Here is a 57,055-nt window from a genome sequence, read left to right as displayed (position 1 = left end):
GTCACCGATGAACTTCTCGGTGTTGACCGAGAACACCCGCTCGCCGCCCTCTTCGTGTGCCGCGGACACCCGATACATCAGCGGGTAGGTCGGCCACGGGGTCGACGCAGCGCGGGCTTCCGGCGGACGCGGCATGATCTCGAACTGGTGAATGTTGGCCACACCTTGGCGGTGCGCGGTGCCCAGGCAGTCCGCGCCGGTGTCGCCGCCGCCGATGATGACGACCTTCTTGCCCTGTGCGGTAATCGGTGGTTGCCCGTCGGGCCCCAGCACGTCGTCGCCCTCCTGCAGCCGGTTGGCCCACAGCAAATATTCCATCGCCTGATGGACGCCATCCAGCTCCCGGCCGGGGATGGGCAGATCCCGCCACGCGGTGGCACCACCGGCCAGCACGACCGCATCAAAATCGGCGCGCAGCTGCTCGGCCGTGATATCAACCCCGACGTTGACGCCGGCCCGGAACTCGGTGCCCTCAGCCTGCATCTGCTCGAGCCGCCGATTCAGAACACGCTTTTCCATCTTGAACTCGGGGATGCCGTAGCGAAGCAGACCACCGATGCGGTCCTCACGCTCGAAGACGGTGACTTTGTGCCCGGCCCGGGTGAGCTGCTGCGCGGCCGCCAGAGCGGCCGGACCGGAGCCCACAACGGCAACCGTCTTACCGGTCAGCGTCTGCGGCGGCAGTGGCTTCACCCAGCCTTCATCGAAGGCGTTGTCGATGATTTCGAGCTCGATCTGCTTGATCGTCACCGGATCCTGGTTGATCCCGAGCACGCACGCCGGCTCGCACGGCGCCGGACATAGCCGCCCCGTGAAGTCCGGAAAGTTGTTGGTGGCATGCAGCCGTTCGATTGCATCGCGCCAACGCCCCTGGCGCACCAGGTCGTTCCATTCCGGTATCAGGTTGCCCAACGGACATCCGTTGTGGCAGAACGGAATACCGCAGTCCATGCAGCGAGTCGCCTGCTCACGCAGCGTCTCGTTGTCGAAGTCCTCGTAGACCTCGTTCCAGTCACGTAGCCGCAACGGGACGGGCCGACGGGTCGGCAGTTCGCGATGCGTGTATTTCAGGAAGCCGGTCGGGTCAGCCATGCGAAGCCGCCATGATCGCTTTGTCGATATCCACACCGTCGCGTTCGGCCTCGGCAATCGCCTGCAGCACCCGTTTGTAGTCGCGCGGCATCACCTTGACGAAATTCCGTTGCTGCTGCGGCCAGTCGGCCAGGACGCGCTGGCCCACAGCGGAATCGGTGGCATCGACGTGAGCCTGGACGATGCCGTGCACGAACTCGGAATCATCGTCATCGAGCGTCTCGACATCGACCATCTCGGTGTTCAGGTTGTCCGGCAGTTCGCCGTCGGGGTCGTAGACGTAGGCGATACCGCCCGACATTCCGGCGGCGAAGTTGCGGCCGGTCTGGCCAAGGATGACGACCCGGCCGCCGGTCATGTATTCACAACCGTGATCGCCGACGCCCTCAACCACGGCATGAGCCCCGGAGTTGCGAACCGCAAAGCGCTCACCCACCACGCCGCGCAGGAATACCTCTCCGCTGGTGGCACCAAAAAGGATCACATTTCCCCCGATGATGTTGTCTTCGGCGACATAACCCGGTGGCGCATTATCCGATGGCCGCACCACGATCCGGCCGCCCGAGAGTCCTTTGCCGACGTAGTCGTTGGCGTCGCCGTAGATGCGCAAGGTAATCCCCTTCGGCACAAACGCACCGAAGCTGTTGCCAGCGGATCCCTCGAATGTGATACCGATGCTTCCGTCCGGCAAGCCTTGGCCGCCATAGGCTTTGGTCACCTCGTGACCAAGCATGGTGCCGACCGTGCGGTTGACGTTGCTGATGGTGGTGGCGAACCTGACCGGTTTGCCGGAATCCAGCGCCTCCCTGCTCATCACGATCAGCTGCTGGTCGAGCGCCTTGTCCAGCCCGTGATCCTGGCTGGAACTGCAGTACAGGTCCTGGTTCATGAACGCCGACTCAGGCTCATGCAGCACGGGCGTCAGATCCAGCCGGTGCGCCTTCCAGTGCGCCCGCGCCAGCGTCGTGTCCAGTGCCCCCGCTTGGCCGACAGCCTCGTTGATGGTGCGGAAGCCCAACTGCGCCATGTATTCGCGCACTTCTTCGGCGATGAACATGAAGAAGTTCTCCACGAATTCGGGCTTTCCGGTGAACCGCTCCCGCAGCAACGGATTCTGGGTGGCCACGCCGACCGGACAGGTGTCGAGGTGACACACCCGCATCATGATGCAGCCGGCCACCACCAGCGGGGCGGTCGCAAAACCGAACTCCTCGCCACCGAGCAGCGTCGCGATCATCACGTCGCGCCCGGTCTTGAGCTGACCGTCCACCTGAACCACGATCCGGTCACGTAATCCGTTGAGCAGCAACGTCTGCTGCGTCTCGGCCAGACCCAGCTCCCAGGGCGCACCGGCGTGCTTCATGGACGTCAGTGGCGTCGCACCCGTACCGCCGTCGTGCCCGGAGATCAGCACCACGTCGGCGTGGGCTTTCGAGACGCCGGCGGCGACCGTCCCCACCCCGTTCTCGGAGACCAGCTTGACGTGCACCCGTGCCGATGGGTTGGCGTTCTTCAGGTCGTGGATCAGCTGCGCCAGATCCTCGATGGAGTAGATGTCGTGGTGCGGTGGCGGCGAGATCAGGCCGACACCCGGGGTGGAGTGGCGCACCTTCGCCACCCAGGGATAGACCTTGTGCCCCGGAAGTTGGCCTCCCTCACCGGGCTTGGCGCCCTGCGCCATCTTGATCTGGATATCGGTGCAGTTGGTCAGGTAATGCGAGGTGACGCCGAAACGCGCCGAGGCGACCTGCTTGATGGCGCTGCGACGCCAGTCCCCATTGGGATCCTGCTCGAATCGCCCGACGTCCTCGCCGCCTTCACCACTGTTTGACCGGCCGCCCAGCCGGTTCATGGCAATCGCCAGCGTCTCGTGCGCCTCGGCCGATATGGACCCGAAGCTCATCGCTCCGGTCGAGAAGCGCTTCACGATTTCGCTGGCGGGCTCCACCTCGTCCAGCGGTATCGGGGGCCGCACGCCGGCCCGGAACTTAAGCAGTCCGCGCAGCGAGGCCATCCGTTCGCTCTGGTCATCGACCAGGCGGGTGTACTCCTTGAAAATCTTGTATTGGCCGGTGCGGGTGGAGTGCTGAAGCTTGAAAACGGTCTCGGGGTTGAACAGGTGGTACTCGCCTTCGCGACGCCACTGGTACTCCCCACCCACTTCAAGCTCTCGGTGTGCGCGTTCGTCTGGCCGGTCCAGGTAGGCCAGCGTGTGGCGGGTGGCGGCATCGGCGGCGATGTCATCGAGGGTGATCCCGCCAGTGGCGCAGGTCAGTCCGCTGAAGTACTCGTTGAGGACTTCTTCGGACACCCCTACCGCCTGGAACAGCTGTGCCCCGGTGTAGGACGCCAGCGTCGAAATGCCCATCTTGGACATAACTTTCAACACGCCTTTGCCGGCGGCCTTGACGTAGTTGCTCAACGCGGTGTTGCGGTCGATGCCGTCGATGACCCCCCGGTCGAGCATGTCCTCGATCGACTCGAAGGCCAGATAGGGGTTCACCGCCGCTGCGCCGCAGCCGAGCAGCATCGCCATGTGATGAACCTCGCGGGCGTCGCCGGATTCGACCACCAGCCCGACCTTGGTGCGGCTGCGCTCGCGTACCAGGTGGTGATGAACCCCGGCAATTGCAAGCAAGGACGGGATCGGTGCCTTCCGCTCATCGGACTCGCGGTCCGACAACACGATGATCCGGGCGCCATCGGCGATCGCCGCCGACGCCTGGGCACGTACCTCATTCAGCGCGGCGGCCAGCCCGGCGCCACCCTCGGCGACCGGGTACAAACAACGAACCACCTTGGATTTGATCCCGTGTGGCCGCCCGTTGATCACAGTCTCGGGGTCGAGGTTGATCAGCTTGGCCAGCTCGTGGTTTCGCAGAATCGGCTGGGGCAGCTGGATTTGGTGGCAGGAGTTCTCGTCGGGGTTGAGCAGGTCACGCTCACCACCGGTGGTGCCCTGCAGGCTGGTCACCACCTCTTCGCGGATCGCGTCCAGCGGGGGGTTGGTCACCTGTGCGAATAACTGCTGGAAATAGTCGTAGAGCATCCTGGGACGCCGCGACAGCACCGCGATCGGGGTATCGGTGCCCATCGACCCGATCGGATCGGCACCGGCCCGGACCATCGGCGCCACCAGCAGGTTGAGTTCCTCGTAGGTGTAGCCGAAAACCAGCTGCCGCAGGACCACCCGCTCATGGGCCATCCGGGCGTATTCGCCCGACGGCAACTTCTCCAGCGGAATCAAGTTGTTGTCGAGCCATTCCTGATAGGGATGCTCGGCAGCCAGCTCCGCTTTGATCTCTTCGTCGGCGACGATGCGGCCTTGCGCGGTGTCGACCAAGAACATCCGGCCCGGCTGCAACCGCATCCGCTGCACCACCGTCGACGGGTCGAGGTCCAGCACGCCAGCCTCGGAGGCCATCACCACCAAGCCGTCCTCGGTGACCCAGATCCGCGACGGGCGCAAGCCGTTGCGGTCCAGCACCGCGCCGATGATGGTGCCGTCGGTGAATGTCATCGACGCCGGGCCGTCCCACGGCTCCATCAACGAGGAGTGGTACTGGTAGAACGCCCGCCTGCTCGGGTCCATGCTCGCGTGGCGTTCCCAGGCTTCCGGGATCATCATCAACACGGCATGGGCCAGGCTGCGCCCGCCCAGGTGTAGCAGTTCGAGCACCTCGTCGAAACGCGCGGTGTCAGACGCGCCCGGGGTGCAGATGGGGAACAGCTTCTCCACGTTTGCTTCGGTGCCGAAGACATCCGTCTTGATCAACGCCTCGCGGGCCCGCATCCAGTTCTCATTGCCGGTGACGGTGTTGATCTCCCCGTTGTGGGCGATGCGCCGGAAGGGATGCGCCAGCGGCCAGGACGGGAACGTGTTGGTCGAGAACCGCGAGTGCACGATCCCCAAGGCACTGGTCAGCCGATCGTCCTGCAGATCCAGGTAGAACGCCTTGAGCTGTGGGGTGGTCAACATGCCCTTGTAGACGAACGTCCGGCCGGACAAGCTGGGGAAGTACACGGTCTCCCGGCCCGGGCCGTCTTGGCCGGGGCCCTTGGTCCCCAACTCGTGCTCAGCCCGTTTGCGGATGACGTAGCAGCGCCGTTCCAGGGTCATGCCGGAGGCTCCGGCCAGGAAAACCTGGCGGAAAGTCGGCATTGCGTCGCGTGAAAGTGCGCCCAGCGACGAGTCGTCGGTGGGCACGTTGCGCCAGCCCAGCACCTGCAGGCCTTCGGCTTCGGCGATCTTCTCGGCGGCCGCGCAGGCCGCGGCCGCGTCTTTGGATGACTGCGGTAGGAAGGCGATGCCGGTGGCGTAGCTGCCCGGGGCCGGTAGCTCGAAGTCGACGACCTCCCGGAGGAATGAATCCGGGACCTGAATCAAGATGCCGGCACCGTCACCGCTGCGCGGCTCGGCACCAGCAGCGCCCCGGTGTTCCAGGTTGAGCAGCGCGGTAATCGCCTTGTCCACAATGTCGCGGCTCCGCCGGCCATGCATGTCGACCACCATGGCTACCCCACACGAATCGTGTTCGAATGCGGGGTTGTATAGCCCGACGCGCTTGGGCGTCATACCCACCTAACCCTTCAGCAGACTTAACTGCGCGGCCTCACCAGCAGCCCGTAGGCCACCTCGCCCCGACGTTGCCCGCGTTGGCCCCTTCGGTCTTGTCGATAGGCTGGACCTCGTGCGGGATGATCCAGTCAGGGATTCGTCCGTGCAGCGCTGAACGGTGCCCCTGTAACCGATCACGACAAGTCGTAAAACGATATGACAAAACCCGCCTGACATGCCAACTTACCAATGGTAACCCGCCCAGTGGCGATGCCGTACGGTCAGCGCAGCCAATGATCGAAGGCCGCGCTAACGTGCCGTTTTCCGGTGAATTATCGGCGCGTCAACCGCCGCCCCCAACCCCGCGACGAGCCACAGTAACTGCTTAGACTAATTTGCTGGACCGGCGCCGAAGCGCACTCGTCCACATCGGAGACCGCGTCACACAGCAGTCACTTCGGCAACACGTTCCACGATAAGGCGTGGCAGTTATCGTGCGGGAATTTTGGGATCACCGTGCACGCGCCATGGCCACGACGCCACGACATCCCCCGGTTGCCACCGGTCATGTTTGCGCAATATTAAGAAAAACCTAAGACTGGCGGTCCCGCTGGGCGATTCGCCCCACCCCGCCCAATAGCTAGCGGCCGATTCTGGACCGACCCCAGTTCAGCGTCCATCGACAGTCCGCGGGAGTGTGATGGGACACACCCGGCCGTGGCCGGTGAGCGCGACAACGACAACCATGACAACCACACCGCCGACTCCGGCCCGTTGGGTTTGCCTAGATCACCGCCTCTAGCGCCCGGTCCAATGCTTGTTGATCGCGCCGACACACCCACACCCCCGCGTCGCCGTGATCGCCATACGAATCGCGGGATCCAACGAGTGGGCACACCCGCGCTGTGGCGACAACCGCATTGTCTATTTAACACTTGCCCCGCCAGGTCGCCTTGACGAAATGTATCAGAAGCCGTACATATCGTTTTATTTCAGAACGTAATTCTGATTTATCTTGGAAGGCCGTTCTGCTTTCTTGGCTGAAAATTGGTGTGGGGATCACCGCATTTAGTCACCCATAATAGATATGCACGGCGGATAGAAATTTGGGCACGCCGAACGAGAATCCATTCGAGCGCACCTCCGGTAAGCCCATCGAGGCGAGCCGGCACAGCCTGAACCGCAGCAACGAGAACACCAGATCAGAAGGAACTTTGCAGCATGCAGCCTTTCAATCCAGCAGGTAATGATGCGCCGGTGCCTGGCGGAAACAACAACCCGCCGGAACCGGAATTACGTGGCGAACCTGGATCAGTGATGTGCGCCTGCACCGAGGCCGTCCTCTTCGCCTCGTTGATCTACGCTTTGGCGCATCCAACACCCCCCGAGAAGGGTGACAGCGTCGTGCGCAGCGGGGTGATGTTCGACCAACTCAGCGGCCAGATCGCGGCTCTGGTTCCCGAGGAGGGCTGGCAGGGCATCGCGGCGCAGGCCTATGCGGCCCAGACTCTCGCGCAGTCACAACGCGCGCGGCTGATGGGTGATCTTGACCGCCTCTCCGCCGGCCTGGTGGCATCTCAAGCCGAAATCGTTAAAACCGTTCGCACCAGCGTGATTGCGTTGATGGTCATCGTTGCCTGTGCGGGCGCGGTGTGTCTCTACATTGAGGGGGCGCTGGGACCGGCGGGCTGGCGACTGTCACAAAACATCGCCGGGGTCGTGTGCATCGGGGCGCTGACCAGCTGGTTCGGCCTGCTGGCGTACGGCGGTATTGCCAGTGATCGGAATCGGCGGAGCTTGCAGGTGCTCACGCAAAGATTGACCGACATGATGACCAATTTGCCGAATTGGTCTGGCCAGGTTCCCGCGCTGGCCGACGCGGCCGTTCCCCCGTCGGCATCCGATGGAGCCGCGCAAAATTTGCCGTGGCGTACCGCCGGACTTGCCGAGGACCTCGGGGCCGTTCCTCAGACCACCGATGCCGCCATGATTTTGACCGGCCTACCCGGCCTACCCGACTCACCCGAGTTCAGCCAGCCCAGCGCACCGAGCCCCGGTTTCGCCGATTTCGGTGCGCCCCACTTGCCCATCCCCACCTTGGCCGGCATGCCCACGATGCCCACCGGCGGCGAACTGGCTGCAATGAATCGGGTTACCGCAGCCCTGGGCCAGCTGAACACCGCCGCGGCTCAACAGGCCCAGATGGTCTCTTCGCTTGCCCAACAGCGCACCGGGGCCGACAGCACCGGCGCCGCCGCGAGCACCAGCACCGACGAGCGTGCGCCGGTCACGACTGCGACCGGCCGAACCCAACACCACCCACCGCGCGTCGGCACCCCCCAGCGGGGCTAGCGCGGATACTTCGATAACGGCGTTGTCCATTTAGACGAAAACGCCCTGCGACTCGCATTTCCGAAGTAAAGTCCGGTTCGTTTGCATAGCCATTTTATTTCAGAAACTACTTCTGATTCATCCTGGAACGCAATTCCATTCCCGAGGCCGGGGAGTCTGGTGCAGAAACGACTGAATTCGCCGGGCGATAATGGCTATAGCACTAAGGAGAATGATTCGGCATGGCTCAGACACGGCAGGACGGACCGCCGGGTCGTGCCAGCACGCCATAGCCCCGCCACCAAGCCCGCCACCAGCGCGGACCACAGCAACACAAAGATCAGATCGATAAGAGAAGTCGGGCCATGACCGCGCCCATAGAACCCATGCCGTCGGACTACGTAGAACGTTGGCTGGCGAACCAGCAGAAACTCTTCCCGAACGGAGAAACCATTACATATGGGCCCGGAGGGGAGGAGTGCGGCCAGTATTTCGTTAACGGGGAGTGGGTCAGTGAGCGGCCGCCGAACTGGCCGAACGGCCCGGCGGAAGAGATGGCCGAAGATGCCCCGAAGCGGCTGTTGCGGGGATCGCTCATCTGTCTTGGGACCGAGACGCTGCTTGGCAGCGTGCTGACATACCTCGGACTTGGGTTCCCTGATAGCGGTGATGACTTGCTGAGCAGTGCGTCGATGTTCGACGGGGCCAGGTCCCAGATCGCGGATCTCGTCCCCGGCGGCGGCTGGCGCGGCGCCGCGGCGCAGACCTATGCAGCCAACAACCTCGCTCAGTCGCAACGCGCGAAGCTTATCGGTGACCTCGACCGTCTCACCGCCGGGCTGGTCTCCGCCCAGGCCGATGCCGTCAAGACCGCTCGCTGGATCGTCGGGGCAGAGATGGCCGTGGTGGGAAGGACGGGCGCTTGTTGCCTTTACTGGGAAACGCTGGGGCCGGCCGGCCAGGTGTTGTCGCTTCAGGTCGCGCTAACCGTATGTGCGATTGCGCTGGCTACCGCCGTGGGCTTCTTGTTCGCTCTACTGAGCACGACATCGCGGAATGCGAGCGGCCTGCATCTGCTGACGAAGGCACTGGCCGAGACGGTGACCGGGTTACTTCATTGTTCTGACGAGATTGCCGGGGTTTCCGGTGCAGCCGGACCCCCATCGGAATTCGACGCTACCCACCACACCGCGTCCCGCCCCGAAACGCCCTACACCACCGACGTTTTCGCGAACCTGGCCGGCAGGCCCGAACTTAGCCTGCCCACCGCGCCGAGCCCCGGTTTCGCCGACTTCGGCGCGCCCCATTTGCCCATCCTCGGGTTGGCCGGCATGCCCAGCCTGCCCGACTCGTTCCCTGCCTACCCAACCCTTCGGGCGCCTTAGCCGGTCTCGCGGGACGGGTTGCCCGCCTCAACCAACTCGCCAACACCGCCGCGCAACGAGTGCAGATGATCTCCTCTCTGGCTCAGCACGGTGTTTCACAGCCCACCACCCCGGCCAAGCGCCACCCCCACGGCGAGGACAACGCCGTCGCCGCGGGCACCGCCACCGACGAGCGCGCTCCGGTCGACGCCGCGGCCGCCCCCGCTCGATGACACCAACGGCACAGCCCTAACGGCCGAACCGTCGTCAGCCCAAGCCAGAGCCGCTAGACGTACAACCCGAGAGGAGAGTCAAACCCATGACCCACACTTCGTCGGATATCGCGGACCCCCTCATCATGTGCATGGACGGCGTTAAGACCGTTGCGAGCCACTGTCTCCCGGGCATCGTGGACAATCTCCCGACCGCGTGGCGACGGGGATCCGTCATTTGCGATGCGACCGAGTACGTTTGCGTCGGCGTCCGGTTCTTGGTTGGCGACGGACTCCCTGATCCGGGTGATCGCTACGCGGGTAGTGGGTCGATGTTCGATGAAGTCAGTGCCCAGGTCGCGGCCCTGGTTCCCGGCGGCGGGTGGCGGGGTTGTGCGGCGCAGACCTATGCGGCCCAGAGCCTCGCGCAGTCTGCGCGCGCGAAGATGATGGGCGATCTGGACCGTCACACCCGCGACCTGGTGGCAGCTCAGTCCGATGCCGTTACGAGAGTGCGGTCCGTCGTGATCACGGCGGAGGTGTTTGTCGCCTGTTTGGGCGTCTGTTGCCTGGCGCTCGAGGCGCAAGGGCCTACCGGCCAAGCTGTTTCGTTCTTCCTCGCATTAGACCTGTGCAGTGTGGCGCTAGCCGCTCTGATTGGCGGTCTGATCTCGTTGGCGGTCACGACGTCGCGGAACGCCAGCGGCATGCAAGACACGACACAGCGCCTGACCACCATGATGACGAGCTTGCCGACGCTGGCCCCCGCGGTTGCCGGGCTGCCCGCTGAGCCCTTGGCTGATGCCCTCGCAGACCTGCCCAACGACACGCAGCCAATCCCCCAGATACCGGATGCTGCAGTAATTTTCGCGCAGTTGCCCGGCTTGCCCGAATTCAGCCTGCCTACCGCGCCAAGTCCCGGCTTCCCCGATTTCGGCGCGCCCCACTTGCCCATCCCCACCTTGGTCGGCCTACCCCGCCAGCCCAACGTATTCCGCGGTCTGCGCGAAGTTTCGAGCGGCTTCGCGGGTCCGCTCCCCGCCACCGGCCGCCAACTCAAAAGAGGGTCGGGGATCACCGGCCGGCTCGGCCATTTCGACAGCGCCGCTGCAGCGGGCACCACTGCCCAAGAGCGGGTGCCTGCCGGTGCCGCGACCGCCCCCTCGCCGCAGCCCCAAAAGCGCGTGTGTTGAGCCCACCGCAATGATTCCCGTTCCTCCGCCTGCCGCACCGGGCATTCCCGTCGTTCCGGCGGCGCCGCCGGTCAACCGGGAGCCGGCACAGCAGGCAGGACAAGGCAACCGGACATGGATTCGGGGATCTGCTCTTTGCGCTTCGGCCGAGCTGTTTCTTCTCGTCGTGTTGCTCGATCTTGGCGACGGGAGTTCGAAACCATCCGGAGCCCGCACACCTGACCCTGGTTCCCCACTTGGTGCACGTGTTGGGGCAATGGGTGAGTCGGTTCCGCGGCGAGCGGATTAGGTGCGGTTCACCAGTCCTCGCCGGCGTCCCAACCGTGCGGGTCGGTTTCGTCGAGTTCGGGCAGCACCAGCGTGCGGGTGGCCGGTCTTGGCCGGGGGCTGCCACTGCCAGCGGGTGCGCTGTGACCCATGGGCGCCAGGGGGGCGGTGCCGGCGGTGGCCGAGGGTGCGGCGCTTGCGGGCGTCGGCGCCATTGCTGCGGTGGGTTTCTCGACCAGTTGGGCCATCAGCGAGGTGCGGGCCAGCAACCCTGCTGATCCGGGCATCGAGTCTGCGCGGATCAATCCGGCCCCGACGCTGGGGCCGGATCCGCCCGCTAGCGGGTGGTTGGACAGCGGGCTCACGCCCAGCAGGCCCACCTGCGTACCTTGCTCGGCGTCGCTCACCGCCGCACCCGCACCGCCGGTGTGGCTGAACAGCGTCGTCGTCTGCTGCACCAGCTGGGCGAGTTGCTGCGCGGAGCTGGTCATGCCCGATACCTGGGCGGCGGTTTGCCCGATCGCTTCCTTGGAGGGCAGGGCGACGCTCGGCGCGATCCTTGCCGCCTGATCCAGTCCGTTCGTCACGAATCGGCCCACCGACGCCAGGATCGGTTTCATCGGTTCAAGCTTGTCGAAGATGGTGTTGATGATCGTTTCGGCCTGGTAGCGGTCCATCGCCGCGGCGGCCTGGTTCCACATCCGCACGAAGTAGTCGGTCTCGTTGACCGCGATCGGCACCGTGTTGATGCCGAAGAAGTTGGTCGCGGTAAGCGCTGCGGTGGTGACGTGATTTTGCGCGATCTCTGGCAACGACGGGGTCTCGGCCATCGCTTGGGTGTAGGCCGCGGCCTGTGCGGTAGCCTTGCTCGCCCTGATCTTGGCCTGCGCTGAGGCGGTTGCCAGCCAAGTCACCATCGGCGTGGCAGCGGCGATGGCCTTGTCGCTGCCCGCTCCGGTCCATGCCTCGCCGAGCGAGTTCAAGCGCACAGACACCTCGGCGGCCTGAGCGTCCAAAGCCGCGGCCCATGCCTCCCATCCCATCGCGGCGGCCAACATTGGCGCCGCTCCGGCGCCAACCATCAGCCGCGCAGTGTTGAGTTCCGGTGGCATTGAGTGCCACAACATCGTTATCCCTACCTCGTTGTTCCGATATGTTCTCGATGGCATGCGCCAGCGCCGCGATATTCGACTTGCGGAATAAGCGCGCCGGCGGTGCCCGTGAAGGCTTCGGCACTTCAACGCGAACGTTTCACGCACCGGGGAAAGCCGCTGCCAGATGGCTGTGCGCAACTAAGTTATAGTTTATTTCAAAGTTTTATACAAGGTTCTTTCTGCAGCATATTCCAGAAGCCAATTCTGCTTTATCCCAGAAGGTTGTTCTGATTTATGTCCTGGAATCTAATTCTGGTTTATTTCAGAAGGTAGTTCTGAAATAATCGTGCCGGAATTTGGTGCGCGGACCATCGAATTCAGCGACGATTATAGCTATAGCACGATGAAGGAGTTTCGGCATGTCGCAGCCGTGGATGCTGGCGGTGGATCCCAGCGAGATCGTGGCCAGGGCCACCGAGGTGGAAGCCCCGATCGCTGATCCGCCCGGCGGTGCGGTGTTGGCCGCGTGCGCCCTGGACCCGGCGGTTGCGGGGGCCACGCAGTTGGCGTTGTCGGCCGCGAGCATGCGTGCCTATCTGCAGTCGGGCGCCCAAGCGCGGCAACGGCTTGCGCAGTTCATGAGGGATGCGGCCAAGGCCTACGAACAGATCGACGAAGGCGCGGCAACGGCTTTGGGCACCGACGGCCACGGCATCGGAGCACCGCCGATACCCGCGGGTACGGACCTGCCCCTGCCCGCGCTAGCCGACACCCCCACCGCGCCAGCAGCGCCTCCGTCTCCATATACCGGTGTCAAACTGGCCGCGATCAACCTCAACAAGCCCGACCAGGGTGTATCGCTTAAGCAGTTCGCCCATGACTGGAATGCCTACAACCTGGCAATTCAGCAGGCCCTGGGCCGGTTCCGTGACTTCGAGAATTGGGAAGGTGAAGCGGCCACCGCGGTGCAGGCCGCATTCGATCAACACCGGGACTGGCTGCGCCTGATGGCGCGGTTGAGTACCACGATGGCCAAACAAGCCTCAGGCCTCGAACAAGCCCACCACTGGGCCATTGGCCAACACCCGGCATTGGCGGATATCACCACGCTAGAAGAAGTCCTTCGTGACCCCAGGGTGCCCGATAAAAAACCGTTTATGAAGGTCTACGCGCAATGTCAGAAGAAATCCGAGGAAGTGCTGACCGGATACGCCAACAGGACAATCACCGAGCCCGTGCAACCACCCCGACCACCGGCAGCCCCCACCCACAACGACCCCAAACCCCCACCCCCGCTACCACCGCTACCGCCTGGCGGGGACCCCACACTGCCCTTCACCGGCACACCACCGATGCCGACGATGCCGTTCACCCCACCACCCGCCGTAACCCCCGACACCACTGAAGCCGCCCGCGCCGCGGCCACACTCGCTACCGGCCCCACCGTCAAACCCGCCGCACTCGACGGGGGCGCCAGCGCCGCCATCCCCTTGACCGCCCCCCTGGGCGCGGGCCCCACACCCCCGAGTGCGCTAGGTCCTGTCTGCTAATTGCGGACGCGGTGGTAGGTGATGATGGCGGCCAGGGTGACACCGCCGAGGTAGGTCAGGGCGTATTTGTCGTAGCAGGTGGCGACCGCGCGCCAGTGTTTGAGCCGGTTGAAGCTTCGCTCGACGGTGTTGCGGTGCTTGTAGATTCGGCCTGAGAACCCCGGAGGCCGTCCTCTGTTGCGGCCTTTGGCTTTGCGGCGGGTGATCTGGTCGCTGCGCTCGGGGATGGTATGGGCGATCTTGAGCCGGCGCAGCTGTGCCCGCGTCGAATCATGGGAGTACGCCTTGTCCGCCAGCAGGTGAAACGGGGCGTATGAGTTGCTGCACCGGGCGGCCAGCAATGGCCAAAGCATCGGATTATCACCGGCTTGACCGGCCGACAGTGCCAGGGTGACCGGACTGCACAGCTGGTCGGTCAAGGCGTGGATCTTGGTAGTCAGCCCGCCGCGGGAACGCCCAATGGCGTGGTCATCGGGCTCATCGAGATATTTCTTGTAATTCGACAGATCCCCCTGTGCGGCGCCCGGGGCGCTCCGGCTGCGTGTTGGTGGGCGCGCACACTGGTCGAATCGACCGACAACAGTGCGCCCAGGTCGGCGTCCTCGGCGTCGAGGTCAGAGGCGATCGCCGCGAAGATCCGCGCGTAGATGCCATCGACCGACCAGCGTAGATGCCTCTCGGCCACCGATTGCCAGGGACCGAAGTGCTCGGGCAGGTCACACCACGGAGATCCCGTACGGTAACGCCAGATAATGCCCTCCAGAGTACGTCGATGATCGTTCCACGGCCGGCCACGCCGCCGCCCCGCAGGCAACACCGCCACGATCAGCGACCACAAATCATCAGAAATCGCATGCGTCCGCATCACCCAAACAGCATCAGCCAAAACACCATTCACATTAAGCAGACACGCCCTAGGCGGGTGTTGCCGATCGCCGCGGCGCCGACGAGGAATGCCTCGGCGTCCGCGCCGAGGGCGCAGAACTGCTTCTCCACGCTGGTCTTGGGCCGCGGGCCCCGACTCGGTGCCAGCCTTGGCCCGTCGTAGTGCTCATCGAGGATCGACGCTGAGTCTGGGGCGACCAGTTCGTGTTCGGCCACGATCATCCCGGTAGCCGGTTCGACCAGGCAGACCGCGCCGTGATCGACCACCACTGCCACGGTGGTGCCGATCAGCCGGGTGGGTACCGAGTAGCGGGCCGAGCCGTAGCGCACACAGGAGAGTCGGTCGACCTTGCGCAGCACCGTGGGCGCCCCGATCTGTAAGCGCAACGATGGAAGTGGTTGCAGTACTTGGCGTTCGGAGACCAACCGTTCGTCGGGAATCGCCTGAATCTCCGAGTGCGCCAGGGCATTGACCTCGTCGCACCACGCCGCCGCAGCGGCGTTGGCGGCCCGGATGTCGATCGGCACGCCGTCGACAGCGGACTGGGTCAGCAGCGGCACCGCCAGGTCGCGTTGGGCATAGCCGCACAGGTTCTCCACGATGCCCTTGGATTGTGGGTCGTTGGCGTGACAGAAGTCCGGGGCGAACCCGTAATGGGTGGCCAGTCGGATGTAATCCGGGGTCGGGACGACCACATTGGCGACTACCCGCCTTTGAGGCAGGCCATCCGATCAGCCAGCACCCACGCCGGGACCCGCCGATCGCCGACAGGGTTTCGGCGATCAACGCCAGCGTGGTCGAGGCCTTCTGGTCGGCGGCGAAACGCACGAATCGCCACCGGGAGAATGCCAGCACCGCGCAGAACAGGAACAATCCCGGTGCCGCTTGGGCCCAGTCGATCACCAGGTACTGCCCTGGTGACCATACCGCTGGACGGCGCCCGCAGTGATTGGCGCTGCGCCACAACGTCTTCGCCTCGGCAACAAGACGCCGGAAGTTGCGATCCGAGCCTTGGTAGCCTGCGGTGCGGGCGATCGGCAGCAGCCGCTTGGCCGAGATCCGGCCTCCAGATTTCTCGACACGTTCGGCGACCAGCTCGGCCACCGAATCGTAGTTGTGCCCTCGTTCGGCCCGCCGTGCCGGCGGTATGCCGGCCTGGTCGGCCTCGAATTTGTCGATGATCTTCTTGACGGTGCGATGCGTGGTGCCGCACGCGTCGGCGGCGGCCCGGTACGACCCGAGCTGTTGATCGGCAGAAATGATGTCCATGCGGTCCTTCACAGACTTCAATGGAACTCCCCGGTGGTGATGGCCATTGGTTGGCGCCTTCACCGTCACCATCGGGGACCACAGTTCCTGATCGACACGACGAACACGGGGTGGATACTTTTATCTGGCCAAAACTGGATACCTCGACTTGGCCACCAGTGGCTACTTTTTCATGGCCACGGACACTGGTGTGGCGTACGGGCAGCGGGAGGATATTCCCCAGCTCTATCGGCACGTCGCCGATCTGCTTGAGTTGAAGGCAGATTCGGTTCCCCAGAGTGCTAAGGGAAGTGAGTCTGCGCAACAGATCTTGCGCACGCTCGTCACCACTGTCTAGTCCTTGGCCGAACTGCGCAACGAGCTAGGAATTGGCCATGGGCAGTCGACCCGGAGCGTGGCTCTTGCGAGGCACGCTCGATTGGCGCTCAATGCAACGGTCACCGTCACAGAGTTTGTCCTCGATACTTGGCACGCACGGGTGGCTACCGGGCGCCTCAAAACTGTGAACTGAAGATCTCATTGCAGGAGTCCGACTCGTGTGACCGCAGGTAGAAGGCCCCGATCCAGATTTCTGGGCGCGGCCTTTTTCTGCGTCAGTCCGGCAGCTGGTCCGCAGTACGTTGCAGGGCAGAGTGCCGAGCCTTATCTAGCGCGGCTGAAACATCACCAAAGCCCGATTCGCCTACTCGGCTTGGCCAGCGCGCACGTCTGCGTCGGAGTTGTTCACACAGTGTCCCCACCCTGGCGGTGCCCCACGGAACTACCCGGTGCATCGATACCGCCGATGAAATCGACCGGCTTGGCTAATCCGGGATGCCTCGTTTCAGAGGAACACCTCGACACCCCGGCCGCCGGACGCAAGCGACGTAACAATGCGCAGAAGTGGCTGTATACCATCCTGCGGCTATCGCGGGCGGTCATTCGTCAGGAGGTTCCTGCTCGGTGTGTCTCAATCGGTGTCGGGATCGTGCAACGGTGGGGGCGGGCTGGTTGGTCGCATCATGGTCGGCCAGCTCGGGTTGATAACCGGGTCGGCGCGGCCGTCGCGGATCCGTTTGAAGTACCAGAGAGTGGCCGCAATAAACAAGGCCATCAGCATGAAACAGCCGACGGCGGCAACTATTTCAGTCATCCTGCCTCGGGCATTTGGCTAGCAGCTCGGCAGCGGTGCGATCGTGTTCATCGTTGTAGCGCTGGTAGGCCTGCACGAATTGCTCTTCAACTCTACTTATCTGGCCCTGATCGATGCCGGTCGGCGGTGGGTGGCTTACGGTCTGACTCCATAATTCAACAATAGTCGCGTCCAGCTCGACCAGGTGCAGAGCTTTCCCCCATAGGCTTGCCTCATTGATGTTGTTGGCATAGTCCCTCATAGTCTGCACACGCTTGCTGTATGCGGTGATCGCTACCTGCGGATCGTCTGGGTTGGCCAGCGTCAATGCGGTCAGTTGCTGCACGTCGCTGGTCGAGTGCGTCAGCATGTCGTGAACGGTGCGGCAGTCCGCGGCTTTGGTCGAATTATGTTGCAGCAGTAGCCACGACGCTGCTGCTATGCAGATGACTAATGCCGTCACCAAGCCGCCGATCGCGGCGCGTCTGCTAACTGCCACTAGTCATGACCGGAACGACCGGGGTGTCAAGTTCGAGCGTTCCGCCGACGACTTGCAGGGGATCCCCGAAGGCGTTTGGTAGGTAGAAGGTGCCGCTTGGATACATGCCACTTTCCTGCACGATCTGGCCGAGGCTCACCGGCGTCCATTGGTTGGCCTCGCTCATGATCGGCAGTTGCAGCGCCGGAATCTGCCCAGACCCAGAAATGACCGGAATTTTGTTCATCTCGTATGAGTAGTGTTGCCACTGGGCTTGATACCACGTGTCGCCGAGCTGCACCATTTGCGTTTGACCAGTGAACTCCGTGCCAGAGATGCGGAACTTGTAGGCGTTCTGCATCTCGAAGCCGACACCGTCGTTGTACTGCGCGGACTGCCCATCCACGGTGAGCACCCCTGACGGGGCACCCTCGAGGAACGAGCACGGAGGTGGGGCAGACCGGTAGGGCGCCGGAGCAGGCAGCGCGCTACCGTCCGGGGACGGGCGGCTGAGGTCAACCCCCCAGTAGCCGGTCCTTTCGGCTTCACCCGCCGGTGGCGGGCCGTTCCATCGGGTGGCCGACGGGTCCGGCAACGGCGCCACCGGCCCCTCCGGTGGCCGTTGGGGCACTTCATCCCCAGTGACGTAATCAACGGCACGAATGTTGCCCTCGTCATCACCTGTAGATCGACGATCCCCGTCACCATGCTGATCAACCGACGGATTCGGTGATGGTGTAAACACGACGGTTCCCAGATGAGCCGTGGCGGTGGTCAGCTCACCCGCAACTTTTAGATCTGCCCCCTCTAGTTGTATGGCGCGAGTACGGATGTCACCCGCGAATCCTTCTGCCTGTGCTTGACGAGCGGCCTGCTCTGCGGCCGTAGCGCTAGTACGGGTGTCGGTGACGGATAAGTCTTCTCCGACAGTGAATCCTGCGTTCTGGGCGCCCTCGACGGCATACAGGAATCTTCGTTGTACTGCGCTGATGTCGCTGACGCCGTTGCGTGCAATCATTGCTGCCTGGCGTAGCTGGTCGGCTTTTGCGCTATCGATGGGCAGGTCGGCGCTGGTTCGTTCCCGCAGTGCGTCACCGCCGGCGCCTTGCCATGCGATGGCATAGGACTGGTTGCGCATCTGCAGGAACACGTCTTCCCACTGATCGGCGGTCTTGGTCCAGAAGCCGGCCGCATCGACGAGGTGTTCGGTGCTCCATGCCCGGACTTGCGACAAGGTGGCCGGCATCTATACCACCGTCACCTGCGTCACGGCGGCCATCTCACCGGCGGCGGTGGCTTGAGTTCGTCCGACGAATGCCGCCGCCGCGCCGCCGATTGCTGCGTTGATACCACTTACCGCCGCCGTAGTGGCTCGGAATGGCGGGCCGAACGCCGGCGGCGTTGTACCGGCGGCGAGTTGGGCACCAAGGCCATGCCATTGACCCGCCGTGACCCCTACCTGACCAAGTACGACCTGCAGTTCATCCGGTCCCACTTGCGCGAGTCTAAATCGAGGCCAGGTGGAGGGCTATTCAGGCTGCCCCAGCCTGTACCACCCAACCCATCGCCAAAACCGCCGAAGGACGTAAGCGACGTTGACGCCTGCGGTCGAGCAGACCAGCAGTCCCGACAGAGATTCTTACCCAATTCGGATTCCTACTTGCCTGTCTCAGTTCTAGAGGTTCGGCAGTGAGCAGATCCTTGCGGGCAGAAAGATATCCGGGTTTGGCGTGGTTCAAAGCCAGTTGTCGCAAACCGGGCCCAGCGTTGGGGCTCGTCGTGATGGTCGGCCCACAGCTCGATCCCAACGACTGCGGTCGCGGTACCTACGCCGAGGTGACGACCTTCTTGATCACTTTGCGGCGCAACGTTGTCGGAAGCAAACGACCCAGACCGACGAGTGTGCTCATGGCTCGCGGGAACGAATAGGACTCTCGGCCAGAAGATAGTGCGCGTAGAACGTGCTCTGCAGCTTCCTGTTCATAGATTTCGCCGGGTGCGGGCATTCCGTCACCCTCGGTGGCCTCCGTGGCAACGAATCCCGGATAGATGGACACGAATCGCACACCGCTGCCGGCATACTCAATCCGATAGGCGTCGAACAGCACCCTCAATGCGGCCTTCGCCGCCGAGTAAGGCCCCTGCAGCGGTACGGCGTACCAACCGGCCAACGAGTTGGTGTGTGCGATCACGCCGGTCCCGCGCTCGGTCATGTGCCGCAACACCGGAACGAGATAGTTGACCGCGACGTCGTAGTTGGCGTCCATGACGCTTGTGATGTCAGCAGCGTCAAGCCGGGTCAGATCAAGCGCAGGAGCACCGCCGGCATTGAACAATACCACATCGATCTTGCCGTGGCGCTCGAGTACGTCGGCGACAACCGACTGTGCGGCAACCGGATCGGTGGCATCGGCCGGGTGGATCGAACAGCTGCCACCCATCTCCGCGATGGCCGCGGCGAGGCTGGCCAGCCGGTCGGTACGCCGGGCCGTCACCGCCACGGTGGCGCCCCGGCGCGCAGCCCGCTCCGCGACGCTGCGACCGATTCCGGATGAGCCGCCGACAATCAAGAACGTTGCTGACTCGACGCGCACTCTGTAGGCCCTTCGTTTGCCGATGACGGCCACTAGGCAGACTAGCGGCCGGTGGCTACCAGGCCGACGAAGACTCGCCTACCTGGGCGGGTTGGGCGGATTGCCGGTTCCGGCAAGCCCCCCGATCGCCGCGAGCACCGCGTGTACCAATCCGGCGAAATCACGGCCGACTATCGTCTGCATCCGTGATTGTGCTGCTACCGCCGTCGGAGACCAAGCGGGGTGGGGGTGATGGCCCCCCACTGCGACTCGAAAAACTCGCCAACCCGGGACTGGATGCACTGCGGGCCGCGCTGGTCGGCGAACTCGTCGATCTCGCGGCCGACCCGCCGGCGTGCAGAACAGCCCTGGGGGTCTCGCCGTCCCAGAATGCCGAGATCGAGCGCAACGCCGCGCTGCGTACCGCGCCGACGCTGCCGGCGCTGCGCCGCTACACCGGTGTCCTCTACGACGCGTTGGATGTCGATTCGCTGCGCGGCGCCGAGGCAAAGCGCGCCCGCGCTCGGCTGGCCATTGGTTCGGCATTGTTCGGGCTGTTGCGCGCCGACGATCAGGTGCCCGCCTACCGGCTTTCCGCTACTTCCAAGCTCCCGGCGAAACCCACCTTGGCCGCCCGGTGGAAGCCCCTGCTGGAGCCGTTGCTCGCGGAGTTGGCGGCCCAAGACCTGATCGTCGATCTGCGCTCCGGCTCCTATGTAGCGCTGGGACCAACATCCGGCGCGATCCACGTCAAGGTCCTCGCCGAGCATCCCGACGGCCGACGGACCGTGGTCACCCATTTCAACAAGGCATACAAGGGTCGGCTGGCCCGCATTCTGGCGACGACGCGGGCCGAGCCCACCGATGCGTCCGCGGTCGCTGCGGTCGCCCGCAGGGCCGGCATGCAGGTGGAGCGCAGCGGAAACGAATTGACCCTCGTCGTCGCTGCGGGCGGGTGAGACCGGACGTCTGACCCAGGCCGCTAGGTGAGCAGCTTCTGTTGCAGCAGCCAGTCTTTGGCAACGATGGCCGGGTCCCGGCCATCGTTGTCCACCTGGGCGTTCAATTCCCTCATCGTGTCGTTGGTGAGCCTCGGATTGAGCTGCGCAAAGATCTCCCGAAGTTCGGGGTGATCATCGATCAGCGAGGTATCGACAACCTCGGTGAGGTTGTACAGCGGGAAGAAGTGCTTGTCGTCTTCGAGGAGACGCAGATGCAGCGCGGGGATCCGGCCGTCGGTGGTGAACACTTCGCCGAAATTGCATTCCCCTTGTGCCGTGGCGCTGTAGACGACCCCGGTGTCCAACGTGGTGATCTTCGCCAGATCCTCGAGATCAAGCCCGTAGGCGTGCAGCATCGGCACGAAACCGTCGTTGCGGCTTGCGAATTCGCTTTCGATACAGAACGTGAGCGCGGAGCGGGGCAGCTTCTTGAGGTCGGAAAGCTTGGTCACCCCGAGTCGTTCGGCTTCGGACTCGCGGATGGCCAACGTGTAGGTGTTGTTCATCGGCGCCGGCGGCAACCAGGTCAGGCCGTTGACCTGATCGGCGGCGTTGACGGCTTCCCATTGCTGCTTTGCGCCCTTGATCGGGTTCTCATGGCCGAGGTAGTTGATCCAGCCGGTACCGGTGTACTCCGGCGCGATGTTCGCCTCGCCGGTGAGCAACGCCCGCCGGACCCCGAAGCTGCCGGGCGTGTTGCTGAGGTTGGTGACCCTAGCGCCCGCGGCATGCAGGACGATCGAGAGCATGTTGCCGAGGATCAGCTGCTCGGTGAAATCCTTGGCCGCGACGGTGATGGGCACGCCCTCCAAGGACTGATAGTGGCGGATGAGGCCGGGTTTGGCTTCCAGCACCGCACCGGTCGCCGAGCGCAGCCCGCAGCTGGCCACCAGGCCCACGCACAGCACCGCCAGCGCCGCGAACGCCAGCCGTCGCGCGCGCCGACATTTACTCCATCGGTGGACCGCTGCGAGCATGTGATTCACAGTCCCCTCGGTGCGGCCACCATCTCGATGAGGCGAGCCAGCCAGTCGATGAACAACGCCAGTGCCGCCACCAGAATTGCGCCGACGATCAGGGTCACCGGCTGTTGCAGCTTGATGCCGGTGGTGATCAGCTGCCCCAATCCCCCGCCGCCGGTGAACGACGCCAGCGCCGCCGTCCCGACAATCAGCACCAAGGCTGTCCGAACGCCGGCGACGATGACCGGTAGCGACAACGGCAGTTCGACACGACGCAGCGTCGAGAACGCTGACAAACCCATTCCCCGGGCGGCTTCGACGATCCGGCGATCCACGCTGTCGAGTCCGGTGACGGTGTTGGCGATGATGGGCATCGCGCCGTAGACGGTGAGGGCAACGATCGCGCCGAGCTGACCGATCCCGAACACGACCGCCCCCAGCGCGATCAGGCCGATGGCCGGCGCGGCCTGACCGAAACCGGCGACGGTGATGATCGGCTTCGAATAGCGCCGCATCGACCCTCGCGTCAACGCGATTCCCACCGGAATCGCCACCACACACGTGAGCACCGTGGCCGACAGGCTGATCACCAGGTGTTCGCGCAGCAGCTGCAACAGATGCGACACGCTCAGCGAGCGGCGCTCCGACTCGGACACATCGGCCACGGTGACATAGGCCAGCGCTCCGGCCACCGCGAAGGCACACGTGAGTGGCTGCAGCGCCCACCGCCCGACGCTAGGCCGACCTGGCGTCGTCGGGGCCGTGGGTTGGCCCTCGGCGCCGCCCTTGACGGCACCTTCGACGTTGATGTCGCTGCCGGCCACGCTCATGTCTCGGGCTCCTCAGAGTTCGCTGCACCGCGTATGTCGGCGATTGCCTCCATGATCGTCTCGACTCTAATGACGCCCTGATAGGTATTGCGCCGGCCGGTGACGACCACGACCCCGTGTGACGAGGTCAGCATTTCGTCTAACGCGTCGTTGAGGGTCGATGCTAGGTTGACGCACTCCAGGTCGTCATCGCGGGTCACCTGTGCTAGCGCCTGGGGTTTGGCCAGCTCCTCGAGGGGCAGCCAGCGCAGCGGTCGATTCTGCCGGTCAAGCACGATGGCGTGCTCCCGGTCGAGGGATCCGGCCAGTTCAACGGCTTCGGCGGGGTCGCCGCCGGCCTGCGCGACGACGGCCTCGTGCAGGTCGATGTCGCGCACCCGGGTCAGGCTGAGCTGCATGAGGGTTGCGCCGGCGCCGACGAACCCGCGGACGAAGTCGTTGGCGGGTTCGGCGAGGATCCGTTCCGGGGTGTCGTATTGGACGACCTTGGAGCCGGTGGTCAGGATGGCGATCCGGTCACCCAGCTTGACGGCCTCGCCGAAGTCGTGGGTGACGAAGACGATTGTCTTGTGCAGCTCTTCCTGCAGCCGCAACAACTCGTCCTGTAGTCGTTGGTGGGTGATCGGGTCGACCGCACCGAACGGCTCGTCCATCAACAGCACCGGCGGGTCGGCGGCCAGGGCGCGAGCGACACCGACGCGCTGCTGCTGGCCCCCGGAGAGTTCACGGGGGGAACCGGTCGCGGTACTGGGCCGGGTCGAGGTTGACCAGGTCGAGCAGTTCGTCGATACGGGCGGCAACCCGGTTCTTGTCCCACTTGAGTAGGCGGGGAACGATGCCGATGTTGTCACCCACCGTCAGGTGCGGGAACAGTCCCGCGCCCTGGACCACGTAACCGATGTGGCGTCGAAGTTCATCGGGGTTGCGGTGGGTGACATCGTCATCGCCGATGAAGATCCGCCCGCTGGTGGGCTCGATCAGCCGGTTGATCATCTTCATCGTCGTGGTCTTTCCACAACCCGAAGGGCCTACCAACATGACGATCTCGCCCGCGCCGATCTCCAAGGTGACGTTGTCGACCGCGGGTGTGGAGCGCACGCCGTACCGCTTGGTCACCCCATCCAGCAGAATCCGGAGTCCGCTGCTCTGGGGAGCGTCGGACGTGGTCGGTTGATCAGCGGACGCGGCTTCAGGCACGTATTCCTCTCGGGGTGGTGAGACGCGCAATGAGGTTGAGCACCGTGTCGAGAATGACCGCCAGGATCAGGATGCCGATGGTGGCGGCGACGATCGAATTGGTCGCGTTGGCGCCACCCATTCGGGAGATGCCCGAGAAGATGTAGCCACCCAGTCCCGGACCGAGCGCGAAGGCCACGATGGCCGCGATGCCCATCAGCATCTGGGCGGACACCCGCACACCGGTCATGATCACCGGCCAGGCCAGCGGCAGTTCCAGACGCACCAGCGTGGTCAGTCGGCTCATTCCCATCCCCCGGGCCGACTCCACCAGGCCTTTGTCGACGCCGGTCAGTCCCACCACAACGTTGCGCAGAATGGGGAACACGCCAAAGAAGGTCAGCATGATCACCGACGGCAGAACGCCGAGGCCGACGATCCCGACGAGCACACCGAGCAGGGCGTAGGACGGAATCGTCAACCCGACCGCGGTCACCGCGTTCCCGGTGGCCGCGCCCAGCGGCGAGTTGTAGATGAGAACACCGAGAATCAGGGCTATCGCCGTCGCCAGGATGAGCGTCTATCCTCACCAGGCTGATGTGCTGGTAGGCCAGAAACCACAGCACTGACCACCGATCGACTACGAAATCGTATAAACCCATGAACTCGGTAGCGGCCTCCATAATGGGGATGTAGCGCGTGCTGACGTGATGTCGTTATTCAACCTAACCAGATCGGCACCCCATCGCGAGTCCGATGCGGCAAATCCCGGCCGGATGGGTGCGGCGCGACGGCTCGCGTGCTCGGCTTCCAGGCGGGAGGGATCTACGCTGGTACGGTTGAGGATCCGCTGGGTCGCTGGCGGTCTTCCGGTGTCCAGAGCACGGTGAGGACGGGTTCGTTGGCGAGATTACTTGACTCGGTGAATTACTCTGGATATATGTTTGTATTCATTCGTGAGTGAGTTGAACGGGGTATTCGGTGAGGGGTACAGGGCGGATTGTTCGTTTTGACGACGTTCGTGGTTATGGGTTTATTGCTCCCGATTCCGGTGGCGAGGACGTTTTCCTGCATGCCAATGACTTGGATTTCGATCGGCTTTTGACAAAACGCGGAACGCGGGTTTCCTTTGATATCGAGGACGGTCCTCGCGGCAAGTTCGCCACGGCAGTGCTGATCACTTCGGAAGGGTCCGGCAGGACCGGTGCTGGGAGCAAGGCCGCTGCCTCGGACACCGATGAGTATTTCGATGTCTTCTCGGCCCAGGAATTCAAGGAAGCGGCTACCGAGATCCTCTTGGAGGCGACGCCTTCAATTACGGGTGAGCAGATTGTGCGTATCCGGGCGGCATTCGAGGGATTTGCCCGAAAACACGGTTGGATCGAATAGTCGGGCGGACGCCATTTCCGGATCCCGCCCGGAGGGTGAGATGTCGACCAATCAATTGTACGAGTATCAGTGTGGTCGCCGGAACAATCGTGGCGGGGTTGTCAGGTGGGCCAGACGCGTTGCGCCACTCGATAGAAGTTGGCGCCGAGCACCGCGTTGATGTGATCGTCGGCCCAGCCCCGGTTGGCGAGGTGCGCACCGAGTGTGAGCAGCGTTTCGGGCGCCATCCACTGGATCGGTCCCCAGCGGGTGTAGCTCTCATCGAATAGGTCCGGGTTGCGGGCCAGCTCGTCGTAGAAGTCGGCGAGATCGAAGGAGAAGTCGCTGCTGATACCGACGTGGTCGATGCCCACCAGATCGACGGCGTATTCCAGGTGCCGTGTCATGGCGTCGAGGGTGGGCGTATTGGGCCCCAGGAAAATGCCGACCCCGGTGATTCCGATGACCCCACCGGTGGCCGCGCAGGCTCGTGCTTGGTCGTCGGTGATGTTGCGCGGGTAATCCCACACCGCGCGCATGCAGGAGTGGCTGTAGACCACCGGACCGGTAGAGACCTCACACATGTCCAGTCCGGTGCGGGTGCTGCAGTGCGACCCGTCGGGCACGATGCCCACGCGGTCCATCTCGGCGACGATCGCGCGTCCCCAACCGGTCAGGCCGGCATCGGTGGTGTCCAGACAACCGCTGCCCGCACGGTTGGCGTGGTTGTAGGTCGGCAGCAGCGTGCGCACCCCAAGGTCGGCCAGGGTCGCCAGGTTGTCGAGGTTGTCGTCGAGGGGGCGGGAGTCCTCCAGGTCGAAGACCACCGCGATGCGCCCGCCGCGGGTGATGGTGGTGACATCGCCGACGCCGGCGGCCAGCTCCAGGTCGGGGTGGGCGCTGATCGCGGCGCGGTAGTGATCCAGCAGCGTCGTCGTGTCGCGGAAGCTGTGCGGCGAATACCCGGCGTTGACCGATACCAACACCGCCATGTCGTGACCGTGGTACCGGATCAGCGGTTCGACCGAGGTGTCGGTCTGTAGTGGCAGACACGTGTGCTGGTCCCACAGGAACGACGTCATACACGGATATTGCACCGCGGCCGGGGCTCGGTTTGCGGCGGCTGACTATGCCGAGATCCGCCGTCTAGCGTCTATCGGAAACATCGCGCCGATATTCTCGTGGCTGCTGACTATCGAAGGAGCCCCGAGTTGGATATCGATCCCGCCGCTACCGCGTGGCTGCTGGCCAGCACCGCACTCGTGCTGCTGATGACGCCCGGGCTGGCGATCTTCTACGGCGGCATGGTGCGCACCACCGGCGTGCTCAACATGATCATGATGAGCTTCATCTCCATACCGCTGGTCACGGTGGCATGGTTGCTGGCCGGTTACAGCTTGGCGTTCTCCGACGGCGCGGCGCCTGGCTTCCCCGGTGGGCTGGTGGGCGGGCTGACGCATGCCGGAATGCGCGGTATCGGTCCGGCGACGGTCCATGGGTCGGTTCCCGAGTTGCTGTTCGCGACCTTTCAGCTGAGCTTTCCGATCATCACCGCCGCCCTGGTCAGCGGCGCTATCGCGGATCGGGCCAAGTTCGCGGCCTGGATGGTTTTCGTACCCGTCTGGTCGATCGCGGTGTACTCGGTTGTGGCGCACTGGGTGTGGGCGCCCAGCGGCTGGCTGGCGAAGATGGGAGTGCTCGACTACGCGGGCGGGCTGGTCGTCGAGATCGTCTCGGGTTCCTCGGCCCTTGCCCTGGCGCTGGTGCTGGGTCGACGCATCGGGTTCAAGGTTGATCCGATGCGCCCGCACAATCTGCCGTTCGTGCTGCTGGGTGTGGGACTGCTGTGGTTCGGCTGGTTTGGGTTCAATGCCGGTTCGGCGTTGGCGGCCAATGGGCTGGCCTCGGCGATCTTCCTCAACACCCTGGTCGCCGGGTGCCTGGGGATGTTGGGCTGGCTGGCAGTCGAGCAGATCCGCGACGGCAAGCCGACCACGTTCGGTGCCGCCTCGGGCGTGGTGGCGGGTCTGGTGGCGATCACGCCGTCGTGTGGCACGGTGAACACCCTGGGTGCGGCCCTGGTCGGGTTGGCGGCCGGGACTGTCTGCGCGTTCGCGATCACGGTGAAGTTCAAACTCAACTACGACGACTCGCTCGACGTGGTGGGTGTGCACTTCATCGGTGGTGTGGTGGGCGTCCTGCTGATCGGGTTGCTGGCCACCGCGGTGATGACCGACGGCGCGCGGGGTCTGTTCTACGGCGGTGGGCTGGGCCAGCTCGGCAAGCAGGCATTGGCGATGGTGGTGGTGGCGCTCTACGCGTTCACGGTGAGCTATTTGTTGGCCGCGCTGATCGAGCGGTTGATGGGGTTCCGGGTAAGCCGCGAGGAAGAGGTCAGCGGTGTCGACTTCAGCCAGCACGCGGAGACGGCCTACACCGAGGGTGTCTATGGGCATCAGCAGCTGCATCGCCCATTCTCCGGTGGGGACGCAATTCGCCCGCGCCCCAACATCGAGGACGCCTGAGCTGTCCCGTTAAACGGGGTCGGTGATCGCGTCGTATTCGGGATGCTTGTCGAGGACCGTAACGACCATGGAGCACACCGGGACGATGCGCTTGCCCGCGGCTCGTGCGTCTTGCAGGGCTTCCTCCACGAGGATGGTCGCCAGGCCCCGTCCGCCGAACGCCGGATCGACTTCGGTGTGGTCGAAGACGCGCTGATCGCCGCGGTCGATGTAGGTGGCGAGTCCGACGGTTTGTCCTTCGACCGCGATCGTGTACTTGCCCGCCTCGGCGGTGATGGTGGTCTGCGCGCCGGTCTTGTCGGCAGTCATCGATGGTCCTCTCGGTTCGGTAGCGGTCTGGGCAGCAGCCGGGTGGTGGGCAGGGGCGGGGCGGGCAGTCGCGTGACCGAACCCTGGTAGCCGACAACCTCACCGAAGCGCGCGTCGGCGTCCTGCCACAGTTGGCGATAGCTCACGATCTCGTTGTGGTTGCGCCCGACGAAGTTCCACCACATCACCAATTCTTCGGCAAACGGTGTGCCGCCCAACAGCAGTAGTCGCGCCGGCTGTGCCCCGACGTTGCGCACGTGCACGGTGGTGTTATCCGGGCCCTGGTAGCCCAGATCGCCTGCCGCCAGCGCGGTCCCAGCCAATTCGAGATCGCCGACATCGCACAGCACCCCGTGTTCGAATGTCGGGTCGACTTCGATATCCAGCTCGGCATGGGCGTCCAGGTCGAGCTGGGCGCCAAGTAGCGGCGTGAAGGTATGTACCGGCGACCGCAAGCCGGCCAGCTCGCCGATGAACACCCGCGCTCGCGCACCGGGGAGTACCGCCGGTGCCGGCGCGTAGTGAGCAAAGTCGCGCCCGGTGTCGCGGGCGGAATCGGGCAGGGCCACCCACAGTTGGGCGCCATGTAGCACGCCGCTACCCACCGACACCTCGGAGTGACAGATGCCCGCGCCCGCGGTCATCAGGTTCAGCTCGCCGGGGCGGATCCGGGCATGGACCCCCGCGCTGTCCCGGTGCTCCACTTCCCCACTGAACAGCCAGCTGACCGTCTGCAGTCCGGTGTGCGGGTGGGGCGCCACATCCATGTGGGCCGAGACCGGGCCATAGTGGTCGACGAAACACCAGGCGCCGATCAGGGAACGTTGCCGCTGCGGAAGGGTGCGTTGCACCCGGATTGCACGCGGCCCACCCAGCGGCACTTCCCGCGGATGCAGCACCTCGATACCGGCACCGTGTGCGGCGCAGCAGGCTACCTCCGCTGGTGCGGTCTCCAGGTTGCTCATTGGTGCACCCTTCGTCGCGGGTGTGCTCGGGCGAGCTACCGCGACCCTACGCCGGTTCGGCGACCGGGCCGCACCAGGTAGCGCGTGATCACGACGCGGCCCCACCGGTGGGGCTAGGCCGCTGTTTGGGGGCCCACCTGTGTGACCGGCAAATGCCACACCACCGCGGTCACGGGGACGGCATCGCGTTCGTTGCGCGCCAGCAGGGCGGTGTTTTCCGGGAGCTGTCGGGCATTGATCTCCCCCGCCGCGATTCGGCGCAAGACGTCATGAGCCTCAGCCAGCTGTCCGCGCTTGCGGTACTGGCCCCCGGGCAGCTTGACCCCAGCCCACACCCCGTACTCCTCGCGGTGCTTGACGGCACGTTCGGCGCACAGACGTTGCTGGGCCAGCGGGCACCGGCGCAGGCACTGAATCCGCGCTTCGGTGGCGGAGCGCTCATAGGCGCGGGCCTTGGTGGCACCGTCGCCACTGTCGTCGTCGGGGTAGCCGAACCACAGTTCCGGGTTGGTGGCGCAAGGGTTGGACATCAGCCGGTCTCCTTCCCCGCTAAAACGTATGCGAACGCGTATACGAAGATGTGCGATCCCGGCAAGAGAAGCGTGACAAAAACGTATATACACAGGGTGTCGTACCGGTCTGTGTAATATCCCGGCTATGGCCGGAGCTAGCGGTGAGCCGTGAATCGGCCGGTGCGGCTATCCGTGCCTTGCGTGAGTCACACGATTGGTCACTGGCCGACCTCGCGGCCGCGACCGGTGTCAGCATCATGGGCCTCAGCTATCTGGAACGAGGTGCCCGCAAGCCGCACAAAGGCACAGTTCAGAAGGTAGAAAACGGCCTCGGTTTGCCGCCGGGCACCTACTCGCGGCTGCTGGTCGCCGCCGATCCGGAGGCGGAACTAGCCCGGCTGCTCGCTGCCCGGCCGACCGAGACGGCCTCGCCTCGCCGCCCCGGCGTGGTGGTGGTCGACCGCCACAGTGACACCGATGTGCTGGAGGGATACGCCGAAGCCCAGCTGGATGCCCTCAGGTCGGTCATCGATAGATTGCCGGCGAGCACATCAAACGAATATGAGACGTATATTCTCTCTGTGGTCGCTCAGTGCGTGAAGGCCGAGATGCTGGCCGCCAGCTCATGGCGGGTGGCGGTCAACGCCGGCTCGGAGTCCAGCGCCCGACTCATGGAGCACCTGGAGGCGCTGGAGGCAACGCGCACCGCCCTGCTCGAGCGGATGCCGGCGAGCTTGAGCGCGCGCTTCGACCGGGCGTGCGCGCAATCGCAGTTACCGGACGCGGTCATCGCGGCACTGATCGGTGTCGATAGTGACGAACTGTGGGATATCCGCAACAGGGGGGTCATCCCGCCCGGAGCGCTCCCCCGGATTCGCGCCTTCGTCGATGGATCCACGGAGTCCTCCCAACAGCAGGATCGCGGCTGCGACGACGGCGAGGGGCAACGATGATTCCCACCGAAGTCGATGCGTTGCTTCGCGCCCATCAGATGTTCGTCGGCACTGGCGATCACCGGATGCGGGACGTGCACCCCCAACCGGGTGCGGAGCCGCTGTGGCGCGCCACCCTGCCCAACCCCGCGACGGATCAACCCCGCTATGGGTTCAGGGCAGCACGTGGCCGGGAAGTCCTAGCGGCTGCGACAAGAACCGATGCGGCGGTTGCCGCGGTGATTGCCGATGCGCACCGGGATCGCGAGCAGGCCCGGGAGTTGACCGGCAACGTCGTGAACCAGGCTCGGGCCGATTGTGTGGCACCGCCGGTGACGCCGTTGGCCCAGCGTGAGGCCATCCGTCGCCGGGTGGGCCGGCTGCGTGCCCAACGCGCGCATGTTCTGTGGGCGCACCGACGGGCGCGGCGCCGGTTGGCCGCCTTGCGCCTGCTGCGGTACCGGATGCTGCACCACCATGGGTCGAGGCAGCGGTTGTCGCCGATCAGCGGGCGCGCCGGAATCGCGGTGCGAGCGGCGTTGTCGCGGCTGGGCCGCCCCTACGTTTGGGGGGCTACCGGCCCGGACCGGTTCGACTGCTCTGGGCTGGTCCAATGGGCCTACGCGCAGGCGGGCGTGCACTTGGACCGCACCACCTACCAGCAGATCAACGACGGGATCGTGGTGTCGCGCTCGCAGATACGGCCCGGCGATTTGGTCTTCCCGCATCCGGGCCACGTGCAGCTGGCGATCGGCAACAATCTGGTGGTCGAGGCGCCGCACGCGGGCGCCTCGGTGCGGATCAGCCCATTGGGTAACCATGTGCAAATCCGGCGGCCGCTATGAACGGCGGCGAACCCAGGTCTGAGCAGGCCGGATCCGCGCTAGCCGCGATTCGGGCGCGGCAAGCCGAGCTGGCGCGCCAACACGACGTGCTCGGCGAGGCCGACCGTGCGCTGGCGGAGGCGCTCACCCGTGCGCACACGGTAATGCGCGACAGTGTCCGTCGCCTCGATGCGATCGGTGCAGAGATCGATGGCGCTGTGGCAGGCCAGGATTCGCTCGCCCTCGATACCCCGCTGGGGGCGCGTGAGTTTCAGAATTTCCTGCTCGCCAAGCAGCGCGAGATCGCAACCATCGTCGCCACCGCCCACGAGCTTGATCGCACGAAAAGTGCTGTGCTGGCGAGCTTGGGGGCACACTATGGCGAATCCCCGGGCTAGCCCGCCAGCCGGTTGTGCACAGACCAGGTGAGGTGAATTGTCGGCGCTGAGGCGCCTGGGTACTGTCACGCGACATGGGCGGATCGGAGCAGCGTGCGCAGTCGGGCGCGGCACGCGGAGCCGCCGCCGATGCCATCGCTGGCACGGAAGTGGCTTTAGCACACTAGAATTCGATGAGCTCATAGCTCGATCTGCAGGTGATCGCGGCTATCTTGAATGCGCACCTGACGGCGGTCGACGGAAGCGAGGCGCTCGACGAGCTGCAGCAAGAGACCGAAGCCGCAGTGCGGACCCGCTCGGATCTGGACACACCGGCCGGAGCCCGCGACTTCCAGCGCTTCCTGATCGGAAAGCTCAGAGATATCCGGGAGGTGGTCGCCACTGCGAGCCTCGATGACACCTCGAAAGCAACCCTGATGGCCGCATGGACGTCGCTGTACAACGCATCCAAGCAAGAGGCGAGTTCGCCCGGCGATGCGCCGACGGTCACCGAGCCCGCGGCGGGCACCGGTGCCGATGCGGACCGCGCGGCTGGGCTGATCTCGGGGGACCCGCTTTTGGACTCGCTGTTGTTCGACGACCCGGGTTTGGTAGCTGAGGCGCCGTTGCCGCACGGCGCGGCGACGGCGCCGGCGTTGCCGAGCATGCCCGGCCTGGGCGACGGATCGGGCGCTGCTACTCCGTCGGGTGCTGGTTCGGTCCCGAACTTGCCCGCGGGTCCGGCCTTGTCCGCAATCCCCCGGGCAATCGCATCACGCCTGGACGAGCTCGATGACCCCAGCCTCGACTCCCTTGCCCTGGATCCGGACGACTCAGACGACGAACCAGCTTATCTGGATGAGGACACCGGCGGCGGTGGCGAAGACACGGAGCAACCGGCATCGTCGGGCGAGCCGCAACCGCTGCCCACCGGACCGACGAAGGTGACTCTGCCCAACGGGGACACGATCACCGCGGCAAGCCCTGAACTAGCCGCGGCGATCAACGCCACCGCGGGCGGTGCTGCCATCGCAGATGCGTTCCAGCAACAAGGCATTGCCATCCCCCCGCCCGGAACGCCGGTGAGTGACCCGATAGACCCGGCGCGACTCGCCGCCGGAGACATCGGCATGTTCACGGATCGGCACGCGCTTGCCCTCGGTGATGGCAACGCGTTTCTGGACGGGCAGATGCAACAGGTTTCCAGCATGGGCGGGCCGAACTTCCTAGGCTGGCAGCATCCGCCAACATCGACGACCGTCACGGCGCCGGCCCAGACCGGCGCCCCAACCCCGACCCGGCCGGCGACTACGCCGGTCGCCCCGCGATACTGAGCCCGCCGGCGGGACCCCGGCGCCATAACGAGGAGACAGCGGATGGCAGATCGAATCCATGTGGAGCCGGCGCACCTGCGCGAAGCCGCTGCCCATCACGAGCAAACCTCCGAATACCTGCGCAGCGTGGCGTCGTCGCATGCCGCGATACAGGAGAGCCTGAACTCATTGGGGCCGATCTTCAGTGAGCTGCGCGAGGCCGGCCGCGATCTTCTCGAACTACGACGTCAGTGCTACGAGCAGCAGGCCGACGAGCATGCCGACATCGCGCAGAACCTACGGACCTCCGCGGCGATGTGGGACCAGCACGAGCAAGACGCGGCTCACGACTTCGGCGGCATCGTCGACAACGGTCGATGACCGACGCCAACCCCGCGTTCGACACCGTCCATCCCAGCGGGCACATCCTGGTCCGGTCCTGCCGGGGCGGTTACATGCACAGCGTGGCCTTGAGCGAGGGAGCGATGGAGACCGACGCCGCTGCGCTGGCCGAGGGAATTTTGCTGACGGCCGATGTCTCATGTCTGAAGGCTTTGCTAGAAGTGCGCGAAGAGATCGTTGCGGCCGGCCACACGCCATCGGCGGAGGTGCCGACCAACCGAGATCTCGACGTCGCGATCGAGCGACTGCTGGCCCACCAATTACGGCCGCCCCGCCGCTGATCGGCTAGAGCAGCCAGGGTTTGGCGGTATCGGGATCGGGTGCGATGTCGGTGGGTGGTTCGACGGGATTGGCGCCAAACAGTTCCCGCGCGCGGCTTAGCAGAGAACGCACCTCATCGAGTTGCTGCTGGAGCGCAGAATCAGCCATGGCCTCACGCTACCGAGGCCCGCTCGTCGGCACAATTCACCATCTGCGACGCCCCGTGAGGTGCCGGTACGCTGAGCCGATGGCGATTTTCGGGCGACGGACGGCGCGTCAGCGCCTCCGCAAAGCCGCCCAGGAATCCCTGGCCATCCCGGCGTTCAGCTCTCCGCCGGACTGCACCCCATGGGTGATCGGCGGGCTATGGCCCACCGAACTGTCGCGGGATGCGCCCGAAACTGCCACGCTGGCAGGGTATTTGGAAGCCGACCTGCAGCGTATCGCCGATTCCGCCAATGAGGAGCTGGCTAGCCTGCGCCACGCGGTAATGCTTGATTCGGACCGACGTGCCGCAGAGGCCAGGGTGATCGACGACGCCCGCGCGCGGGCGGTGCAACGAGTCGAGTCGGCACGGAATCAACTACGTGAAGGGACGTCAACCGAGCCGCCCGTCGCACCACCAGACGTCGCCGATCCGAACGCGGCCGAACCGGGATCGCAACCGCAACCGCCGACAGCCGGGCGCCCCGACGCGGTCGATGCGGCCCGGGCAGCGGCTCGAGCTCCGGCACCTGCTGTGCCGGAGTCGGACGACCAGCGGCTGCGTCGACTGCTGATGTTCGCGGCCCGCCAGGAGCCTCGCCTGAACTGGGCGATTGGGCAACGGCCAGAAGGCACGGTGCTGGTCACCGACGTCGCCCACGGCTGGATACCCCCCGGGATTGCCCTTCCGCAGGGCGTCCGGTTGCTGCCCCCAAAGCGGCGTAGCGGCCGGCTCGCCGCACTGGTCGATGCGGCGACGGGTTTGCTGAGCTACAGCCCGGGCGATCCGCTGCCCTGGGCGGACGAAGACACCGCGACGAGATCCTCGGTGCGGCCGCGTGAGTTGCCGATGGCCGACAATGTGGCCCGAGAGCTCTGTAACGCTACCCGCAGCCGTGTCGGGTTGCCGAGGATGGCGCACGTACTTGCCAAGGCTGCTGATGCCGGGACGGCCGTGGTGGAAGACGAAATCGACCTTTTGCGAGTGCATCTCGACATCGCGCGGCACGAGGTTATGGCCCGCTACCCCAGCATCGATGGTGAGGTGTTGCTCAACTGCATGTTGTTGGCGGCCACCGCAAGCAGTGTCAGCGGCGACGAGGTGACGGCGAACTACCACCTGGCCTGGTTTCGGGAACTCAATGCGTGACCATTCGCCGATCGAATCGGCCACCGGTGCATACACGCTCGACGTCACGTTTGAATTGACGGTGGCTACAGCCGTGGACATACTGTCTTGGTGTCGGGGCCCGGCGGTCGCGCGGAATTGAGCGATAAAGACCTCGTTGAATCCGTCCTTCGCGAACTGAGCGAGGCGGCCGACAAATGGGAAGCACTTGTCGCGCAGGCGGAGAATGTCACCTACAGCGTGGACCTGGGAGATGTTCACGCTGTGGCCAATTCCGACGGCCGGTTGCTGAAGTTGACGCTGCATCCCGGCGTCATGACCGGCTACTCCCATGCTGAGCTGGCCGATCGACTGAACGTCGCCCTCGCCGCGCTGCGTGAAGAGGCGGAAGCCGAAAACGAGGCCCGCTACGGCGGGCCTTTGCAGTAACCGGCCGCTGGATTGTCTTGCGGTGCAATGAGTTCGAAATGGCCATCCGGTGGCTCGGCTAGATTTTCCGCACCACAGTCTCTTTCGCATCATCGGGGCGGCATCCGGGCTAGATTGGTGGACCATGACCTGGTTGACGATCGCCAAGGTGGCCTTGGTGGGCTTCCTGGTGATGGGCAGCGGCGTGTTGTTGTTCACCTTTGTGCGCAAGGCTCGACGTGGCGTCAGGCCGCCAACATCGGATCCCAATGCTTCGTCTTACTTGAACGCGGTGTTCGGGGGCGCGCCACCAACCCCGTTGCCCCAGTGGGCGCACCACGACGAGGCATTCGACGAGGACCCCGAGGGCGGCGACTCGCGCCACGGCGCCTAGGGCGTGTCTGCTTAATGTGAATGGTGTTTTGGCTGATGCTGTTTGGGTGATGCGGACGCATGCGATTTCTGATGATTTGTGGTCGCTGATCGTGGCGGTGTTGCCTGCGGGGCGGCGGCGTGGCCGGCCGTGGAACGATCATCGACGTACTCTGGAGGGCATTATCTGGCGTTACCGTACGGGATCTCCGTGGTGTGACCTGCCCGAGCACTTCGGTCCCTGGCAATCGGTGGCCGAGAGGCATCTACGCTGGTCGGTCGATGGCATCTACGCGCGGATCTTCGCGGCGATCGCCTCTGACCTCGACGCCGAGGACGCCGACCTGGGCGCACTGTTGTCGGTCGATTCGACCAGTGTGCGCGCCCACCGACACGCAGCCGGAGCGCGCTCCGGGCGCCGCACAGGGGGATCTGTCGAATTACAAGAAATATCTCGATGAGCCCGATGACCACGCCATTGGGCATTCCCGCGGCGGGCTGACTACCAAGATCCACGCCTTGACCGACCAGCTGTGCAGTCCGGTCACCCTGGCACTGTCGGCCGGTCAAGCCGGTGATAATCCGATGCTTTGGCCATTGCTGGCCGCCCGGTGCAGCAACTCATACGCCCCGTTTCACCTGCTGGCAGACAAGGCGAACTCCCATGACTCGACGCGGGCACAGCTGCGCCGGCTCAAGATCGCCCATACCATCCCCGAGCGCAGCGACCAGATCACCCGCCGCAAAGCCAAAGGCCGCAACAGAGGACGGCCTCCGGGGTTCTCAGGCCGAATCTACAAGCACCGCAACACCGTCGAGCGAAGCTTCAACCGGCTCAAACACTGGCGCGCGGTCGCCACCTGCTACGACAAATACGCCCTGACCTACCTCGGCGGTGTCACCCTGGCCGCCATCATCACCTACCACCGCGTCCGCAATTAGCAGACAGGACCTAGCCGGCTAGGTCGCACGTCAGGTTAGGGTCATCGCCCCTCGCCGGGAGGCCCGGCGAAGGCCTGCGCGATCTGTAGCCATTGCCGCGCATCCTCGCCGGTCGCGGTGAGGTGCAGGGAGCTCAACGGTCGCCGCTGGGTGACCAGGAAGCAGAAATCTTCGGCGGGCCCGGTGACCCGCTGGGCCGCATCGGCCGGTCCCCACGACCAGATGTCACCGCCGGGGCCGCGTAGCTCGACCAGGAACTGCTCGGTGGGCGGGGCCAGGTTGTTGACGAAGTAGGCGTAGTCGCGGGTGCGCACACCCAGGTGGGCAATCGAGCGCAGCCGGTCGGTGGCGGGCCGGGTGACACCGAGGGCGTCGGCGACATCAAGCCCGTGCGCCCAGGTCTCCATCAAGCGCGCGGTGGCCATTGACTCGGCGCTCATGGGGGGGGCCGAACCACGGCAACTTGCGTCCGTCGGCAACATTGAGCAGCGCCTCATGCAGTCGGCCGCGGGTGAGCCGCCAATCGCTGAGCAGCTCCGCCGGCGGCAGCGCCGCAAGCTCCTCGGCGCCCTCGTCCACGAAGCCGGCCGGGTTGGCGGCCGCCGCGGTCAGTACGTCGGCGAACCCCGCCTCGTCGGTCACCGCGGTGAGTGCCACGCGATCGGTCCACAGCAGGTGCGCGATCTGGTGTGCGATGCTCCACCCCGGTGCCGGGGTCAGCTCGCTCCACCGCTGCGGTGCCAGCGGCGCCACCAGGGCGTCCAGGTCGTCGCTTTCTGCCTCCAGGTCAGCCACGATCGGGCCGGGACCCGCCATTGTCAACCTCCCTCAACGTTCGCGGCCGAACTGCGCCGGCCGACGATGCTGTGCACACAAAGTCCGATCAGATAGATCACCGAGCCGACCAACACAAAGACCGGCGCGCGCCCGTCGTCGGGAATCAAGGCCGCGGCCACGGTAACCGAGACGATATACGAGACCCAGAACAGCGCATCCTGCACGGCGAACACGTGTCCCCGCAGCGCGTCATCGACATCGATCTGCATCGCCGAGTCGGCGCACAGCTTGACCACCTGACCGGCCACTCCCAGCAGAAACCCGCAGACCACCATGACCGGGAGCAGCAGGCCCGCGCCGGCAAGGTGGATGACCGCGGCGGCGGCCAGGGCGCCATTTGTCGTGGCGTAGCGCCCCCAGCGCCTGATCAGGCCCGGGGTGAGCACGTTTGCCAGGAACGCCCCGAGGCCGGTTGCGGCGAAGAACAGCAGTGCCGTGCCCAACCCTTCGACGTCCACGTCTCGCATGTGATGGACCAGCAGCAAGATCAGCAGGGAGTTGACGCCGACCACCATTCGGTGGGCCGCCAGACCGGACAGCGCGGCAGCCACCGTCGGGAGCTGGACGACCGTACGCACCCCGTGCATCCAGCCGGTGATAACCGCGTACACGGCCGATCCGTGAATCGCGCGCTTGGTGTCGTCGGGGCCGAGCACCCGGGGGGCGAACCGCAGGGCCAGCAGCAGTGAAATCGCGACCGGAATCATCGCGGTGAAAATGACCGCGGCGGCGCCATGATCACCGCCACCGGCCAGCCATCGGGGCAGCAACATGAAGTTGGCGCCCACAAACGCCGCGACCGCACCCGAGGCGGTGGCCACCGAATTCATCGTGACCACCTGCTCGCGCGGCACCACATGGGGCAACGACGCCGACAGCCCCGAGGCGACGAACCGGGCCAGACCATTGGCCAACAGCGCGACAAACAGCAGCAGCAGATCGCCCGCCTCAAACGCCAGAATGGTCCCGATCCCGGCAATGAAGATCAATCGACCGATATTGGCGCCGACGATCACCAAGCGCCGATCCCAACGGTCCATCAGCGCACCGGCAAACGGGCCCAGCAGGGAGTACGGCAAGAACAGCACCGCGAACGCGCGCGCAATGGCCATCGGATCGGCGGCGCGGTCCGGATTGAACAGCAAGGCCCCGGCCAGCCCCGCCTGAAAGAGGCCATCACCGAACTGGCTGGCGATGCGCACCTGAAGCAGCCGCCAAAAATCAGGCAGGCTCCTTACCGGCCGCCACAATTCGACGGGTGCGCTGGCGTGCATCCGGCTGCGAATCACAGACCCCCACTTCCACGATCGAGCGAAGGTTAGCCCGATTTCGCATGGTGCGGACCCAACAACGCTACAAATATCTGCCGACAGTGCTCGTTTAACCCGGTGATGATGCTGTTAGTGCCGTGGTGTGAATGCCATGATGTTGGGGTGGCGCCGCAGGAAGATCCAGAAGACCATTTTGCGCCTGCCGCACAACGGGTGCGAGCGGGAACGTTGCTGCTGGCCAATACCGACCTGCTCGAGCCCACCTTCCGGCGCACCGTCATCTATATCGTCGAGCACAACGACGGCGGGACGCTGGGTGTGGTGCTCAACCGGCCCAGCGAGACCGCCGTGCACAACGTTTTGCCGCAGTGGGCCAAGCTTGCGGCCAAGCCCAAGACGATGTTCATCGGCGGGCCGGTGAAGCGCGACGCTGCCCTGTGCCTGGCGACGTTGCGGGTCGGGGCCGATCCGGGTGAAGTGTCTGGTCTGCGCCATGTTGCCGGCCGGATCGTGATGGTCGATCTCGACGCCGACCCCGACCTGATCGCACCGCTGGTCGAAGGCGTGCGGATCTTTGCGGGCTATTCTGGGTGGACCATCGGGCAGCTCGAGGGCGAAATCGAACGCGATGACTGGATCGTGCTGTCGGCCTTGCCATCTGACGTTCTGGTACCGCCGCGGGCCGACTTGTGGGGCCGGACATTGCGACGGCAGCCGTGGCCGCTTTCGCTGCTGGCGACCCACCCGATCGACGTCAGCCGGAACTGAGGCTTTCCCCCCGCTCGTCGGGTTCGGCGACGGCGGGCAGGGCGGCCGAGTCGGCTTGGTCGACCACTTTTCTCCCCAGCTTGCTGGCGATCACCGCGCCCACCACGAGCTGCAACTGGTGATAGATCATCAACGGCAGCATGACCACGCCGGATATCGCCTCGGGGAACATCACCATTGCCATCGGCAGTCCGGACACCAGACTCTTCTGGGAACCACAGAACATCAGCACGACCGCGTTGTCGCGATTGAGGTGAGCGGCCCGTCCGAGCGCCGTGGTGATCCCCAAGGCCACGGCGAGCAACAGCGCATCGAGGGCCACCACCGCTACCAAGTGCCACGCTTCGACCTCGGTCCATCCACCCGTCGCCACCCCGAGCGAGTAGGCCGCGTACACCAACAGCAGGATGGCGGCGCGATCGATCCAGCGCATCAGGCCTGGATGCCGCGCGTTGAGCGCACCGATCCAGCGCCTGGCCAGCTGCCCCAGCACAAACGGTACTAACAGTTGCAGCACAAAATCGGCCAGTGCGCTCTCTTCGGCCTGGGAGCCACCGCCGATGTCCATCAAGAACAGCACCAGTATTGGAGCGAGCAGCACACCGAGGATGTTGGACAACGACGCGCTGACTATCGCCGCCGACACGTGCCCACGCGCGATCGAGGTGAACAAGATCGCTGACTGCATCGTCGAGGAGACCAGGCACATGAACAGCAGTCCGCTGTGCAGCTCTTCGTCCATCCAGGACCGCACCAGCGCGCGGATGGCCAGCCCGAGGATCGGGAATATGAGGAATGTGGTGATCAGTACCAGCGCATGAAGGCGCCATTGGCGTAGCCCGTGCCAGGCCTGCTCGAGGGACAGCTTGCCGCCGTAGAGGAAAAACAACACGGAGACGGCCACCCGGGCGGCGATGATCACCGTGTCGCTGGCGGCACCGCGTGCCGGTAGCAGGACGGCGGCCAATACGCCCCCCAGCACCATCAGCAGCACTGGGTCTAACCGGATCCCCCGCTGCCGTGCCACCGGATGCTCAGTGGCAGGAGAGCGTACAACCAGCGCAGGAGCCGCTACAGGAGGCTTCGTCGGGAATCGCATCCACGCGGCTCAGGGCAAACCGTGCGCTCTGCCACGAACCGGCGGCCAGCGTGCCCAACGCGCCCGTGACGCACACGATCAACACCACCAAGGCGGTGTGCGGGGAGGCCGCGAGCGCCACCACCCCTCCGGCGCTCAACATGACCGCGGCCGCCAACTGGGTGGGTGCCATCGCTCGCAATGCCAGCTGAGTCGAGTCGGTGACATCGGCGCGGGCGAGTGACCACGCTCCGAATAGGGCGGACGCCGCCGCCGCACACATGCAGAGCACACCGGCGATCATCATGGAGTCACAATACGAGGTCGTGACCGAGTTCGCTTGATCGAGGGGCGATCGGATCAAACCCCCCGGGGTAATGGGTTTCGGGAGTCAGCGCGACGGGGCGGGCGCGGCGGCGACCGGCGGCGCCGCGGCTACTTGGCCCGGCACGGCCTGCAGCGCGGGCGTCAGATTGGGCGCGGGCGCCTGAGTCGGCGCCGTCGCGGCCGCCGGGTGATGAGGTATCGACACGGGTGCCTGAGCGGGTGCGACCGGCGACGCGGCCCGAGCCGGGGTCTGCGGCGCTACCGCAGCGGGTGCGCCCGCCCGGGCGGGTGTGTGACGGGCTGCCGTCGGGGCCGCCACCCGGAATCCATTGATGATCGCGTCGGTGGCGGGGGCATCGGCCACCGCCTGGGACTGCGCCGTGGTGACCGAGAGCGACACCAGGTAGTTCTCACTACCCGAGGTGGCGATGACGTGGCGCCGGGAGGTGTTCAGCGTCATGTCGTTTTCGCGGTAGGTGCCCTCGATGACCGACGACGGGAAGCCACCGAACTCGGCCATCGAGGCGTTGGTCGTCCGCCAGGCGAGCAAGTTCTGACTGTCCACAAAGCCATGGGAGATGGCCTCGGCGGGATCCAGATCGCCGACCAGCTTGTACACCACCACCTGCGCGTTGGATGTGTACACGCTGTTGCCGCCCACTCGGTCGGCGATCACGGCGAACGCGTCGGGCACGTTGGGGTCGGGCACCGACGTCCAGCGCGGGGGCATGGGCAGGGTGATCTCGAGTGCGTTGAACCCCTGCGGCCGCTGCGCCTCGAGCTTGACGCCCTTGCCGTTCAGGTAGTCGCGCACGGTCCCGGTGGCGGCGGGTGTTATCGCAGGGGCCACCGGCGCCGCGACGGGCAGCTGCCCGGCGGCGGGGACTTGCCCGGCGGCGGGCATTTGTCCGGTGGCGGGGATGGCGGCCGGTACCGGCGCGCCCGTCGCGGCCGGAACCTGCATCGGGGCGGGCACCTGCGCGGGAGCCGGGGCAAACCGGTTGGTGATGCTCCCGGGGGAGGCATTGAGGTTCTGGACGGGGGGAACCGCCGCTTGGGCGGGAGCCGGTGCGGGCGACGGGGGCTGCGGATAGAGCGGGTCGGCCGACGCCGTGCCGCTCGCGACGAGTGTGACGCCGACGAAGCCGGCGGCCATGCACCCTGCGAACCCTCGCCAAGTGCGCGCGATGTGGATCATTTGCGTCGGTCCCTCCGAAACTATTCGGGCGGCGCTGCCCGCTACCGAAGCTGAATGTAACTAGCTGGCGGCGGCAGCTACCAGGACCGACACAGACCTGGGATGAACATCTGATCGGTGTGCAACGCAACCGAGACCAACCCGTGGCCGTGGGCTACGGGCCAGCCGCTGCAAAGCCGCCCTTATACCCTGTTGGGCGTGACCGAATCGCCGACCACGACACCTGGCAGCACGTCCGGTGCCCCCTCTGGTGTCCCCTCCGGTGTTAACGACGCGGAATCCGACGCTCCGCGGCATCGCTACACCGCCGAGCTAGCGGCCGGTGTGGAGCGGACCTGGCAGCAGAACTGGGCCCGCCTGGGCACGTTCAACGTGCCCAACCCGGTTGGATCGCTCGCACCGTCGGACGGTTCCCCGGTGCCCGCGGACAAGCTGTTCGTCCAGGACATGTTTCCCTATCCATCCGGCGAGGGCCTGCACGTCGGGCACCCGTTGGGCTACATCGCCACCGACGTGTTCGCCCGCTATCACCGGATGAAGGGCCGCAACGTGCTGCATGCGTTGGGGTTCGACGCCTTCGGTCTGCCGGCCGAGCAGTATGCCGTGCAAACCGGCACCCACCCACGGACCAGGACCGAGGCCAACGTCGTCAACTTCCGGCGCCAGCTGGGCCGGTTGGGGCTGGGCCACGACAGCCGGCGGAGCTTCTCCACCACCGACGTCGAGTTCTACAAGTGGACCCAGTGGATCTTCCTGCAGATCTACAACGCGTGGTTCGACGCGGCAGCCAACAAGGCTCGCCCGATATCGGAGTTGGTCCCAGAGTTTGATTCCGGGGCCAGAAGTGTTGCCGACGGCCGGGACTGGTCCACGCTGTCGGCGGGGGAGCGGGCCGACGTGATCGATGACCACCGGTTGGTCTACCGGGCGGATTCGATGGTGAATTGGTGTCCTGGACTGGGCACGGTGCTGGCCAACGAGGAAGTGACATCCGATGGCCGCAGCGACCGCGGCAACTTCCCCGTATTTCGCAAGCGGCTTCGGCAATGGATGATGCGGATCACCGCATACTCCGATCGGCTGCTCGACGAACTCGATGTGCTGGACTGGCCGGACCAGGTCAAGACCATGCAGCGCAATTGGATCGGGCGCTCGACGGGTGCCTCCGCGCTCTTTACGGCGACCAGGTCCAACGGTGAGGCGGTCGGTCTCGAAGTGTTCACCACTCGCCCCGACACCCTGTTCGGTGCCACCTATCTGGTTCTGGCCCCCGAACACGACCTGGTCGACGATCTGGTTGGGGCCGCGTGGCCAGCCGGTGTGGACCCGCTGTGGACCGGTGGTGGTGCCACGCCGGCCGAGGCCGTGGCCGCCTACCGTCGCGCTATCGCGGCCAAGTCCGACCTCGAGCGTCAGGAAAGCAAAGAGAAGACCGGCGTCTTCCTGGGTAGTCACGCGATCAATCCCGCCACTGGCCAGCCGGTGCCGATATTCATTGCCGACTACGTGCTGGCCGGCTACGGCACCGGGGCCATCATGGCAGTTCCGGGCCATGATCAGCGGGACTGGGATTTCGCGAGAGCACTGGGACTTCCGGTGGTCGAAGTCATTGCCGGCGGCGATATTTCGCAGGCCGCCTACACCGGCGACGGCGTCCTGGTGAACTCGGGATTCCTCGACGGCATGAGCGTGGGGGAGGCAAAGCAGGCCATCACCGCTCGGCTGGAGTCCGACGGCCATGGCCAGGCCCGCATCGAATTCAAGCTGCGTGACTGGCTTTTCGCGCGTCAGCGGTATTGGGGTGAACCATTCCCGATCGTGTACGACGCGGATGGACGCCCGCACGCACTTGCTGAGTCTGCGCTTCCCGTCGAACTGCCCGATGTACCGGACTATTCGCCGGTGCTTTTCGACCCCGACGATGTGAACAGCGAGCCGTCGCCGCCGTTGGCCAAGGCGACCGAGTGGGTGCACGTCGAGTTGGACCTCGGCGATGGGCTCAAGCCGTACAGCCGCGACACCAACGTGATGCCGCAGTGGGCGGGCAGCTCCTGGTACGAGCTGCGCTATACCGATCCGCATAACGTAGATCGGTTCTGCGCCAAGGAAAATGAGACGTACTGGATGGGGCCGAGGCCGGCCGAACACGGCCCGGACGACCCGGGTGGCGTCGACTTGTACGTCGGTGGCGCCGAGCACGCGGTGCTGCATCTGCTCTATGCCAGGTTCTGGCACAAGGTGTTGTACGACTTGGGCCACGTGAGCTCTCGCGAGCCCTACCGTAAGCTGATCAACCAGGGCTACATTCAGGCCTTCGCCTATACCGACGCGCGTCGATCCTACGTACCTGCCGAAGAGGTCATCGAACGTGACGGCGGGTTTGTGTATCCCGGTGCCGACGGCGAGATCGAGGTCTTTCAGGAATTCGGGAAAATCGGTAAGAGCCTGAAGAATTCGATATCGCCCGACGAGATCTGCGACGACTATGGCGCTGACACCCTGCGGGTGTACGAGATGTCGATGGGCCCTCTCGAGGCTTCACGCCCGTGGGCGACCAAAGACGTTATCGGCGCGTATCGCTTCTTGCAGCGGGTGTGGCGGCTGGTGATCGACGAAAACACCGGCGAGATCCTGGTGGCCGATACGCCCGCTGAGTTGGACACCGACACGCTGCGGGCGCTGCACCGGGCTATCGCCGGGGTGGCTGAAGACTATGCGGCACTGAGAAATAACACCGCGGTCGCCAAGCTGATCGAGTACACCAACTTCCTCACCAAGCGCCATCGCGATGCCGTGCCCCGAGCCGCCATCGAGCCGCTGGTGCTGATGGTGGCCCCGCTGGCCCCGCACATGGCCGAAGAGTTGTGGCAGCGGCTGGGTCACACCACTTCGTTGGCGCACGGACCATTCCCGGCAGCCGATCCGGCCTATCTGATCGACGACACCGTCGAATATCCGGTTCAGGTCAACGGCAAAGTGCGGGGCCGGGTTGTGGTGGCCGCCGACGCGGATGATGATGCGGTCAAAGCCGCCGCCCTAGCCGATGAGAAGGTGCAGGCGTTCCTGGCGGGCGCAAGCCCGCGGAAGGTAATCTTGGTCGCCGGCCGTCTGGTGAATCTTGTTGTTTGACCGCGATTCCAAACCCGGGGTGGGTGTCCTCAGCGGGGTCGGATGACCACTTCGTGGACGTGACCGTCCGGTGGCGTGGCTACCACATTGGCCACCACCGCGGCGACTGTGTCGGCGCGCATAAATCTTGCGGGATCGTAGGTACCGCGTTCGAAATCGACTAGTTCCCTCTGCATGTCGGTGTCAGTTCGGCCGGGATAGACGGTCGTTACGCGAACCGTGGGCTCATCGGTGCGCAACGAGTCACCAAATGCCCGTAAGGCGAATTTACTGGCCGAATAGGATGCCATCCCGGCGGAAACGTTGCGCCCGGCCCCGGAGTTGATGAAGACAACCTGGCCGCGGGCACTTCGCAGCGCCGGCAGCAGCGCCAGCGTAAGAGCAACGGCACCAAAGAGATTGACGTTGAAGGTGGCGCGCCATTCGTCGACGTGCGAATCGCCGAAATGCCCCGGGATGGAAAGCCCGGCATTGTGCACCAGTACGTCGAGTTCGTCGACGATCTCGCAGCTGGTTTCGATCGACTCGTCATCAGTGAGGTCCAGCGGAAACGTAGTGGCGCCGAACTGATCTGCCACAGCGTCGAGTTGGGCGGAAGGCCGGCCGGCCAGCAACAGGGTGTGCGTCGGCGCCAATGCGGCAGCGATCGCAGCACCGATGCCGCGGCTGGCGCCGGTGATGAGTGCAGTTGGCATGGGTCTAGCTGACACCAATCCGTTTATCGGTCGATTACTTTCATCCCCGCCCGGGCGTAGCGGCGTCGTCCTCCGGGGCATTGGCGGGTTCGCCGCAGGCCAAGCGTTCGAGCGGGATCAGAGCCGTCATCAGGGTTTCGAGGTCGGAGTGGGGGAGTTGGTCGAGCATCGCGGCCAGGGCGGCGTGCCGGTTGGCCAGCGACTCGGCGTGAACGGAGCGTCCTTGCGGGGTGATGTCGACAAGCACCGCCCGCAAGTCCGATGGGTCGCGCGAGCGCTTCACCAGTCCGATCTTCTCCAGGCGACGGATCGCCACGGTGGTGGTGGGAGTTCGCACCCGCTCATGCGCGGCCAAGTCGGTCATCCGGATGGGACCCCGATCGAGTAGGGTAACCAGAATCGATAATTGCGCCAACGTCAATTCGCCGGCGACCACTCCGTTAGGGTCGCCCCGGCGCAGTATCGAAAACAACTTGGATAACGCGCGGTGCAGACCCTCGGCCAGCTCCGTCACCTCGGGCGCGGCTGATTCGCTATCCGCCATAATTCGGCAGTCTAACCCGACATCTGGCCAGCGGTAGAGGCCGGCAAGCATCACGAGAAATGCCCGTGAAGCGTCCTCGGTGCATCACGTAAAAATGCCCGCGAAACGGTCGATCCTCAGCAGGCATGGGAAGTGGGCTGTCGATGTCGTCTCGGGCCGAGATCACCGCGAAGTTCGCCAGGGCGTATGTGGGGGCGCCGAAGGCGGACAAGGGGCAGATTCTGGATCAGGTGGTGGCGGTCACCGGCTGGTCGCGTGACAACGCCCGGCGGCGGTTGAGGGCGGCGGCCGCGCCGCCGGGAGCGGGTCGGCAGGTCGCCAAACGGACTCGCCGGCAACGCAATCCGAAGTACTCCTAGGATGCGCTCAAGGTGTTGCAGAAGGTGTGGGCGGCCTCAGGCGGGCAGTGCGGCCGGTACCTGGCCGCTTCCATGGCACTTCAGTTGGATGCTCTAGAACGCCACTCAGTTGGATGCTCTAGAACGCCACGGCGAACTGGTGGACGGCCGTGACCGTTACGGCCCGGCGGTGCGTGCCGAGCTGTTGGCGATGAGCAGCGCCACGATCGACCGCTACCTGCGCGGCGCCAAGGCCCGCGACCAGATCTCGGGTGTGTCGACGACGAAACCCTCCCCGCTGCTGCGGTCCTCGATCACCATCTGCAAAGCAGGCGATGAGGCCGAAGAATCTCCGGGGTTCTTCGAAGGCGACACCGTGGCGCACTGCGGCCCGACACTGAAAGGTGAGTTCGCCCGCACGGTCAACCTCACCGACATGCACATCGGCTGGGTGTTCACCCGCACGGTGCGCAACAACGCCCACCCCCACATCCTGGGCGCCCTCAAAACCGGAATTACTAAAATCCCTATAAGGTAACGGGTTTGGACTTCGACAACGGCACCGAATTCCTCAATAAGGCGGTCATCAAGTGGGCCGCGGACATGGAGATCTTCTTCACCCGCTCACGACCCTACAAGAAGAACGACCAGGCCACCATCGAGTCCAAAAACAACCACCTCGTGCGTCGCTACGGGTTCTACTACCGCTACGACACCGACGAAGAACGCGCCGTGCTCAACCGGCTGTGGCACCTGGTCAACGACCGGCTCAACTACCTGACCCCCACCATCAAACCCATCAGCTACGGCTGCAGCCGCGACGGTCACCGCCGCCGGCTCTACGACAAGCCCCAGACCCCCCTGGACCGGCTGCTGGCCGCCGGAGTCCTCTCAGCGGCCCAACAAACAGAGCTGCTCACCTACCGCAACAGCCTCAACCCCGCCGCGATCGCCCACCAGATCGCCGACCTGCAAGCCGCCCTGCTCAGACTCGCCAAAGACAAGACCGAACAGCTCTACCTCACCGCCATACCCGCCGCTCTACCCGCCCTCAAAGCCGGCATCCGCATCAAAAGCAAGACCACCACCTGACCCCGATTTCGCGGGCATTCCTTACCTGATGCATGAACCAGGTTTCGCAGGCATCTTGACTCGATGCATCACGGAGGCGATCTAGCCAGCCTGTCAAAGTACTTGAGCGAGAAACCGCTGCAGCCGTTCGGTGCGCGCGGCCTCAAATAGCTGCTCTGGGGGACCGGCTTCGACCACCGTCCCGTGGTCCATGAACACCACGGCATCCGAGGTTGAGCGGGCGAAACCCATTTCATGGGTGACCACGACCATGGTCATCCCGTCGGCGCCCAAGTCGGCGATCAGCGCCAAGACGCCCTTGACCATCTCTGGGTCCAGCGCCGAGGTTGCCTCGTTAAAGAACATCACCTATGGGGCCATCGCGAGGGCACGCGCGATCGCAACGCGTTGTTGCTGCCCCCCGGACAACATGTCTGGGCGTGCATTGGCCTTGTGTTTCAGGCCAACTCGGTCTAGTTGGTCCAATGCGAGCACTCGCGCTTCTTCGTTGGATAGTCCGCGTAGCTTGCGTGGCGCCAGCGTGACGTTGTCGACAACGTTGCGGTGCGGGAACAGGTTGAAGTGCTGGAACACCATGCCGATGCGCTGCCGAAGGTCGTTGGGGTTGTCGCGCAATACCGATCGCCCGTCTAACAGGATGTCTCCGCTGTCAGGCTCGTGCAGGCGGTTCAAGGTGCGAAGCAGCGTCGACTTGCCTGACCCGGACGGACCGATCACCGCCGCGGTGGTACCCGCGGGGACCTCCAAATCGACACCACGCAGCACCATGCTGCCGCCCAGCGTTTGGTGAATACTCCTGGCCGCCAGACAAACCGGCTGTCGACCTGCATCCTGGCGGGTCACGTCATCTCCTCACCGATGGTGGAGCTGACGACTCTGGGGGGATCCTCCGGATCGAGGCGGCGGCGACCGCGGCGAAGCCGCGCGTCGATGTAGTTCACCAGATGCGTCAGCGGAACGGTCAACATCAGGTAGAAGATGCCCGCGGCCACCAGCGGCGACAGGTTGCCGGTTTGGGCGTTGAGGTCGCGCCCGACCTGGAACAGTTCACGCTGTTGAGCGATCAGGCCAAGGAAGTACACCAGGGCAGAGGCCTTCAGCAACGCGATGAATTGATTGACCAGTGCGGGCAGCACCCGTCGTACCCCCTGGGGCACCACCACCAGCCGCATGGCCGCCGAGTAGCTGAAACCCAGCGCGCGGGAGGCCTCGAGTTGACCGGGGTCAACACTTTGGATTCCCGAACGCAGAATCTCACCGACATAGGCGCCGGCCATCAACCCCAGCGCCGCGATGCCCAACGGGTAGGGATTGTTGTTGGTCAATCCGCCCACGATGGGCCCGACGCCCAACCCGATGATCAGGATGATCACCACCTCGGGCAGGCCGCGGAAAATGTCGGTGTAGACCCTGGCGGGCCAGCGCAGCCAGCGCTGGTGTGAGATTCCAGCGATCGCCAGCGCCATGCCGAGCGCCAGCCCGATGATGCTGGCGCTGAGGGTCAGGATCAACGTGTTGGGCAGCCCGGTCTTGAGCAACGTCGGGATGGATTGCCGATACATGTCCCAGTCGAAGAAGGAGTCCCGCAACTGGGTCAGGGGCGATTTCGGTGCGGCCGGCCCCACCGGCTTGTGCCGATGGGTTGCGGCAATGGCTGTGAAATCGGGCAGGGTGGGCGCGGCGACGGCCCGAGAACCCGGCTTCCAGCCCGGCGGCAGGGTGCGGGGCACCCACTTGCTGTACAGCTGGGACCAGGTGCCGTCCGCGATGACGGCGTCCAGCCCCGAGTTGAGGGCATCGAGCAACGGCCGATTGTCTCTGGCCACCACATAGGCCACAAAGTCCCCCGCGCCGAACGTGTTCGCCACGAGCACGGCGGGATCGCCGGGCCGGATCGCCGCCTCGGCCTGATTGCCCGGTGCCACCCAGGCGTCGATCTGGTGGGTCTTGAGGTTGCCGTACACGGTGGCAAAGTCGGGGTACTTCACCGGTTGCTGATGCAGGCTGTTCACCACATAGGACTCTTCGACGGTGCCCTGAACCACGCCGATGCGTTGCCCCGGCGCCAGGTCACTGAACTTGGTTATTGCCGAACCCGGGGGCACCACCAGCGAGTAGTAGCCGAAGTCGTAGCCGTTGGTGAAGGCGACCGTGCGTCGCCTCGCCTCGGTCAATTTGACCGAGGCAGAGCCAACGTCGAAGCGTCGCGCCGCCACCTGGGCCAGCAGGCCGGAGAAGTCGGTGCCAACAAAGCGGACCTGCAGGCCCAGCTTGGCTGCGATGGCGCGCAAGAGTTCGTTATCGAAGCCGGTGAACTGCCCGGTGGAGTTGATGCAGGTGTTGGGCGGAGCGTCGGACAGGGTGCCCGCCGTCAAGACTCCGGGCGTGCCTAGCCCCAGGTCGCCAATGTTCACCGAACTCAGCGGCACAACCCCCGCGGTGGTCTGGACGTCTTCGTCCGAGCCGGCAGTCGTCGCACTGGACAGATCGGCGGGCAGGACCATGGCACTGTCCACACCGGCCGGTGCGCACTGATTGTGGTCCGCCAGAGCGGGCGCCGCCAGCGCCAAGCCCAACACGATCAGGATCGTCGCGGACACCGCAAGCATTCTCTTCCCGCCGCGAGCACCGGGATGCACGGTTGAACTCATCACCGCCACCGTATCGATCAAGCGGGCGGTGTGTGCTGCTCAGAATGCGAGCCGGGTCGCCTCGGGGGTCTCGACAACAATTTTGGGCTGCGCCGGCAGCAGCGCTACCGGCGCAGCCGTTGCATGGCCGTTGTGGCGGCACGCTTGCTCATGCGGGGTGAACACCTGGCGCCGAAACAGTTCGGCCAGCATCGTTTGCGCCATCAACTCGGAGCGGCCGCTGCAGGCCGCGCGCGCGGCCTGCGGGTCACGTCGATGTATCGCCGAATGCTCGTCTTCGTAGAAGGGCAGCATGTCTTCGCGCCGGTACTGGTAGCTCGCCCAAAACGCGCCGGGTATCAGGTTTTGCGACGCGCGAATGAGGCCTGCAGTCGTGGTCCCGCGTACTCCTCGTTGATCGTTCTGCGGTATTCCGAGGTGAGTTCGGCAAAGATCCGGGCGTCCTTGGCGGCGCGAAGCGTTCGCATCAGCCCGTCGAGCTCTCCCAGAATCCGAGGCGTGGGATTGGCCGCGGTGCGCGCGGACGCCATGCCATTGAGCACGCCCTCGAGCTCGTAGTGCTCGAGCACGGTCGATTGGTCGAAGCGTTCCACGAACGCTCCTCGGTGATAGCGCGTGGACACGATTCCGTCGTGTTCGAGCTGGACCAACGCCTCCTGGATGGGGACCCGGCTGACCCCGAGGCTCCCTGCGATCTCGTTGCGGTCGACACGGTCGCCGCTTCGTAGTTTGCCAGTCAGAATCAGGTTGAGGAGGTGCGCAACAACCTGGTCTTTTTCCTTGACCCCATATTTCTTTGGCATCGGTTTCGTCGAGTCTCTTTTCGGCCCGGTCCGGCAATCAGCGCTGGAAGTTTCTCACGACTGGGCACGCAAATTCTCAGATTTGACGATTAAATTTACGTTCTCGAAATTCAGCGGCTGTCACGCCATCTGCACAACGCCTCGGCAGCTGCGAGATCGTAGTCGGGCCCATCGCACCCGACGGTCAGCAGTGAGACTCCCAGACCTGCGAGTGCGTCGGCGTCGGCGCTGAGCCTGCTGCTGCCCTGAAGCGCGGCAGAACGCTCGATGGTGGCTGGATCCCGACCGACGTCGGCGCAGTGCCGGGCGAGCACCGCGGACTTCGCCGGGAACTCGTCAACGCCGGTGAAGCTGTGCCAGATGTCAGCGTGTTCGGCGACCAGCCGTAGCGTCTTGCGTTCGCCCCCGCCGCCGATCAGGACCGGAATGTCGCGAGTAGGCGCCGGGTTCAGCTTCGCCAGCCGCGTTTTGATCCGGCGGAGGGCGCCGGCTAGATCGTCGAGGCGGCTGCCTGCGGTGCCGAACTCGTACCCGTATTCGTCGTAGTCCTTCTGCTTCCAGCCCGAACCGATCCCCAGGATGAGCCGGCCGTCGCAAATGTGGTCGACGGTGCGAGCCATATCGGCCAGCAACTCCGGATTGCGGTAGGAGTTGCAGGTCACCAGCGCGCCGATCTGGATGCGCGAGGTCTGTTCGGCCCAGGCCGCCAGCATGGTCCAACACTCGAAATGGGCTCCATCGGGGTCGCCGAACAGCGGGAAGAAGTGGTCCCAGTTGAAGGCGATGTCGACACCGATGTCTTCGCACCGGCGCACGGCATCGCGGATATCGCCGTAGTGCGAGGCGTGTTGTGGCTGCAGCTGAACGCCGATACGCAAAGGTCGATCGGGATGTACGGGTGAGGTCATAAGACTACCGTAGGCGTGTTGCGGCGCGGGCTCAGCGCCCGCCGAGCACTCCACGCAGGATCTCGACTAGGACCCGGGGTTGGTCGCTTTGCACCGAATGACCCGAGTTCTCGACCGTCTGTGCGCCACGAAAACCCTTCGCACGCCCGCGCAGCTCGGCGATGTCCTCGTCGCTGACGAAGCCCGACTTACCGCCGCGCACCAGGGTGACCGGCGCCGCCAACGCATCGATGTCGTCCCAGAGGACGGCGAAGTCGGGGAAAGCGCGGATGGCGTCATAACGCCATGCCCAGTTGCCGTTCTCCAGCCGCCGAGAGTTGTGGAACACGCCGCGGCGCAGAGCCTTTACTTCGCGATGTGGTGCCGCGGCGACCGTCAGATCCAACATGGCCTGGAAGCTGGGAAACTCCCGCTCCCCGTGCATCAGGGCAACCGTGCCGCGCTGTTCCGCGGTCATTTCAGTGTGGCGCTGCAAGGCAGAGGGGGTGACGTCGATGAGCACCAGCTCGTCGACGAGTTCGGGTGCCAGGGCGCCGAGCCGTATCGCGGTCAGCCCGCCCAGCGACATCCCGACAACGAATTCGGCTTCGGATGCCAGCTCGCGCAGCGCCGGTACCAGTGCGTCCGCGTTGTGCTGGGGTGAATAGTCACTGTCCTGACGCCAGGCCGAATGGCCGTGGCCGGGAAGGTCCACCGCCAGCGCCGGTTCGCCAAGACCGACGATCACGGTGTCCCAGGTGTGGGCGTTTTGCCCCCCGCCATGCAGAAAGATCACCCGCGGGGCGCGGCCGCCCCAGCGCAACGCGCTGATCCTGGTCTCGGCCGCGCCGACTTCGATGCGCTCCACTTCCGGAAGCGGACCCGTCACCCCGGCCTGTTCGGCATTCTCGGCCAGCAGGTCGAACTCGGTGAGGCCGGTCAGATCGTCGGGGAAGGAGTCGGTCACACCTGCGACTCTACGAGCTGCGCTGGCGTGACGCTCGGTAGGAAGGGGTTAGCCCTCGATGATGAACTCTTCGAGCTGGGTGCGCGCAACGTCATCGGCCAGCTGCTTCGGCGGGCTCTTCATCAGGTAGGCCGATGCCGGGATGACCGGGCCACCGATGCCGCGGTCCTTGGCGATCTTGGCCGCCCGCACCGCGTCGATGATGATGCCCGCCGAGTTCGGCGAGTCCCACACCTCCAGCTTGTACTCCAGGTTCAGCGGCACGTCACCGAAGGCGCGGCCTTCCAGGCGCACGTAGGCCCACTTGCGGTCGTCGAGCCAGGCCACGTGGTCGGACGGGCCGATGTGGACGTTCTTGTCCTCGACCTTGCCGGCCAGCGAGCCGGTGAGGTTGGACGTCACGGCTTGGGTCTTGGAGACCTTCTTGGACTCCAGGCGCTCGCGCTCGAGCATGTTCTTGAAGTCCATGTTGCCGCCGACGTTGAGCTGGTAGGTGCGGTCCAGGGTGACCCCGCGGTCCTCGAACAGCTTGGCCATCACGCGGTGGGTGATGGTGGCGCCGACCTGGCTCTTGATGTCGTCGCCGATGATCGGCACGCCGGCGTCCTTGAACTTCTTGGCCCAGGCCGGGTCGGAGGCGATGAACACCGGCAGCGCGTTGACGAACGCCACGCCGGCGTCGATGGCGCACTGGGCGTAGAACTTGTCGGCCTCCTCGGAGCCCACCGGCAGGTAGGACACCAGGACGTCGACCTTGTTGTCCTTGAGGACCTTCACCACGTCGACCGGCTCGTCGTCGGACAGCTCGATGGTGTCGGCGTAGTACTTGCCGATGCCGTCCAACGTCGGACCACGCTGCACCACCACGTTGGTGGGCGCCACGTCGGCGATCTTGATGGTGTTGTTCTCCGAGGCGAAGATCGCGTCGGACAGATCGAAGCCGACCTTCTTGGCGTCGACGTCGAAAGCCGCCGCGAACTTGACGTCGCGCACGTGGTACGGGCCGAACCGCACGTGCATGAGGCCGGGCACCATCGAGTTGTCGTCGGCATTTTGGTAGTACTCGACGCCCTGGACCAGCGAGGACGCGCAGTTGCCGACGCCGACAATGGCGACTCGTACCTCAGGCTGCGCACCCGGCGCGCCTAGCGGCTTCTTCTCACTCATTCGGGCGTTCTCCTAACCTCGTTGCTTCTGCGGTGTCTAGGCATTGTTGGTTTGCGGGGGTTCAGGTCTGTTCAGCGTGATTGGGTGCGGCGCGTTCGGCGGCGATGAGCTCGTTGAGCCACTTGACCTCACGCTCGCTGGACTCCAGTCCGAGTTGATGCAGCTGGCGGGTGTAGCGGTCGAACGAGCTGCTAGCCCGGGCCACCGCGTCACGCAGGCCTTCCCGGCGTTCCTCCACCTGGCGGCGACGGCCTTCCAGGATGCGCATCCGCGCTTCGGCCGGGGTGCGGTTGAAGAACGCCAGGTGTACCCCGAAGCCGTCGTCGGTGTAGTTGTGCGGGCCGGTGTCGGCAACCAGCTCGCCGAAGCGCCGACGGCCGGCATCGGTGAGCTGGTAGACCCGCCGGGCCCGCCGCACCGGCATCCCCGTGGGGGCGGCGTTCTCGGCGATCAACCCTTCGTCCTGCATGCGCCGCAACGCGGGATACAGCGATCCGTAGGAGAATGCCCGGAACGCGCCGAGCAGGCCGGTCAGGCGTTTGCGCAACTCATAGCCATGCATCGGCGATTCGATGAGCAGGCCCAGGATGGCGAGCTCCAGCATCGAACCACCTCCCTTGCATGCCTGGCTACGACGAACCGACGCCTCGCGCCATAGTATCGTCGCGATATATTCGCCACAACACAACCTACCGTTGGTGCGGTGTTAGTCACAGTTGGTTGGCGGGGAAACCCGCTGAACGACGAGCCCGTTCGGGCTAGGACGGGTAGTTCACCTGTTTGATGGTGCCGTCGCCGGCAAAGGCGATGTATCCACTGCCGTAGTCGCTCGAGACGTATAACTGTAGCGATACCGCCCCGGGGGTGGTCGGGTCGCTCGCGGGGTTGATGGACAGGTATATGTTGGTGACGTCTTTCTGCTTCATCCCCAGGGTCTCCGCGGCCCCGCGCATGATGCCCACTGCCGTCTTCACGTCGAACTTGCCCAGGTCGACGAGCGCGGTGTCGGCGCCGCTTCGGGCGCTGCCGGTGGGATCCCTCCAGCCGCCGCGGTAGGTGTAGCTCAAGATCCTGCGTTCGTCGGCGGGGTCTTTGCGGTCCAGCACCGCGTACTCGGGATAGATCACCATCCGGTAGCCCATCGTGTCCCCGAACCTCTTGCGGGTTTTTTCCAGCAGCCCGGTCAGCCCGCCCAGCGAGTGCAATTGCTTGGGCGGTGTCAGCACCACCGCCGCCACCCCGTCGGGCTTGGCGCCCGGGTCCGTCGTGAAGTCCAGCGGCGAACGGGTGTTCCCGTACAGGCCCCAGCCGATCGCAACACCTAACAAGATCGAGACACCCAACGCGGCCGCCAGCAGGCCAAGGCTGTTGCGCTGGCCCCGAGACTTGAGGGCCGGCACCTCTGCGGGCGCACTCTCGGATTGCAGGTCGGCGACCAAGTGCTGCAGGTAACCCAACGTAACCGCCTGGGTTGCCGTGGCGACCCGCTGGCGATGCTCCTCCATCGAGAGCTGGCCGTCGCTGAGGGCACTGTCGAGAATCTGGCAGGCGTCTTGCCGGTCGGTGTCCTTGGCCCGGGTCGCCGTCGAGCCTCCACGCGCAAGTGATGCGCCTAGCCATTTCGCCACGCCGATGATCGTAGAAGTCCCCGCCGGCAGGTGGTCAACGAATGCCCAGGAGACGCGCGATAACGGCATTGTTGCGTATCGGTGGTGCGGATCGCGACGTACTCTGGTCAGCGTGCGACTGCAGCGACAGGTAGTGGATTACGCGCTTCGGCGGCGCTCACTGCTGGCCGAGGTGTATTCGGGGCGCACCAGTGTTTCCGAGGTGTGCGACGCGAATCCCTATCTGCTGCGCGCGGCGAAGTTTCACGGGAAACAAAGTCAGGTGATCTGCCCGATCTGCCGTAAAGAGCAGCTCACGCTGGTGTCTTGGGTGTTCGGTGACCACCTGGGCCCGGTGTCGGGTTCGGCGCGTACCGCCGAAGAGTTGATCATGTTGACCACCCGGTTCTCCGAGTTCGCGGTGCACGTCGTGGAGGTGTGCCGCACCTGCAGTTGGAATCACCTGGTGAAGTCCTATGTCCTGGGTGCGGCACGTCCCGCACGTCCCCCGCGGGGAACCGGTGGCAAGCGCACGGCGCGCAATGGAGCCCGCACTGCCAGTGAGTAACGAAGGGCGCCACCACCAGCCGCCCAGCGACGCTCGGGGCGGTCCAGCGGGCGACGACATGGGCGGCCAATCCGGCAACGACGAACGGTCGCGTTCGGTGCCGGTTCCGCGTCGTGCGGTTCCTCCCGACGACAGGATGACCACGATCATTCCTGCGGTGTCGGATCCTCGCTCAGCTCGCCACGCCGACCCGATCGAGGAAGTCAAGGCCGCCCTCGACAGTCCGCCCTCGGCGCCCCTGCAGCGTGATCAGCTCGATCAGGTCAAGGCCGCGCTCGACGCCCCGCCGACGCGGCCCATCCGCAGCCGGCGCGGCGGCGGGGCGCCTCCACCCGCGG

General features: G+C 65.0%; 50 protein-coding genes and 10 pseudogenes (2 of these 60 only partly in view). 26 read left to right on the top strand and 34 right to left on the bottom strand.

Going from position 1 to position 57,055, the window contains the following annotated elements; genetic code table 11:
- A protein-coding gene (locus tag G6N41_RS03555; protein WP_198966614.1) for a glutamate synthase subunit beta crosses the window boundary here: on the bottom strand, positions 1-1,092 show its 5' portion. Its footprint begins 375 nt before the window's first position; only the first 1,092 of its 1,467 coding nucleotides appear in the window; it begins with the start codon at positions 1,090-1,092; the stop codon falls past the left edge of the window.
- On the bottom strand, positions 1,085-5,668 hold the full coding sequence (gltB, locus tag G6N41_RS03550) for a glutamate synthase large subunit (RefSeq protein ID WP_198966613.1): 4,584 nt from the start codon (positions 5,666-5,668) through the stop codon (positions 1,085-1,087). The genes G6N41_RS03555 and gltB overlap by 8 nt, the downstream gene beginning before the upstream one ends.
- A 1,299-nt stretch (positions 5,669-6,967) precedes the next feature.
- Between gltB and G6N41_RS03545 the strand changes: the two genes are divergently transcribed.
- From G6N41_RS03545 to G6N41_RS03535, 4 genes are all read left to right on the top strand, one after another.
- Positions 6,968-8,002: an EspA/EspE family type VII secretion system effector gene (locus G6N41_RS03545; protein ID WP_231608807.1), complete on the top strand. Its 1,035-nt coding sequence runs from the start codon at positions 6,968-6,970 to the stop codon at positions 8,000-8,002.
- Positions 8,003-8,346: 344 nt separating this feature from the next.
- A complete protein-coding gene (locus G6N41_RS03540; protein WP_231608806.1) occupies positions 8,347-9,366 on the top strand; it encodes an EspA/EspE family type VII secretion system effector in 1,020 nt (339 codons plus the stop codon).
- 65 nt (positions 9,367-9,431) lie between these two features.
- Positions 9,432-9,578, top strand: a complete 147-nt coding sequence (locus G6N41_RS27835) for a hypothetical protein (protein ID WP_231608805.1) — start codon at positions 9,432-9,434, stop codon at positions 9,576-9,578.
- A gap of 86 nt (positions 9,579-9,664) precedes the next feature.
- The gene (locus G6N41_RS03535; RefSeq protein ID WP_198966611.1) at positions 9,665-10,750 is read left to right on the top strand and encodes an EspA/EspE family type VII secretion system effector; all 1,086 of its coding nucleotides are present in this window, start codon (positions 9,665-9,667) and stop codon (positions 10,748-10,750) included.
- Positions 10,751-11,046: 296 nt separating this feature from the next.
- Here G6N41_RS03535 and G6N41_RS03530 read toward each other — a convergent pair whose 3' ends face one another.
- On the bottom strand, positions 11,047-12,144 hold the full coding sequence (locus tag G6N41_RS03530; protein WP_198966610.1) for a PPE family protein: 1,098 nt from the start codon (positions 12,142-12,144) through the stop codon (positions 11,047-11,049).
- A gap of 386 nt (positions 12,145-12,530) precedes the next feature.
- Between G6N41_RS03530 and G6N41_RS03525 the strand changes: the two genes are divergently transcribed.
- Positions 12,531-13,661 carry a PPE domain-containing protein gene (locus tag G6N41_RS03525; protein WP_231608804.1) on the top strand — a complete coding sequence of 377 codons (1,131 nt, stop codon included), beginning with the start codon at positions 12,531-12,533 and terminating at the stop codon, positions 13,659-13,661.
- Here G6N41_RS03525 and G6N41_RS03520 read toward each other — a convergent pair.
- Positions 13,658-14,529, bottom strand: a pseudogene (locus G6N41_RS03520) (IS5 family transposase). The gene G6N41_RS03525 and the pseudogene G6N41_RS03520 sit on opposite strands and share 4 nt — an antisense overlap.
- A gap of 47 nt (positions 14,530-14,576) precedes the next feature.
- Positions 14,577-15,837: pseudogene (istA, locus tag G6N41_RS03515) on the bottom strand (IS21 family transposase); the annotation flags it as partial.
- 319 nt (positions 15,838-16,156) lie between these two features.
- On the opposite strand from istA, the gene G6N41_RS29890 reads away from it, so the two are divergent.
- The gene (locus G6N41_RS29890) at positions 16,157-16,327 is read left to right on the top strand and encodes an abortive infection family protein (protein WP_198966609.1); all 171 of its coding nucleotides are present in this window, start codon (positions 16,157-16,159) and stop codon (positions 16,325-16,327) included.
- A 438-nt stretch (positions 16,328-16,765) separates the two neighbouring features.
- On the opposite strand, the gene G6N41_RS03505 is transcribed toward G6N41_RS29890, so the two are convergent.
- The 5 genes and pseudogenes from G6N41_RS03505 to G6N41_RS03490 form a co-directional block, all read right to left on the bottom strand.
- Positions 16,766-16,915, bottom strand: a complete 150-nt coding sequence (locus tag G6N41_RS03505; protein ID WP_198966608.1) for a hypothetical protein — start codon at positions 16,913-16,915, stop codon at positions 16,766-16,768.
- Positions 16,916-16,940: 25 nt separating this feature from the next.
- A complete protein-coding gene (locus tag G6N41_RS03500; RefSeq protein WP_198966607.1) occupies positions 16,941-17,390 on the bottom strand; it encodes a hypothetical protein in 450 nt (149 codons plus the stop codon).
- A 753-nt stretch (positions 17,391-18,143) separates the two neighbouring features.
- Positions 18,144-18,651, bottom strand: a pseudogene (locus G6N41_RS29885) (hypothetical protein); the annotation flags it as partial.
- A complete protein-coding gene (locus tag G6N41_RS27825) occupies positions 18,652-18,900 on the bottom strand; it encodes a hypothetical protein (protein WP_050674459.1) in 249 nt (82 codons plus the stop codon). It lies immediately after the preceding pseudogene.
- Between the two features lie 331 nt (positions 18,901-19,231).
- On the bottom strand, positions 19,232-19,999 hold the full coding sequence (locus tag G6N41_RS03490; RefSeq protein WP_231608802.1) for an SDR family NAD(P)-dependent oxidoreductase: 768 nt from the start codon (positions 19,997-19,999) through the stop codon (positions 19,232-19,234).
- A gap of 185 nt (positions 20,000-20,184) precedes the next feature.
- Here G6N41_RS03490 and yaaA point away from each other — a divergent pair, with 185 nt between their 5' ends.
- Entirely contained in the window at positions 20,185-20,937 is a 753-nt protein-coding gene (yaaA, locus tag G6N41_RS03485; RefSeq protein ID WP_198966605.1) for a peroxide stress protein YaaA, read from the top strand.
- Positions 20,938-20,960: 23 nt separating this feature from the next.
- On the opposite strand, the gene G6N41_RS03480 is transcribed toward yaaA, so the two are convergent.
- The 4 genes and pseudogenes from G6N41_RS03480 to G6N41_RS03465 form a co-directional block, all read right to left on the bottom strand.
- On the bottom strand, positions 20,961-21,956 hold the full coding sequence (locus G6N41_RS03480; RefSeq protein ID WP_020731203.1) for a glycine betaine ABC transporter substrate-binding protein: 996 nt from the start codon (positions 21,954-21,956) through the stop codon (positions 20,961-20,963).
- A gap of 5 nt (positions 21,957-21,961) precedes the next feature.
- Complete coding sequence (locus tag G6N41_RS03475; protein ID WP_407663772.1) at positions 21,962-22,765, bottom strand: ABC transporter permease; 804 nt, start codon at positions 22,763-22,765, stop codon at positions 21,962-21,964.
- 2 nt (positions 22,766-22,767) lie between these two features.
- A pseudogene (locus G6N41_RS03470) lies at positions 22,768-23,968 on the bottom strand (ABC transporter ATP-binding protein).
- Positions 23,961-24,609, bottom strand: a pseudogene (locus G6N41_RS03465) (ABC transporter permease). The pseudogenes G6N41_RS03470 and G6N41_RS03465 overlap by 8 nt, the downstream one beginning before the upstream one ends.
- Before the next feature lie 319 nt (positions 24,610-24,928).
- Between G6N41_RS03465 and G6N41_RS03460 the strand changes: the two are divergent.
- Positions 24,929-25,336, top strand: a complete 408-nt coding sequence (locus tag G6N41_RS03460; protein WP_198966604.1) for a cold-shock protein — start codon at positions 24,929-24,931, stop codon at positions 25,334-25,336.
- Between the two features lie 101 nt (positions 25,337-25,437).
- Here G6N41_RS03460 and G6N41_RS03455 read toward each other — a convergent pair whose 3' ends face one another.
- A complete protein-coding gene (locus G6N41_RS03455) occupies positions 25,438-26,397 on the bottom strand; it encodes a dipeptidase (RefSeq protein WP_198966603.1) in 960 nt (319 codons plus the stop codon).
- Between the two features lie 129 nt (positions 26,398-26,526).
- Here G6N41_RS03455 and G6N41_RS03450 point away from each other — a divergent pair, with 129 nt between their 5' ends.
- Positions 26,527-27,840: an ammonium transporter gene (locus G6N41_RS03450; protein WP_198966602.1), complete on the top strand. Its 1,314-nt coding sequence runs from the start codon at positions 26,527-26,529 to the stop codon at positions 27,838-27,840.
- Positions 27,841-27,849: 9 nt separating this feature from the next.
- Here G6N41_RS03450 and G6N41_RS03445 read toward each other — a convergent pair whose 3' ends face one another.
- The 3 genes from G6N41_RS03445 to G6N41_RS03435 form a co-directional block, all read right to left on the bottom strand.
- Positions 27,850-28,149 (bottom strand): GNAT family N-acetyltransferase, encoded by a 300-nt coding sequence (locus tag G6N41_RS03445; protein ID WP_020731208.1) that lies wholly within the window; start codon positions 28,147-28,149, stop codon positions 27,850-27,852.
- Positions 28,146-29,114, bottom strand: coding sequence for a pirin family protein (locus G6N41_RS03440; RefSeq protein ID WP_020731209.1), 969 nt, complete (start codon positions 29,112-29,114; stop codon positions 28,146-28,148). Before G6N41_RS03440 ends, G6N41_RS03445 begins: the two co-directional genes overlap by 4 nt.
- Positions 29,115-29,227: 113 nt before the next feature.
- Positions 29,228-29,644, bottom strand: a complete 417-nt coding sequence (locus G6N41_RS03435; protein WP_198966601.1) for a WhiB family transcriptional regulator — start codon at positions 29,642-29,644, stop codon at positions 29,228-29,230.
- A gap of 143 nt (positions 29,645-29,787) precedes the next feature.
- On the opposite strand from G6N41_RS03435, the gene G6N41_RS03430 reads away from it, so the two are divergent.
- The 6 genes and pseudogenes from G6N41_RS03430 to G6N41_RS03405 all read left to right on the top strand — a co-directional run bounded on the left by G6N41_RS03430 (position 29,788) and on the right by G6N41_RS03405 (position 33,755).
- On the top strand, positions 29,788-30,579 hold the full coding sequence (locus G6N41_RS03430) for a helix-turn-helix domain-containing protein (protein WP_198966600.1): 792 nt from the start codon (positions 29,788-29,790) through the stop codon (positions 30,577-30,579).
- A complete protein-coding gene (locus G6N41_RS03425) occupies positions 30,576-31,403 on the top strand; it encodes a C40 family peptidase (protein ID WP_198966599.1) in 828 nt (275 codons plus the stop codon). Before G6N41_RS03430 ends, G6N41_RS03425 begins: the two co-directional genes overlap by 4 nt.
- Positions 31,400-31,780 (top strand): DUF4226 domain-containing protein, encoded by a 381-nt coding sequence (locus G6N41_RS03420; protein ID WP_198966598.1) that lies wholly within the window; start codon positions 31,400-31,402, stop codon positions 31,778-31,780. Before G6N41_RS03425 ends, G6N41_RS03420 begins: the two co-directional genes overlap by 4 nt.
- 74 nt (positions 31,781-31,854) lie before the next feature.
- Positions 31,855-33,093 (top strand): annotated as a pseudogene (locus G6N41_RS03415) (DUF4226 domain-containing protein).
- A 42-nt stretch (positions 33,094-33,135) separates the two neighbouring features.
- Entirely contained in the window at positions 33,136-33,453 is a 318-nt protein-coding gene (locus G6N41_RS03410) for an ESX-1 secretion-associated protein (protein WP_198966597.1), read from the top strand.
- Positions 33,450-33,755 (top strand): DUF2694 family protein, encoded by a 306-nt coding sequence (locus G6N41_RS03405; protein WP_198966596.1) that lies wholly within the window; start codon positions 33,450-33,452, stop codon positions 33,753-33,755. Before G6N41_RS03410 ends, G6N41_RS03405 begins: the two co-directional genes overlap by 4 nt.
- Before the next feature lie 4 nt (positions 33,756-33,759).
- Here the strand turns inward: G6N41_RS03405 and G6N41_RS03400 are convergent, their stop codons facing one another.
- Complete coding sequence (locus tag G6N41_RS03400) at positions 33,760-33,903, bottom strand: hypothetical protein (RefSeq protein WP_020727578.1); 144 nt, start codon at positions 33,901-33,903, stop codon at positions 33,760-33,762.
- Between the two features lie 79 nt (positions 33,904-33,982).
- Between G6N41_RS03400 and G6N41_RS03395 the strand changes: the two genes are divergently transcribed.
- The 4 genes and pseudogenes from G6N41_RS03395 to G6N41_RS03380 all read left to right on the top strand — a co-directional run bounded on the left by G6N41_RS03395 (position 33,983) and on the right by G6N41_RS03380 (position 36,790).
- Positions 33,983-35,089, top strand: coding sequence for a DUF5631 domain-containing protein (locus tag G6N41_RS03395; protein WP_198966595.1), 1,107 nt, complete (start codon positions 33,983-33,985; stop codon positions 35,087-35,089).
- An 87-nt stretch (positions 35,090-35,176) separates the two neighbouring features.
- The gene (locus tag G6N41_RS03390; protein ID WP_099052605.1) at positions 35,177-35,497 is read left to right on the top strand and encodes a DUF2710 family protein; all 321 of its coding nucleotides are present in this window, start codon (positions 35,177-35,179) and stop codon (positions 35,495-35,497) included.
- Positions 35,498-35,621: 124 nt separating this feature from the next.
- Positions 35,622-35,870 (top strand): hypothetical protein, encoded by a 249-nt coding sequence (locus tag G6N41_RS03385; RefSeq protein ID WP_020731219.1) that lies wholly within the window; start codon positions 35,622-35,624, stop codon positions 35,868-35,870.
- 46 nt (positions 35,871-35,916) lie between these two features.
- A pseudogene (locus G6N41_RS03380) lies at positions 35,917-36,790 on the top strand (IS5 family transposase).
- Between the two features lie 41 nt (positions 36,791-36,831).
- Here G6N41_RS03380 and G6N41_RS03375 read toward each other — a convergent pair.
- Together G6N41_RS03375 and G6N41_RS03370 are read right to left on the bottom strand one after the other, a co-directional pair.
- Positions 36,832-37,606 (bottom strand): annotated as a pseudogene (locus G6N41_RS03375) (TIGR03084 family metal-binding protein).
- A gap of 2 nt (positions 37,607-37,608) precedes the next feature.
- Positions 37,609-38,901 (bottom strand): MFS transporter, encoded by a 1,293-nt coding sequence (locus G6N41_RS03370; RefSeq protein ID WP_198967704.1) that lies wholly within the window; start codon positions 38,899-38,901, stop codon positions 37,609-37,611.
- Positions 38,902-39,021: 120 nt separating this feature from the next.
- On the opposite strand from G6N41_RS03370, the gene G6N41_RS03365 reads away from it, so the two are divergent.
- A complete protein-coding gene (locus tag G6N41_RS03365) occupies positions 39,022-39,666 on the top strand; it encodes a YqgE/AlgH family protein (RefSeq protein WP_198967702.1) in 645 nt (214 codons plus the stop codon).
- Here the strand turns inward: G6N41_RS03365 and G6N41_RS03360 are convergent.
- The 3 genes from G6N41_RS03360 to G6N41_RS03350 form a co-directional block, all read right to left on the bottom strand.
- A complete protein-coding gene (locus tag G6N41_RS03360; RefSeq protein ID WP_231608798.1) occupies positions 39,653-40,693 on the bottom strand; it encodes a bile acid:sodium symporter family protein in 1,041 nt (346 codons plus the stop codon). The two genes, G6N41_RS03365 and G6N41_RS03360, sit on opposite strands and share 14 nt — an antisense overlap.
- Before the next feature lie 7 nt (positions 40,694-40,700).
- A complete protein-coding gene (locus G6N41_RS03355) occupies positions 40,701-41,051 on the bottom strand; it encodes a hypothetical protein (protein ID WP_020731224.1) in 351 nt (116 codons plus the stop codon).
- An 84-nt stretch (positions 41,052-41,135) separates the two neighbouring features.
- Positions 41,136-42,269: an LpqN/LpqT family lipoprotein gene (locus tag G6N41_RS03350; RefSeq protein ID WP_198966594.1), complete on the bottom strand. Its 1,134-nt coding sequence runs from the start codon at positions 42,267-42,269 to the stop codon at positions 41,136-41,138.
- A gap of 198 nt (positions 42,270-42,467) precedes the next feature.
- On the opposite strand from G6N41_RS03350, the gene leuS reads away from it, so the two are divergent.
- Positions 42,468-45,398, top strand: a complete 2,931-nt coding sequence (gene leuS / locus G6N41_RS03345; protein ID WP_198967701.1) for a leucine--tRNA ligase — start codon at positions 42,468-42,470, stop codon at positions 45,396-45,398.
- A gap of 29 nt (positions 45,399-45,427) precedes the next feature.
- Here the strand turns inward: leuS and G6N41_RS03340 are convergent, their stop codons facing one another.
- Both G6N41_RS03340 and G6N41_RS03335 read right to left on the bottom strand, forming a co-directional pair.
- On the bottom strand, positions 45,428-46,093 hold the full coding sequence (locus tag G6N41_RS03340; RefSeq protein WP_198966593.1) for an SDR family oxidoreductase: 666 nt from the start codon (positions 46,091-46,093) through the stop codon (positions 45,428-45,430).
- A 40-nt stretch (positions 46,094-46,133) separates the two neighbouring features.
- Entirely contained in the window at positions 46,134-46,637 is a 504-nt protein-coding gene (locus G6N41_RS03335) for a MarR family winged helix-turn-helix transcriptional regulator (RefSeq protein WP_036456846.1), read from the bottom strand.
- A gap of 143 nt (positions 46,638-46,780) precedes the next feature.
- On the opposite strand from G6N41_RS03335, the gene G6N41_RS03330 reads away from it, so the two are divergent.
- The 3 genes from G6N41_RS03330 to G6N41_RS03320 all read left to right on the top strand — a co-directional run bounded on the left by G6N41_RS03330 (position 46,781) and on the right by G6N41_RS03320 (position 48,067).
- Entirely contained in the window at positions 46,781-46,996 is a 216-nt protein-coding gene (locus G6N41_RS03330) for a hypothetical protein (protein WP_198968062.1), read from the top strand.
- A 109-nt stretch (positions 46,997-47,105) separates the two neighbouring features.
- A complete protein-coding gene (locus G6N41_RS03325; RefSeq protein ID WP_198966340.1) occupies positions 47,106-47,513 on the top strand; it encodes a hypothetical protein in 408 nt (135 codons plus the stop codon).
- Positions 47,514-47,518: 5 nt separating this feature from the next.
- The gene (locus tag G6N41_RS03320) at positions 47,519-48,067 is read left to right on the top strand and encodes a hypothetical protein (RefSeq protein WP_231608572.1); all 549 of its coding nucleotides are present in this window, start codon (positions 47,519-47,521) and stop codon (positions 48,065-48,067) included.
- 93 nt (positions 48,068-48,160) lie between these two features.
- On the opposite strand, the pseudogene G6N41_RS03315 reads toward G6N41_RS03320, so the two are convergent.
- The 8 genes and pseudogenes from G6N41_RS03315 to G6N41_RS03280 form a co-directional block, all read right to left on the bottom strand.
- Positions 48,161-48,835, bottom strand: a pseudogene (locus G6N41_RS03315) (amino acid ABC transporter ATP-binding protein).
- Positions 48,836-48,906: 71 nt separating this feature from the next.
- The gene (locus G6N41_RS03310) at positions 48,907-50,676 is read right to left on the bottom strand and encodes an ABC transporter substrate-binding protein/permease (RefSeq protein ID WP_198967699.1); all 1,770 of its coding nucleotides are present in this window, start codon (positions 50,674-50,676) and stop codon (positions 48,907-48,909) included.
- 81 nt (positions 50,677-50,757) lie between these two features.
- Positions 50,758-51,521: pseudogene (locus G6N41_RS03305) on the bottom strand (GntR family transcriptional regulator).
- 110 nt (positions 51,522-51,631) lie between these two features.
- Positions 51,632-52,429 (bottom strand): LLM class F420-dependent oxidoreductase, encoded by a 798-nt coding sequence (locus G6N41_RS03300; protein WP_198966592.1) that lies wholly within the window; start codon positions 52,427-52,429, stop codon positions 51,632-51,634.
- Positions 52,430-52,460: 31 nt separating this feature from the next.
- The gene (locus G6N41_RS03295; protein WP_198966591.1) at positions 52,461-53,375 is read right to left on the bottom strand and encodes an alpha/beta fold hydrolase; all 915 of its coding nucleotides are present in this window, start codon (positions 53,373-53,375) and stop codon (positions 52,461-52,463) included.
- Positions 53,376-53,423: 48 nt separating this feature from the next.
- Complete coding sequence (locus tag G6N41_RS03290) at positions 53,424-54,542, bottom strand: inositol-3-phosphate synthase (RefSeq protein WP_198966590.1); 1,119 nt, start codon at positions 54,540-54,542, stop codon at positions 53,424-53,426.
- 61 nt (positions 54,543-54,603) lie between these two features.
- Positions 54,604-55,146 carry a PadR family transcriptional regulator gene (locus G6N41_RS03285; protein WP_198966589.1) on the bottom strand — a complete coding sequence of 181 codons (543 nt, stop codon included), beginning with the start codon at positions 55,144-55,146 and terminating at the stop codon, positions 54,604-54,606.
- Positions 55,147-55,300: 154 nt separating this feature from the next.
- Positions 55,301-56,170 carry a DUF1707 SHOCT-like domain-containing protein gene (locus G6N41_RS03280; RefSeq protein ID WP_198966588.1) on the bottom strand — a complete coding sequence of 290 codons (870 nt, stop codon included), beginning with the start codon at positions 56,168-56,170 and terminating at the stop codon, positions 55,301-55,303.
- A gap of 112 nt (positions 56,171-56,282) precedes the next feature.
- On the opposite strand from G6N41_RS03280, the gene G6N41_RS03275 reads away from it, so the two are divergent.
- Both G6N41_RS03275 and G6N41_RS03270 read left to right on the top strand, forming a co-directional pair.
- Complete coding sequence (locus G6N41_RS03275) at positions 56,283-56,717, top strand: DUF5318 family protein (protein ID WP_198967698.1); 435 nt, start codon at positions 56,283-56,285, stop codon at positions 56,715-56,717.
- Positions 56,710-57,055: the 5' end (the start) of a transglycosylase domain-containing protein gene (locus G6N41_RS03270; RefSeq protein ID WP_198966587.1), read on the top strand. Its footprint extends 2,171 nt past the window's final position; the window shows 346 of its 2,517 coding nt (coding positions 1-346); its start codon is at positions 56,710-56,712; its stop codon lies beyond the right edge, outside the window. Before G6N41_RS03275 ends, G6N41_RS03270 begins: the two co-directional genes overlap by 8 nt.

The sequence above is a fragment of the Mycobacterium shottsii genome (genome assembly GCF_010728525.1).
GTDB lineage: Bacteria > Actinomycetota > Actinomycetes > Mycobacteriales > Mycobacteriaceae > Mycobacterium > Mycobacterium marinum.
The sequence above is the reverse complement of the archived record's forward strand: the minus strand, read 5'-3'. Positions and strand labels throughout refer to the sequence as shown.

Bases quoted from the DNA above. Each gene is read 5' to 3' on its own strand.
- gltB (WP_198966613.1), bottom strand. From the start codon at position 5,668: ATGACGCCCAAGCGCGTCGGGCTATACAACCCCGCATTCGAACACGAT.
- G6N41_RS03545 (WP_231608807.1), top strand. From the start codon at position 6,968: ATGTGCGCCTGCACCGAGGCCGTCCTCTTCGCCTCGTTGATCTACGCT.
- G6N41_RS03540 (WP_231608806.1), top strand. From the start codon at position 8,347: ATGACCGCGCCCATAGAACCCATGCCGTCGGACTACGTAGAACGTTGG.
- G6N41_RS27835 (WP_231608805.1), top strand. From the start codon at position 9,432: ATGATCTCCTCTCTGGCTCAGCACGGTGTTTCACAGCCCACCACCCCG.
- G6N41_RS03535 (WP_198966611.1), top strand. From the start codon at position 9,665: ATGACCCACACTTCGTCGGATATCGCGGACCCCCTCATCATGTGCATG.
- G6N41_RS03530 (WP_198966610.1), bottom strand. From the start codon at position 12,144: ATGTTGTGGCACTCAATGCCACCGGAACTCAACACTGCGCGGCTGATG.
- G6N41_RS03525 (WP_231608804.1), top strand. From the start codon at position 12,531: ATGTCGCAGCCGTGGATGCTGGCGGTGGATCCCAGCGAGATCGTGGCC.
- G6N41_RS03505 (WP_198966608.1), bottom strand. From the start codon at position 16,915: ATGCTGATGGCCTTGTTTATTGCGGCCACTCTCTGGTACTTCAAACGG.
- G6N41_RS03480 (WP_020731203.1), bottom strand. From the start codon at position 21,956: ATGCTCGCAGCGGTCCACCGATGGAGTAAATGTCGGCGCGCGCGACGG.
- G6N41_RS03455 (WP_198966603.1), bottom strand. From the start codon at position 26,397: ATGACGTCGTTCCTGTGGGACCAGCACACGTGTCTGCCACTACAGACC.
- G6N41_RS03445 (WP_020731208.1), bottom strand. From the start codon at position 28,149: ATGACTGCCGACAAGACCGGCGCGCAGACCACCATCACCGCCGAGGCG.
- G6N41_RS03440 (WP_020731209.1), bottom strand. From the start codon at position 29,114: ATGAGCAACCTGGAGACCGCACCAGCGGAGGTAGCCTGCTGCGCCGCA.
- G6N41_RS03435 (WP_198966601.1), bottom strand. From the start codon at position 29,644: ATGTCCAACCCTTGCGCCACCAACCCGGAACTGTGGTTCGGCTACCCC.
- G6N41_RS03425 (WP_198966599.1), top strand. From the start codon at position 30,576: ATGATTCCCACCGAAGTCGATGCGTTGCTTCGCGCCCATCAGATGTTC.
- G6N41_RS03420 (WP_198966598.1), top strand. From the start codon at position 31,400: ATGAACGGCGGCGAACCCAGGTCTGAGCAGGCCGGATCCGCGCTAGCC.
- G6N41_RS03410 (WP_198966597.1), top strand. From the start codon at position 33,136: ATGGCAGATCGAATCCATGTGGAGCCGGCGCACCTGCGCGAAGCCGCT.
- G6N41_RS03405 (WP_198966596.1), top strand. From the start codon at position 33,450: ATGACCGACGCCAACCCCGCGTTCGACACCGTCCATCCCAGCGGGCAC.
- G6N41_RS03400 (WP_020727578.1), bottom strand. From the start codon at position 33,903: ATGGCTGATTCTGCGCTCCAGCAGCAACTCGATGAGGTGCGTTCTCTG.
- G6N41_RS03395 (WP_198966595.1), top strand. From the start codon at position 33,983: ATGGCGATTTTCGGGCGACGGACGGCGCGTCAGCGCCTCCGCAAAGCC.
- G6N41_RS03385 (WP_020731219.1), top strand. From the start codon at position 35,622: ATGACCTGGTTGACGATCGCCAAGGTGGCCTTGGTGGGCTTCCTGGTG.
- G6N41_RS03370 (WP_198967704.1), bottom strand. From the start codon at position 38,901: ATGCACGCCAGCGCACCCGTCGAATTGTGGCGGCCGGTAAGGAGCCTG.
- G6N41_RS03365 (WP_198967702.1), top strand. From the start codon at position 39,022: ATGCTGTTAGTGCCGTGGTGTGAATGCCATGATGTTGGGGTGGCGCCG.
- G6N41_RS03355 (WP_020731224.1), bottom strand. From the start codon at position 41,051: ATGATGATCGCCGGTGTGCTCTGCATGTGTGCGGCGGCGGCGTCCGCC.
- G6N41_RS03350 (WP_198966594.1), bottom strand. From the start codon at position 42,269: ATGATCCACATCGCGCGCACTTGGCGAGGGTTCGCAGGGTGCATGGCC.
- G6N41_RS03340 (WP_198966593.1), bottom strand. From the start codon at position 46,093: ATGCCAACTGCACTCATCACCGGCGCCAGCCGCGGCATCGGTGCTGCG.
- G6N41_RS03335 (WP_036456846.1), bottom strand. From the start codon at position 46,637: ATGGCGGATAGCGAATCAGCCGCGCCCGAGGTGACGGAGCTGGCCGAG.
- G6N41_RS03330 (WP_198968062.1), top strand. From the start codon at position 46,781: ATGTCGTCTCGGGCCGAGATCACCGCGAAGTTCGCCAGGGCGTATGTG.
- G6N41_RS03310 (WP_198967699.1), bottom strand. From the start codon at position 50,676: ATGCTTGCGGTGTCCGCGACGATCCTGATCGTGTTGGGCTTGGCGCTG.
- G6N41_RS03300 (WP_198966592.1), bottom strand. From the start codon at position 52,429: ATGACCTCACCCGTACATCCCGATCGACCTTTGCGTATCGGCGTTCAG.
- G6N41_RS03290 (WP_198966590.1), bottom strand. From the start codon at position 54,542: ATGAGTGAGAAGAAGCCGCTAGGCGCGCCGGGTGCGCAGCCTGAGGTA.
- G6N41_RS03285 (WP_198966589.1), bottom strand. From the start codon at position 55,146: ATGCTGGAGCTCGCCATCCTGGGCCTGCTCATCGAATCGCCGATGCAT.